Annotated in this window: 55 protein-coding genes (1 of these 55 cut by a window edge); 18 read left to right on the forward strand and 37 right to left on the reverse strand. The window is 66.2% G+C overall.

Translation table 11 applies throughout. The features are described 5' to 3' along the window. Positions 1-105 precede the first annotated feature (105 nt). Positions 106-567: a response regulator gene (locus tag H9Q09_RS20225; protein ID WP_187392535.1), complete on the reverse strand. Its 462-nt coding sequence runs from the start codon at positions 565-567 to the stop codon at positions 106-108. 593 nt (positions 568-1160) lie between these two features. Here H9Q09_RS20225 and H9Q09_RS20230 point away from each other — a divergent pair. Next, the gene (locus H9Q09_RS20230; RefSeq protein ID WP_187392536.1) at positions 1161-1886 is read left to right on the forward strand and encodes a phosphatase PAP2 family protein; all 726 of its coding nucleotides are present in this window, start codon (positions 1161-1163) and stop codon (positions 1884-1886) included. Between the two features lie 355 nt (positions 1887-2241). On the opposite strand, the gene H9Q09_RS20235 is transcribed toward H9Q09_RS20230, so the two are convergent. Beyond that, a complete protein-coding gene (locus H9Q09_RS20235; RefSeq protein WP_187392537.1) occupies positions 2242-2997 on the reverse strand; it encodes an SDR family oxidoreductase in 756 nt (251 codons plus the stop codon). 98 nt (positions 2998-3095) lie between these two features. On the opposite strand from H9Q09_RS20235, the gene H9Q09_RS20240 reads away from it, so the two are divergent. Further along, positions 3096-4001 (forward strand): AraC family transcriptional regulator, encoded by a 906-nt coding sequence (locus H9Q09_RS20240; RefSeq protein ID WP_187392538.1) that lies wholly within the window; start codon positions 3096-3098, stop codon positions 3999-4001. Between the two features lie 98 nt (positions 4002-4099). Here the strand turns inward: H9Q09_RS20240 and H9Q09_RS20245 are convergent, their stop codons facing one another. From H9Q09_RS20245 to H9Q09_RS22820, 4 genes are all read right to left on the reverse strand, one after another. Next, positions 4100-4720: a response regulator transcription factor gene (locus tag H9Q09_RS20245; RefSeq protein ID WP_187392539.1), complete on the reverse strand. Its 621-nt coding sequence runs from the start codon at positions 4718-4720 to the stop codon at positions 4100-4102. 236 nt (positions 4721-4956) lie between these two features. Continuing rightward, positions 4957-5388, reverse strand: coding sequence for a hypothetical protein (locus H9Q09_RS20250; RefSeq protein WP_187392540.1), 432 nt, complete (start codon positions 5386-5388; stop codon positions 4957-4959). A gap of 103 nt (positions 5389-5491) precedes the next feature. Next, on the reverse strand, positions 5492-6253 hold the full coding sequence (locus H9Q09_RS20255; protein WP_187392541.1) for a hypothetical protein: 762 nt from the start codon (positions 6251-6253) through the stop codon (positions 5492-5494). Beyond that, positions 6243-7373: a CsgG/HfaB family protein gene (locus H9Q09_RS22820; protein WP_210315449.1), complete on the reverse strand. Its 1131-nt coding sequence runs from the start codon at positions 7371-7373 to the stop codon at positions 6243-6245. The genes H9Q09_RS20255 and H9Q09_RS22820 overlap by 11 nt, the downstream gene beginning before the upstream one ends. 255 nt (positions 7374-7628) lie before the next feature. Between H9Q09_RS22820 and H9Q09_RS20265 the strand changes: the two genes are divergently transcribed. Further along, positions 7629-8150, forward strand: coding sequence for a molybdopterin-dependent oxidoreductase (locus tag H9Q09_RS20265; protein WP_187392542.1), 522 nt, complete (start codon positions 7629-7631; stop codon positions 8148-8150). Between the two features lie 22 nt (positions 8151-8172). Then, positions 8173-10785 carry a PAS domain-containing hybrid sensor histidine kinase/response regulator gene (locus tag H9Q09_RS20270; RefSeq protein WP_187392543.1) on the forward strand — a complete coding sequence of 871 codons (2613 nt, stop codon included), beginning with the start codon at positions 8173-8175 and terminating at the stop codon, positions 10783-10785. A gap of 140 nt (positions 10786-10925) precedes the next feature. Here H9Q09_RS20270 and H9Q09_RS20275 read toward each other — a convergent pair whose 3' ends face one another. The 16 genes from H9Q09_RS20275 to H9Q09_RS20350 form a co-directional block, all read right to left on the reverse strand. Further along, a complete protein-coding gene (locus H9Q09_RS20275; RefSeq protein ID WP_024351267.1) occupies positions 10926-12215 on the reverse strand; it encodes a sorbosone dehydrogenase family protein in 1290 nt (429 codons plus the stop codon). 361 nt (positions 12216-12576) lie between these two features. Next, positions 12577-13251 (reverse strand): class I SAM-dependent methyltransferase, encoded by a 675-nt coding sequence (locus H9Q09_RS20280; RefSeq protein ID WP_187392544.1) that lies wholly within the window; start codon positions 13249-13251, stop codon positions 12577-12579. Between the two features lie 235 nt (positions 13252-13486). Continuing rightward, a complete protein-coding gene (locus tag H9Q09_RS20285; RefSeq protein WP_187392545.1) occupies positions 13487-14626 on the reverse strand; it encodes an alpha-D-ribose 1-methylphosphonate 5-triphosphate diphosphatase in 1140 nt (379 codons plus the stop codon). 82 nt (positions 14627-14708) lie between these two features. Then, positions 14709-15530, reverse strand: a complete 822-nt coding sequence (gene phnE / locus H9Q09_RS20290; RefSeq protein WP_024351264.1) for a phosphonate ABC transporter, permease protein PhnE — start codon at positions 15528-15530, stop codon at positions 14709-14711. Positions 15531-15633: 103 nt separating this feature from the next. Next, a complete protein-coding gene (phnD, locus tag H9Q09_RS20295; RefSeq protein ID WP_187392546.1) occupies positions 15634-16629 on the reverse strand; it encodes a phosphonate ABC transporter substrate-binding protein in 996 nt (331 codons plus the stop codon). Between the two features lie 40 nt (positions 16630-16669). After that, on the reverse strand, positions 16670-17527 hold the full coding sequence (gene phnC, locus H9Q09_RS20300) for a phosphonate ABC transporter ATP-binding protein (RefSeq protein ID WP_187392547.1): 858 nt from the start codon (positions 17525-17527) through the stop codon (positions 16670-16672). Positions 17528-17642: 115 nt separating this feature from the next. Beyond that, on the reverse strand, positions 17643-18257 hold the full coding sequence (locus tag H9Q09_RS20305) for a DapH/DapD/GlmU-related protein (RefSeq protein ID WP_187392548.1): 615 nt from the start codon (positions 18255-18257) through the stop codon (positions 17643-17645). Further along, on the reverse strand, positions 18258-18980 hold the full coding sequence (gene phnL, locus H9Q09_RS20310) for a phosphonate C-P lyase system protein PhnL (RefSeq protein ID WP_187392549.1): 723 nt from the start codon (positions 18978-18980) through the stop codon (positions 18258-18260). 3 nt (positions 18981-18983) lie between these two features. Next, a complete protein-coding gene (gene phnK, locus H9Q09_RS20315) occupies positions 18984-19763 on the reverse strand; it encodes a phosphonate C-P lyase system protein PhnK (RefSeq protein ID WP_081651946.1) in 780 nt (259 codons plus the stop codon). Between the two features lie 5 nt (positions 19764-19768). Continuing rightward, positions 19769-20665 carry an alpha-D-ribose 1-methylphosphonate 5-phosphate C-P-lyase PhnJ gene (locus H9Q09_RS20320; RefSeq protein ID WP_187392550.1) on the reverse strand — a complete coding sequence of 299 codons (897 nt, stop codon included), beginning with the start codon at positions 20663-20665 and terminating at the stop codon, positions 19769-19771. Then, positions 20662-21792: a carbon-phosphorus lyase complex subunit PhnI gene (locus H9Q09_RS20325; protein ID WP_187392551.1), complete on the reverse strand. Its 1131-nt coding sequence runs from the start codon at positions 21790-21792 to the stop codon at positions 20662-20664. The genes H9Q09_RS20320 and H9Q09_RS20325 overlap by 4 nt, the downstream gene beginning before the upstream one ends. Before the next feature lies 1 nt (position 21793). Next, a complete protein-coding gene (gene phnH / locus H9Q09_RS20330) occupies positions 21794-22390 on the reverse strand; it encodes a phosphonate C-P lyase system protein PhnH (protein ID WP_187392552.1) in 597 nt (198 codons plus the stop codon). An 11-nt stretch (positions 22391-22401) separates the two neighbouring features. Further along, positions 22402-22875, reverse strand: a complete 474-nt coding sequence (phnG, locus tag H9Q09_RS20335; RefSeq protein WP_187392553.1) for a phosphonate C-P lyase system protein PhnG — start codon at positions 22873-22875, stop codon at positions 22402-22404. Between the two features lie 114 nt (positions 22876-22989). After that, complete coding sequence (gene phnE / locus H9Q09_RS20340) at positions 22990-23796, reverse strand: phosphonate ABC transporter, permease protein PhnE (protein ID WP_187392554.1); 807 nt, start codon at positions 23794-23796, stop codon at positions 22990-22992. Beyond that, complete coding sequence (locus H9Q09_RS20345; protein WP_246716256.1) at positions 23789-24565, reverse strand: ATP-binding cassette domain-containing protein; 777 nt, start codon at positions 24563-24565, stop codon at positions 23789-23791. Before H9Q09_RS20345 ends, phnE (H9Q09_RS20340) begins: the two co-directional genes overlap by 8 nt. 86 nt (positions 24566-24651) lie before the next feature. Next, positions 24652-25509, reverse strand: coding sequence for a PhnD/SsuA/transferrin family substrate-binding protein (locus tag H9Q09_RS20350; RefSeq protein ID WP_187392556.1), 858 nt, complete (start codon positions 25507-25509; stop codon positions 24652-24654). A gap of 71 nt (positions 25510-25580) precedes the next feature. Here H9Q09_RS20350 and H9Q09_RS20355 point away from each other — a divergent pair, with 71 nt between their 5' ends. Both H9Q09_RS20355 and phnF read left to right on the forward strand, forming a co-directional pair. After that, positions 25581-26789 carry an alpha-D-ribose 1-methylphosphonate 5-triphosphate diphosphatase gene (locus H9Q09_RS20355; protein ID WP_187392557.1) on the forward strand — a complete coding sequence of 403 codons (1209 nt, stop codon included), beginning with the start codon at positions 25581-25583 and terminating at the stop codon, positions 26787-26789. Between the two features lie 5 nt (positions 26790-26794). After that, positions 26795-27571, forward strand: coding sequence for a phosphonate metabolism transcriptional regulator PhnF (phnF, locus tag H9Q09_RS20360; RefSeq protein ID WP_230785077.1), 777 nt, complete (start codon positions 26795-26797; stop codon positions 27569-27571). A gap of 278 nt (positions 27572-27849) precedes the next feature. Here the strand turns inward: phnF and cysG are convergent, their stop codons facing one another. The 10 genes from cysG to H9Q09_RS20410 form a co-directional block, all read right to left on the reverse strand. Next, a complete protein-coding gene (cysG, locus tag H9Q09_RS20365; protein ID WP_187392584.1) occupies positions 27850-29355 on the reverse strand; it encodes a siroheme synthase CysG in 1506 nt (501 codons plus the stop codon). Between the two features lie 52 nt (positions 29356-29407). Continuing rightward, positions 29408-32128 (reverse strand): nitrate reductase, encoded by a 2721-nt coding sequence (locus H9Q09_RS20370; protein WP_187392558.1) that lies wholly within the window; start codon positions 32126-32128, stop codon positions 29408-29410. Between the two features lie 14 nt (positions 32129-32142). Further along, complete coding sequence (gene nirD, locus H9Q09_RS20375) at positions 32143-32487, reverse strand: nitrite reductase small subunit NirD (protein ID WP_187392559.1); 345 nt, start codon at positions 32485-32487, stop codon at positions 32143-32145. Next, positions 32484-34928, reverse strand: coding sequence for a nitrite reductase large subunit NirB (nirB, locus tag H9Q09_RS20380; protein ID WP_187392560.1), 2445 nt, complete (start codon positions 34926-34928; stop codon positions 32484-32486). The genes nirD and nirB overlap by 4 nt, the downstream gene beginning before the upstream one ends. Positions 34929-34939: 11 nt before the next feature. Further along, positions 34940-35875, reverse strand: coding sequence for a GAF domain-containing protein (locus tag H9Q09_RS20385; RefSeq protein WP_187392561.1), 936 nt, complete (start codon positions 35873-35875; stop codon positions 34940-34942). Next, the gene (locus H9Q09_RS20390) at positions 35872-37632 is read right to left on the reverse strand and encodes an ABC transporter ATP-binding protein (protein ID WP_187392562.1); all 1761 of its coding nucleotides are present in this window, start codon (positions 37630-37632) and stop codon (positions 35872-35874) included. The genes H9Q09_RS20385 and H9Q09_RS20390 overlap by 4 nt, the downstream gene beginning before the upstream one ends. Before the next feature lie 32 nt (positions 37633-37664). Further along, positions 37665-38759 (reverse strand): ABC transporter permease, encoded by a 1095-nt coding sequence (locus H9Q09_RS20395; RefSeq protein WP_187392563.1) that lies wholly within the window; start codon positions 38757-38759, stop codon positions 37665-37667. A gap of 74 nt (positions 38760-38833) precedes the next feature. Beyond that, complete coding sequence (locus H9Q09_RS20400; protein WP_187392564.1) at positions 38834-40216, reverse strand: CmpA/NrtA family ABC transporter substrate-binding protein; 1383 nt, start codon at positions 40214-40216, stop codon at positions 38834-38836. A gap of 340 nt (positions 40217-40556) precedes the next feature. Then, a complete protein-coding gene (locus H9Q09_RS20405) occupies positions 40557-41717 on the reverse strand; it encodes a CmpA/NrtA family ABC transporter substrate-binding protein (protein WP_210315450.1) in 1161 nt (386 codons plus the stop codon). Further along, the gene (locus tag H9Q09_RS20410; protein ID WP_187392585.1) at positions 41698-42300 is read right to left on the reverse strand and encodes an ANTAR domain-containing protein; all 603 of its coding nucleotides are present in this window, start codon (positions 42298-42300) and stop codon (positions 41698-41700) included. Before H9Q09_RS20410 ends, H9Q09_RS20405 begins: the two co-directional genes overlap by 20 nt. A 262-nt stretch (positions 42301-42562) precedes the next feature. Between H9Q09_RS20410 and H9Q09_RS20415 the strand changes: the two genes are divergently transcribed. From H9Q09_RS20415 to H9Q09_RS20470, 12 genes are all read left to right on the forward strand, one after another. Then, positions 42563-43009: a hypothetical protein gene (locus H9Q09_RS20415; protein ID WP_187392565.1), complete on the forward strand. Its 447-nt coding sequence runs from the start codon at positions 42563-42565 to the stop codon at positions 43007-43009. Between the two features lie 53 nt (positions 43010-43062). Continuing rightward, positions 43063-43797, forward strand: coding sequence for a HupE/UreJ family protein (locus tag H9Q09_RS20420; RefSeq protein ID WP_187392566.1), 735 nt, complete (start codon positions 43063-43065; stop codon positions 43795-43797). A gap of 28 nt (positions 43798-43825) precedes the next feature. Next, entirely contained in the window at positions 43826-44563 is a 738-nt protein-coding gene (locus tag H9Q09_RS20425; protein ID WP_187392567.1) for a hypothetical protein, read from the forward strand. 99 nt (positions 44564-44662) lie between these two features. Next, positions 44663-46045: an MFS transporter gene (locus H9Q09_RS20430; RefSeq protein ID WP_187392568.1), complete on the forward strand. Its 1383-nt coding sequence runs from the start codon at positions 44663-44665 to the stop codon at positions 46043-46045. 198 nt (positions 46046-46243) lie between these two features. Continuing rightward, the gene (locus H9Q09_RS20435; RefSeq protein ID WP_187392569.1) at positions 46244-46564 is read left to right on the forward strand and encodes a hypothetical protein; all 321 of its coding nucleotides are present in this window, start codon (positions 46244-46246) and stop codon (positions 46562-46564) included. 403 nt (positions 46565-46967) lie between these two features. After that, complete coding sequence (locus H9Q09_RS20440) at positions 46968-48422, forward strand: TolC family protein (RefSeq protein WP_187392570.1); 1455 nt, start codon at positions 46968-46970, stop codon at positions 48420-48422. 17 nt (positions 48423-48439) lie between these two features. Next, the gene (locus H9Q09_RS20445; RefSeq protein ID WP_187392571.1) at positions 48440-49831 is read left to right on the forward strand and encodes a copper oxidase; all 1392 of its coding nucleotides are present in this window, start codon (positions 48440-48442) and stop codon (positions 49829-49831) included. Between the two features lie 45 nt (positions 49832-49876). After that, positions 49877-50365, forward strand: coding sequence for a plastocyanin/azurin family copper-binding protein (locus H9Q09_RS20450; protein WP_187392572.1), 489 nt, complete (start codon positions 49877-49879; stop codon positions 50363-50365). A 32-nt stretch (positions 50366-50397) separates the two neighbouring features. Beyond that, a complete protein-coding gene (locus tag H9Q09_RS20455) occupies positions 50398-50682 on the forward strand; it encodes a copper-binding protein (RefSeq protein WP_187392573.1) in 285 nt (94 codons plus the stop codon). A gap of 80 nt (positions 50683-50762) precedes the next feature. Beyond that, entirely contained in the window at positions 50763-51209 is a 447-nt protein-coding gene (locus tag H9Q09_RS20460; RefSeq protein WP_187392574.1) for a DUF305 domain-containing protein, read from the forward strand. 7 nt (positions 51210-51216) lie between these two features. Further along, a complete protein-coding gene (locus tag H9Q09_RS20465; RefSeq protein WP_187392575.1) occupies positions 51217-52617 on the forward strand; it encodes a multicopper oxidase family protein in 1401 nt (466 codons plus the stop codon). A gap of 10 nt (positions 52618-52627) precedes the next feature. Then, positions 52628-53041: a cytochrome c gene (locus tag H9Q09_RS20470; protein WP_187392576.1), complete on the forward strand. Its 414-nt coding sequence runs from the start codon at positions 52628-52630 to the stop codon at positions 53039-53041. Between the two features lie 11 nt (positions 53042-53052). On the opposite strand, the gene H9Q09_RS22715 is transcribed toward H9Q09_RS20470, so the two are convergent. The 5 genes from H9Q09_RS22715 to dsbD all read right to left on the reverse strand — a co-directional run. After that, entirely contained in the window at positions 53053-53175 is a 123-nt protein-coding gene (locus H9Q09_RS22715) for a hypothetical protein (RefSeq protein ID WP_266102233.1), read from the reverse strand. A gap of 132 nt (positions 53176-53307) precedes the next feature. Next, positions 53308-54078: a glutaredoxin gene (locus H9Q09_RS20475; RefSeq protein ID WP_187392577.1), complete on the reverse strand. Its 771-nt coding sequence runs from the start codon at positions 54076-54078 to the stop codon at positions 53308-53310. Between the two features lie 248 nt (positions 54079-54326). Further along, on the reverse strand, positions 54327-55007 hold the full coding sequence (locus H9Q09_RS20480; RefSeq protein ID WP_187392578.1) for a L,D-transpeptidase: 681 nt from the start codon (positions 55005-55007) through the stop codon (positions 54327-54329). A 1-nt stretch (position 55008) separates the two neighbouring features. Beyond that, a complete protein-coding gene (locus H9Q09_RS20485) occupies positions 55009-55815 on the reverse strand; it encodes a TlpA disulfide reductase family protein (RefSeq protein WP_187392579.1) in 807 nt (268 codons plus the stop codon). A 1-nt stretch (position 55816) separates the two neighbouring features. Then, positions 55817-56392, reverse strand: partial view of a protein-disulfide reductase DsbD gene (gene dsbD, locus H9Q09_RS20490; RefSeq protein ID WP_187392580.1) — the 3' portion only. It continues 1317 nt past the right edge of the window; 576 of the gene's 1893 nt are visible here — the last part of the coding sequence; its start codon lies beyond the right edge, outside the window — the gene reads right to left on this strand; the stop codon is at positions 55817-55819.

Raw genomic sequence — 56392 nt, forward strand, 5'->3', positions numbered from 1 at the left:
AGGCAAGCCATCATCGACGCTTGCTGCGATGCCTGGAACCGCGCCACCAGAGATCCAAGCCGCATCCGGTCCCTTTGCAACTACCCGTACATTAAAGCGGTCAGTTCATGAGCGGGCCGGTATCACGTCTCGATCAGCCACGGTCAGGCTCGCACTTTGGGGATCGTAGAGAAGATTCCCTATCCGCAACTCGGTCGCCGCGATTTCCGCGGAACGTCTTCGCAAAGCCCTTAGTCGTGCCAGCAGTTCTTCAGTTGCGAACGGCTTGACGAGATAGTCATCAGCCCCCGCATCCAGTCCGGTCACCCGATCCCCGATCTCGTCCCGCGCGGTGAGCATCAATGTCGGCGTCCGCAGACCGGCGGCACGGGCGGACCTGACCAGCGCCCGCCCATCGCCGTCATCGAGCATGACGTCCACGATGCAGAGGTCGTATACCGCTATCTTCCACGCCGCGTCGGCGTCCGCGACCGTCGCGAACACATCGACCGCATGACCGGCCTGGGTCAGCCGTTGAGCCAAGGCCTCGGAAAGTAAGCGATCATTCTCGACGACCAGAATTCGCATCACAACTCTCCAGAACCTTACGTCGGCGAGGCGACGTGAAGCTCTCACTTTGCTGACGGGCTGAGCGTGTCCCAACGATGTCGCCCCGGCACTCCGAGGTGGGGCCGCCCGGGATGACGGGATGATGTCGCCCATCCTTCCAGAGCCGCTAGCCTACGATTTTCCTGTCACTCAAAGCTTGCCCGGTCAATCTCTCCATGCGGGGCGCAAAGCGCGTTCGCGCCTTGCTGTCGGCGTAGGTCACGTGCCGATGGCCCCATGTTGAATCTGACCAGTGCCGACGGACGATCTCCGTCCGGCTCGGTCTTCGAGAACGAAGAGAAGGGGCCCCTAAACAGCCTGCAACGAGATTCTTATCGGGCCACTTTCAATCGAAACGGCGGTCACCACCCGGAACTGCGTGCGACACCGCTCGGAATTCGCAGAGCTGACGGAGGCTGAGTCCGCCGGGGTGTGATGGCGGCGCGTGATCGCCACAAGCAAGCCATTACGACCAACACGTGCGGCGCCCAACTTCGGCGGCTTCGTCCAGCAGTTTGCAGGGCTCAAATCTGCAAGTTTTCTGCAAGTTAGCCAGCGCATCCGCCGGGGTCATGAGCGCACCCCTATCCAGCCCCTTTTCATCCGCCGCGAAATCGGACCGTCTGATTATCGCGTTCCTGATCGCCACCTTGGCAGCCAGCATGTTTTTCTGGATTTTTCCAGAACTCGACTTAGTTGTGAGTCGTTGGTTTTTTAGCCCTAACGAAGGCTTTATCTCGTCGAGCAATACAAAACTTCAAGGGCTCCGAAGGAGTTCCCGTTGGGCCTTGGCCGGAGTTATTGTCGTTATACTGCTCCGCATGATCTGGGATACCATCAACGGCGCCTTGACCTGGTCACGTGTGCGGAAGCCGATCTGGCTGCTGGCTGGACTAGCTCTTGGGCCGGGCTTGCTTGTGAACGGCCTCTTGAAAGCGCACTGGGGCCGACCCCGACCAATCAATGTCGACGTTTTTGGAGGGGACGCAGTCCACCAGACGGTCTGGGTCATCAGCGATTGGTGCGATCGAAACTGTTCGTTTGTGAGCGGAGAAGCGTCCTCGTCAGCCTGGCTTGTCGCTGCGGCCCTCGTGACGCCGAAGCCAGTAAGGCTGGCGGCAACAACAGTGACGCTTGTCTACGCTGGATCATTATCGCTTAACCGGATCGCCTTCGGCGGACATTTCCTTTCAGATGTTGTGCTTGCCTGGTTGATCTGCGGACTGATATTCGCAGTTCTTTATCGGCTTATCCCTGACAAGGCTCATCCTTTCTGCTCGGGCGGGACCCATCCTTAGCGAAGCCGCATGCGGGTGGAGCCAATCTGCCGGCTTCTGCCGATCTCCCGTCGTCGTTGACGATCATGCCGCTCCTAAGCGGTGGAGACTCGCAGGCCCGGACAGGATCGCCGCGGAGGCAAGTTCTGCACACCGCCGAGCGGATCTCCAAGCGTCTGCGCTTATAACAAGGCTCTGGCGGGGGCCTGACGGCGGTGGAGGACTATGTCCTGATAGCTTAGGGGCGGCTGCGCAAGACTTTCCGCACCCGCCGGGGCGATACATCTGAAGTCTCCTGCGGCTCGGTTCGGTAGAGATGTCTGGTCCCTATCGGGGGCCAGACATCATCATGCCGGCAGACGATACCGATGTGGATTCAGGCGTCCCAGTCGGCCGCGGCCACAGCGTCGGCACCGGCCGGAAACTTCATCGGACAGTTCGGATCAGTCGCGGCCCGCCATACGGCTTCTGCCACATCTATCGACCTGGTGACGGGGCCGGAGTGCTGCCGCAACTGCGCAACGACCGCGTTCGTGTAGTCCGCATAGGGCTCTGGGAACCCGCCAGCCTCCTCGATACGTCCAAAAGCATTCTTTCCGAAACTCGTCTCGGGGGCGAGACCCGGCAGCACGATGCGGACCGTGACGCCGAAGGGTTCCAACTCCAGCGCGACGGTTTCGGTGAACGCGTTCACTGCCGCCTTGCTGGCCGTGTAAACGGACAGCAGTGGCAGCGGCTTCACCGTGACGGTCGAAGTCACGTTGACGATCGTGCCAGACCGACGCTCACGGAACTGCGGCAGGACAGCCTGCATGGTCCGCATGGTCCCGATCGTGTTGGTCTCGAAGATGTCCCGGGCGATGTCCATGGGCGTGCCTTCCAGCGCATTAAGCCAGCCGACCCCGGCATTGTTGACGAGGACGTCGATCGGACCTGCCGCCTCGACCGCGCGCCGGACGCTTTCGTCGCTCCGGACGTCGAGGGGGAGGATACGGAGATGTTCCGAGGCGGGGAGGACGCTCTCGTCCGGGGTGCGCATGGTGGCGACGACCTTCCAGCTCTGGCCGAGGAAGTACCTGGCGATGTCGAGCCCGAAGCCGGACGAGCAGCCTGTGATGAGGACGGTGTTCATGATGTCTCCTTTGGTGCATGTGCACGGGAGACATGTGGACGTCGCAGGACGGACCAGCTATCGCAGGAAGTCCTGTTGGCATTCGCGAGCGTCCTGAATTGATCGATCCCTTCGCCGAGGTGGTGGCTTTGCTGCGGCCGAGTCTGCCCTTCTCCAAGCAGGCGAGCGGCGCGGGATCGTGGCGGATCGACGCGTCGGTGACGAAGGATCCGCTGTTCTGCGTGATCCTGGAGGGAGCCGTGCTCATGACGCTGGACGGGCAGCCGAGGCTCGAACTGAAGGAGAATGACTTCGTTCTTGTCCCCGCGGCCCGCGACTTCACGATGTGCAGCGTCGATGGCGGTCCGCCCAAGGGGCATTCGGTCCATACGATGCTCGACGGCGAGATGAGGCACGGCGATCCGTCGAAGCCGACGGACGTACGCATGCTGGCCGGCCGCCTTGCCTTCGGCTCGCCGGATGCCGGGCTGCTCCTGTCCCTGCTTCCGGAACTCATCCATGTGCGGGGGCTGAAGCGGATCGCGACCCTCGTGCAACTCGTCAGGGACGAAGCACAGGACGACCGGCCCGCCCGGGAGATGGTCCTGGCACGCCTGCTCGACGTAATGCTCATCGAGGCGTTGCGAGCGGCGTCGGGCAATGCCGCGCCGCCGGGATTGCTCCGCGGACTGGCCGATGCCCGGCTGGGAAGCGCAATACGCTGCATCCACGCCGATCCGCGTCATGGCTGGACGGTGGAGCGATTGGCGAGGGAGGCGTCGATGTCGCGCTCCGTCTTCTTCGACAGGTTTCGAAGGGAGGTCGGAGTGCCGCCGATGGAGTACCTGCTGTCCTGGAGAATGGCGCTCGCGCGGAATATGCTGAGGCGCGGGGAGGGCGGCGCAAAGGCGGTCGCGGAGGCGGTGGGCTATGGATCCGCCAGCTCCTTCAGCGTCGCGTTCACCCGGTTTGTCGGTGTCCCGCCGATGCAGTTTGCTCGCCAGGCCGGCTCCGAGGCGGGCTAGGCTGCCCGCCTGCGGCCGCTCTTGAGGCGCTACAGGCACGGAAACTAGGCGTCGAAGGACGGCGCCGGGCAAGAACACCGTCGATGGCCGCCTGTCGCCTATTGCTCGAAGAGCTTGGCGTCCCGGGCGATCATGGCGGCGTGGGTGCGGTTGCGGGCGTCGAGCTTGCGGGACAGCGTCTTGACGTGCAGCTTGACGGTGACCTCCTGCAGGTCGAGATCGCGGGCGATCTCCTTGTTGGCCTTGCCGTCGCACAGCCCTTCCAGGACCTGCATTTCCCGTGCCGACAGCTTGTCGGCCAGCGGATGGGAGGCTTCCGCCTCCATCTCGGTCATCCATTTGACCGGCGCGTATTGTTCGCCCGACGCCATGAAACGCAGGGCGTTGACCATGGATTTCGCGCCCAGCGTCTTCGGCACGAAGCCCGCTGCGCCGGCCGCCAGCGCGTCTTCGGCGACGGTGCGCGATGCCACGCCCGACATCAGCGCCACCGGCTTGTCCTGATTGGCCGCGATGGCCCGCTTGAGGCCGGCAAGACCGTCCATTCCGGGCATGCCGTAATCGAGGAGCACAAGATCGAAGGAGCCCGCCTCGTCGATGCGAACCAGCGCCTCGTCGAGGGTCGCTGCAACCGTCACCTCGATCCCGCCCTCATTCTGCAGAAACAGCGCGATGGTATCGCGAACCAGGTCGTGATCGTCTGCAACGAGAATCTTCAAGGACCGTCTCCTTCCGATCGCAGACCTCGGGCTTCTGCCGTCAGGACCGCGGCTCTCATTGTGCCCCGCCCGGCAGGAGAGGGCCAGCGGCGCCTCGCAGTGGTCCGTCTCGCACGGTCAGCGTGAGGGCTGAGGCTTTCCGATGGATTAAACAGGCGCATGGGACCGCTGCATTCGGCAGAGGCCCCGTGCGGTGCACATTGTCTGTGCGTGCGGTTCCATGGCCGACGCCGCATCTATTCGCCGATCCAGCTGTTGCCGTTGGCTAGGTTCTGCTCGCCCTCGTCCATGACGTTGGAGGTTGCCTGGGCGTCGCCATCGTTGTTCTGATGGTTCTCCGTCATGATCAGACCTTCGGCGCCATCCCCCAGCGTCATCTCGATCTGCTGCCAGTTGCCGACGGCGGTGGAGGTGGAATTGATGATGACCGGCGATCCGAAGGCACCGGCGACGCCGGCCGCGCCTGCAGCACTGCCACGATTGTCCCGGGCGTACTGGTAGGCAAAGGCGGTCTCCCGGTTGCGCTCGGGGAAATCCCAGGGATGCGGGCCGACAAGCGGTTCCCGTCCGCCGGCCATGGCGGCGACGGCGAGTTCGCCCAGGATCAGGGCGGCGATGGCCGAGACCCAGAACCAGCGGGCATGCGTATCGTGATGTGTCCGGCGCATGATCGGTTTCCTTGCAGGTGAAAGAGGAACGGCGGGGCGTTGGGAGGGCAAACGCCCCGCCGCCGGATCGGAGCGGTTCGACCGAACCGCTCCGGGGGGCCTGTTACGGCAGCGTCACCGCGACGACCGGCTCGGCCGGACCGACATTGACGCTGAAATTGTTGCCGATCGCCGTGGCCGAGGAGCCGAGCGCAGGGCCGTCCAGGCCGCCGACACCGGTGAAGCCGGCAATCGTCATCATGTCGGCCGAGGAGTTCGCCGACACATCGGCCATCGCCGTCTGCACGTTGTTGCCGATGCCCAGGCCGTTCTGCGGGTCGGTGTATTCCAGATCGACGGTCAGACTGTTGACGACGGCCGTGGCCGAATTGTCGAGGCTTGCGTTGTAGATGGTGTCCGACGTCGCATCGGCACTCACCGAGCCGGCCTCTGCCGGATCGAGCCCGCCGAAATTCTGCACCGAGTCGTAGTTGATCTGCACGTCGGACGAGATCGCGGCGCTGTTGCCCAGGGCCTGCGCGTTGTTCTCAAGCGCCGCCAGGTCGGAGACCGAGCTCGTGTCGATGCCGACGATGTCGAGCACCGGAGCAAGCGGATCGAGAAGCGCTCCGGCCGGCGCATTGGTGAAGGCGCTGATATTGCTGGTCGCGGCGATGTCGCCGAGCAGGTCCTGCTCGTTCTCGGCCTGGTTCAGGCCGGTGGGCGCGAGTTCCGTGATCGCCGTGGTGGTGGTGTCGATCGTGGTGGTGACGTTGGCATCCCAGATCCAGTTCGCCTCGTCGAAGGCATGGGCCGGAACGGCGCCTGCCAGCATTGCGAGAACGGCGGCTCCAGCCATCAGCTGCTTCTGTCGGTTACGCGTCATGTTTCTTCTCCTTGGGGTTTGCCGCAGGTTTCTTGGTGTCCATTCCCGGCTCACAGTGCTTGTTCTTGACTGTTGGGAAGCCGAGTCCTTCGGTGAGGATCTGGTAGGAAGCCAGCTCCACCACCGATCGCACGCCGAGCTGCAGCGGCTCGTTTTTCACAGTTCCGGCGTCGAATTCGAGAAGTTGTGCTCCGAAGAAGCGGTACACGCCGGATTCGACCTCGTAGCCGACGACCTGCTTCTGGAGACTTGTGACGTAGACGGTGCGGAAGGTCCTGACGTCGACCAGCCGAAGGTCCAGGCCGACATTGATGACGGCCTTTCGAATGCCGCCGCCAATGCCGCCGACGAACAACCGCGCGCCCCCGCTCACGATGTTGTAGTTGAGTTCGGTCAGCGCCCCGAGCACGACGAAGTCGGACGGAATCACATCGAGCGTGCGCACCTTCCGGCGGATCGCCTTCTTCTCGATGAGCTGCTGCTCGGCCAGCGGCACCCGGACGTCGAGGCGCTCGGTCAGCGCCACCTGCCGGGTCTTGAAGAAGGCGCTGATGACCATCTCGGAGACGCCCTGGGTCAGCTCGGCGCTGTCGGTATATTTCGCGTAGGTCTTCTGGCCGGTTTTGTCGCTGATCTGCCCGACCGTGAGCGAGGGACGCCGCTTCGTCTTCACGTCGGCCATGGCGGTGAGACAGGCCGTATAGGGTGTCTCGTTGCTCTGGACCGGCGCACCATAGGCCGGGGCGACATGGCTGGCGGCGGTGTAGGCCGCAGTCTGGCATCCGGCGAAGGCCGGAGCGAGGCCGGCGATGACGGCCAGCCTGATCGCCAGTTTGCGCCGGCCGGTGCCCGTATGACCGGAGTTGCCGTTGCAGATTACCGTCGTATTTCTGGCGAGTTTCGATCTCGGCCGCATGACGTTCCCCTCCGAACCCTTTTCGAGAGCCGCGGCTGAAGAAGTGCCGTCCGGTCTGTCTCGATGTCCTGAGTAGAGACCGCCGAAGAACGCAATGACAGCGCGCAACAGGTTAGAAACGGAGACGGAAGAATAGTCCGGTCTCGAACAGATATGCTTGGGCAGCCAGGCGGATAGTCGAACTATACGAAAGGCGAGGGGCACCGAGGATGGCCGGCGACCGGACGCCGGTGCGCAGGGCGCGATCCCGCCAGCACAGAGGCGCCGAACAAGGGCTCCGATCGCGGCAGGGCGCGCCCCAGGGCACGCCGGCGACGCGCGACCTATACGAAAGGATAGGCCGGCTCTCCGATGCTCCGGCGCATTGTCCGTGCGGTCAGGCTACGATCGGCGAGGAACCATGCCACGCGGGGCGCCCGCGCCCGTTCAGACCCATCCCACCGGACCGGAGCCGATCTCATGCCAACCGCTCGCCTCGCTGCCCCTGCCTTCGTCGCTGTCCTTGCCCTTGGTACGATGCTCGCTCCAGGCATGGCAGCGGAACTCGACGCACCGACAGGCGACGTCCTCCTGACGGTCAGCGGCGCCGTCACCGTCACCAATCGGGGCGATATGGCGGTCTTCGATCTTGGCCTCCTGGAATCCTTGCCGCAGGTGGAGTTCACCACCGCGACGATCTGGACGCAGGGCGAGCACCGCTTCACCGGCGTGACGCTGGAAGCGCTGCTCGACGCGGTCGGGGCCGACGGGACCATCCTGAATGCCACGGCGATCAACGATTACAGCGTCGAGATCCCGGTCTCCGACGCGGTCGAAGGGGGCCCGATCGTCGCCTATCGCATGGATGGCGAGACCATGTCGGTCCGGGACAAGGGACCGCTCTGGGTCGTCTATCCCTATGACGACGTGCGCGAATATCGCAGCGAGGTGATCTATTCGCGCAGCATCTGGCAGCTCGACCGGATCGACATCCGCCCGTGACGGTCGCGACGGAAGACCCGGCATGATTGCGACCGCCGATCCACGGCCGGCGCGCCGGCGCGTCTGGCAATGGGCCCGTCGATACGGCCTCGGCCTCGCCGCGGGCCTGGTGGTCATCGCGCTGGGCGTCGTCGGGCTGCGCCTGTTCGACGGTGTCTCGGCCCTGCGCTCCGCTCCGCACGACAATCTGCAATGGTCGCTCGCCCAGATCGAGGTCGATCTCCTGCAACTGACCAATGCCGCCGACGTCTTCGACCATCCCGAACAGGGCCTCGGCGAGTTCCGGCGGCGCTTCGACATCTTCTACAGCCGGATGAACACGGTGTCGTCGGGCGCGGTCTTCGCCGAACTGCGCGATATCGACAGCATCGGGGCGATCCTTGCCCGGATCAACGGCTTCCTCGCCGAGACCGTGCCGCTGGTGGACGGCGACGACCGGATGTTGCGTGCCGTCGGCGACCGGGTTCGTGCCGACATCGAGGCGCTGCGCGACCCGGTCCGTCGCCTGTCGTTGGAAGGCGTGCGCCTGTTCGCCAAGCTGTCCGACAGCCAGCGTATCGCCTTCGAGGCGCTGTTGCTCACCGCGTCGCTTGTTGCCGCTGCGCTGATTGTCATCCTGGCCGTCGCCAGTGCGGTGCTGACTCGCCAGTACCGGATCTCGATCCAGCGTCTGCAGGAGTTGCAGCGCAATCGCGAACGGCTGGCCGCGACGATCAATTCGGCGCTCGACGCGATTATCGTCAGCGACGAGAACGGACGGCTGATCGAGATGAACCGGGCGGCGGAGGAGGTCTTCGGATACAGCCGCGCGGATGCCGTCGGCCGCGACATGGCGGAGATGATCATCCCGCCCCGCTACCGCGAAGCGCATCGGGCAGGGATGGCACGTCTGCGCGCCACCGGCGAAAAGCGGGTGGTCGACCAGGGTCGTGTCAATCTCGACGCCCTGCATGCCGACGGCAGCGAATTCCCGGTCGAACTGTCGATCGGTTCGGCCACCGGACAGTCCGGGCCGATCTTCATCGCCTTCATCCGCGACATCTCAGAACGGCTGCAGGCCGAACGGGCGCTGACCGATGCCCGCGACCAGGCCATGGCGGCGGACCGGGCGAAGTCGGAGTTCATCGCCGTGATGAGCCACGAGATGCGGACGCCGCTGAATGGCCTGCTCGGCGTCCTCGACCTTCTCGGGCGGACGAGGCTTGCCGAGGAGCAGGCCGAATATCTTCAGGTCGCCACAACGTCGGGCGAAATCCTGCTGCGCAACGTCAACGACGTGCTCGACATCGCGCGGATGGAATCGGGCAAGCTGACCTTCGACGTCAGGCCGTTCGACCTTGCCGGCACGATCCGCCGAGTCGCCGACGTCAACCGTCCCCTCGCCGCCGCGAGCGGTGTGCCGATCCATGTCGATATCGGGCCGGTGGATCACCTCCTCGGCGATGTCCACCGGATCCAGCAGATCGCCATGAATCTCATCGGCAATGCGGTGAAGTTCACCCGTTCCGGCGAGATCCGCGTCGCCTTGCAGACGCTTTCGGCCGCCGCCGGCTTCACCCGTTTGCGTCTGACGGTGACCGATACCGGCATCGGCATCGCCGCCGCCGACCAGAAGCGGATTTTCGAGGATTTCGTCACCCTCGACGCCTCCTATGCGCGCGAAGCGGCCGGTTCGGGACTGGGGCTCGCCATCTGCCGCCGCATCGTCGACGCCCTCGACTGCACCATCTCGGTCTGCAGCGAACCTGGGCGCGGCAGTTGCTTCACCATGGAGATCACCTTGCCGAACGCCGGGGCCGGTAAGACCGGGGAGGGCGCCTCGCCGCGTCCGTTGGCGGATGCCGCCGCGCAGTCTCGATCGCTCGACGTGCTCGTGGTGGAGGACAATGCGATCAACCGTTTCGTGGTGCGCGAGATGATCACCGAGGCCGGGCATCGGGTGGACGAAGCCTGCGATGGGCTCGAAGGTGTCACCATGGCGGGGCACCGGGCCTACGATCTCGTCCTCATGGACATCAGCATGCCCGGCATGACCGGCATCGAGGCGACGGTCGCCATCCGCGCCTCGCAGGGGCCGTCCTGCAACGCGCCCATCTTCGGCCTGACCGCCCATGCCCGCCCCGAGGAACAGGCACGCTTTGCGGAGGCGGGCATGCAGGCCTGCCTGACCAAGCCGATCCGGATGGAGCGGCTGACCAGGATGATCGCAGACGTGCAAAAGGCGGTTGCGGGAAACGCGAGCCCCGGCGCGAAGGACGCGGCCGCCGTCGACAGGCGGGAGGGCGCCCCCCCGATCCTCGACGCCGACACGGTTGACGAACTGGCGGCGATGATGGCGCCGGCGCGTTTCACGGAGCTTCTGCACCGTGTTTCGAAGGATCTCGACGAGGGAATCGCGGCGCTTCAGGTGGCCATGCGGAAGGGCGAGCACGAGGCGGCAGCGCATGAGGCGCATCGTCTGGCCGGAAGCGCCGCCCTCGTCGGCGCCCAGGCGCTGCATGCGGTTCTCGCCTCCCTCGAAGCGGCCTGCCGAACCGGAGATCCGGCACGTGCCGAAGACGCCGCGCAAACAGCCTGGACGATTGCAGGGGACACACGAACGGTCCTTCGCGAACTGGCGGAAGGCGCACGCTGACCCGTTGCAGCCCGATGACCTGTGGATGCAGGCCGCCCAAATCAGCGACAGCGCGGCCGTGCGGATCAGTGGTGGCCGACGATGCTTTTCCGTTCAAGGCGCGGGCCTCCGCGATCACCGCTACGGGGCGACCGGCCGCGTCAGGCGGCGGTCACGCGCCAGATGACGTCTCCCACATCGTCCGCCATCAGCAGCGATCTGCCGTCCGGGCCGATCGCCACGCCGACGGGACGTCCATAGGCAAGTTTCTCGTCCTCGGACAGGAAGCCGGACAGGATATCGCGAGCCGGTCCGTTCGGCGCGCCATTGGCGAAGGGGACGAAGATCAGCTTGTAGCCGCTGAGCGTCGAGCGGTTCCATGATCCGTGCTGGCCGATCACCATGCCCTCGCCGAACCCCGGCAAGGTGCCGCTCGGCATCCAGCAGAGGCCGAGCGATGCTGTGTGGCCGCCGAGCGCATAATCCGGCTGGATGGCACGGGCGACGAGGTCCGGAGCCTGCGTGACACGGTCGTCCACGGTCTTGCCCCAGTAGCAATAGGGCCAGCCGTAGAACCCGCCCTCTTCGACGGACGTAAGGTAGTCGGGCGGCGTTTCGTCCCCGAGCCCGTCGCGCTCGTTGACGACCGTCCAGAGCTTTCCCGTGACCGGCTCGAAGGCCATGCCGACCGGGTTTCGCAGCCCGGAGGCAAAAATCCGCGCCTGTCCGGTGGCCACGTCCAGTTCCCAGATCGCCGCGCGACCCTCTTCCGCCGCCATCCCCTTGTCGCCGATGTTGGACAGTGATCCGACGCCGGCGTAGATCTTCGCCCGATCCGGCGAGACGATCAGGCTGCGGGTCCAGTGCCCGTGCGGCTTGAAGTCGACGAGCTTTTCACCACCGCCCGTGAGGCTCGTATCGCCTGGCTGGTAGTCGAAGCACCGAATGCCGTCCGTGTTCCCGAGATAGAACCGGTCGCCGACCAGCGCCATGCCGAAGGGCTGGTTCTGGTTTTCCACGAAGACCTCGCGGCGCTCGGCGACGCCGTCCCCATCCGCGTCACGCCAGAGGGTCACGCGATTGGCGCTGCGGCCGACCGCCTTGACGCGGCGCATCGTGGCCTGCTGAGCGTGGTCCATGAGCGTGCGCGGCCGCTCCGGCTGTTCCTTCGACTCCGCCACGAGGACGTCGCCGTTGGGCAGAACCTCGATCCAGCGGGGATGATCGAGGTTCGACGCAAAAGCATTGACCTGAAGCCCCGGCGCGCAGATGGGCAGGCGCCCCTCCTTCCAGCCCTCTGCGGCGGGAAGTTTCAAGGTCATGATTCCCTGCTTTCGCGCCTCCGGAATCTGCGGTGTCAGCCCGACGGCCTGATGCGACGGAGAACCAAGGCGCCTGACGAGCGCGACAGCCCCGCCCACGACTTCAGTCGCCTTCGCGAGAATTCCCATAGTCGACCGCCTTGTCCGAGGAGCATGTATGGAGGGGACCAACAGCTGTGGCGCGTTGGCCCTGATATGCGGTTTTCACTATCACATGCGCCGACGTCAAGGCGTCTCGGGCTGCCGCATCGGGCCCGGCCATCCGACATCGCGCGACCGGGCCGAAGCCCGTTTGGCAGGGCGGTTCATAGACCGTCTTCGAGTGCGCGAGCCGGGACATGACCGCTTTCAACGATATGGGGTTGGCCGGGAAACGACTGTAACGGGTCGGCGCGGAACGGCCAGAACCAGAGTTGGTCCTCCGGCGGTACCGGCGATGTCGCAGGCAGGGGCATTCACAGCGTCCTTCCCGCCACCTTCGGCACCGGGGTCAGGGGGCGTAGGCGATCCAGCCCCTGAACGTGAACCCGGCGTAAAACAACGCGACGTCCTCGAAGCCGGCCTCCCGAAGCAAGGCCTCGTCGTCTTCCGGCGACAAGGCCGGCAGACGGTCGCCGATCGCCGCGATCGCGCCCGGCATCTGCGCCGCCGGCACGCCCGACATGACCGCAAAGGCGGCGAAGCGTTCCAGCCAAAGTGCTTTGCGCTCCGGGTCCTGCGGAAAGCTGTGATGCGCAACGGCGAAGGGCGCGCCGGGCCTGAGCCGCCTGCGGAGGGCGCTCAGCGTCCGCAAGCGCTCCTCTCGCGGCAGAAAGTGCAGGGTCAGGAGGCAGGTGGCACCGTCGAAGGGCCCGTCCGGCGCGACATCGATGGTGCCTTCATGCAGCCGAACGCGCGAGGTGAGGGGGCCGAGGGTCCTCTTCGCCAGATTCAGCATCTCCGCCGAGGGATCGACGCCGTCGAACCGCCAGCCGGGCTGGAACTCGGCAAATGCCTTCAGTTCAAGCCCGCCACCGGCCCCCAGGACGAGCACATGACCGTCCGCATCCACGCGCTCCGCAAGAAGCAGCGCTGCCATGCGTTGCAAATGGTGAAAGCCCGGCACCATTCGCACCGGACCTTCTGCATATCGGGCAACCGAGGCGGGATCAGAGAACGACGACAAGTGGCACCTTCAGGTCTCCGGGTGCAGAGGCAGCGCCTGCATAACATGAGGTTAGCACATGCCGGCAAGTCACTGTCATTGCTGATGGAAATCTGGCGTGGATCGAGGCATGCCGGCCCCACCATCTTCTAATCAAGCGATTTGCAGTTGCCTGCAATTAGGCGAATTCGGCCTCCGCACAGACCGCGAGGGGCCGTTTGTTCTATCCGGGCCGGAGCGGGATGCCGCGCACGCCTCAGGCGACCCGGTTGCCCTGGCGCCAGACGGAGCGGACCACCGGCGGCTCGCCGGGATGGCTGCGTACCCGCACCAGATCGGCGCGCCGGCCGACGGCGATGCTGCCGCGGTCTGTCAGGCCGACCGCCTCCGCCGGGTTCAGCGTCACCAGTCTGATCGCCTCCGGCAAGTCCGCCGCACCAATGTCGACGAGATGGAAGGCTGCCTGCAGCATGGAAAACGGGACGTAGTCCGAGGACAAGATGTCGAGAAGGCCGAGCCGAAGCAGTTCGATTGCCGAGACGTTGCCCGAATGCGAGCCACCGCGCACGATATTCGGCGCGCCCATCAGGACATGCAGACCAGCAACGCGCGAAGCGGACGCCGCTTCCAGGGTCGTCGGGAACTCGGCGATGCTCATACCCAGCGCCAGGGCCTCGTCGACATGGGCGATCGTCGCATCGTCATGGGACGCCAGCGCGATGCCGCGCTCCCGGCATATCTCGGCGATATCGCGGCGGTGTCGGTCGGCGAATTCCGTCGACTGCGCCAGCCGCTCGCCGCTGAAACTCTCGAACGCGGCGTCCGAGAGGCCGAGCTTCTTCTGGTAATATGTCCGGTACGCCTCGAGATCGGCGAATTGCCGCTGGCCGGGCGCATGGTCCATCAGCGAGACGAGCTTCAGGAGGGGATTGCCGGCCAATCCGGCAAAGCCTGCCAGGACATCGGCCGCGGAAACTTCGCAGCGCAGATGGATGTAGTGGTCGGCACGCACCCGTTCCTCGTTGACGGCCCTGCCGATCATCTCACCCATCTCGGCCATTTCGTCGGCGGTGAGCGTGGCGTTCTCGTCGGTGCCGACCCGCAGCGCGTCGAAGACCGTGGTGATGCCCGAGCCGGCGATCTGGGTATCGTGCGCCTGGATGGCGGCCATCTTGTTCCACAGCACCTTCGGCCGCGGCATAAAATGCCCCTCGATATGGTCGGTATGCAACTCGACGAGGCCGGGGATGAGCGTGTCGCCGTCCATGTCCTGCCCGGTCCTTGCCGGGCCTTCGCCGATCTCCGCGATCAGTTCGCCGTGCAGGACCAGGTGCCCGTGGATCACCGTATCGGCGGTGACGATGCGGGCGTTGGTCAGTACTGTTTCGTGCGGCATGTCGGGTGATTTTCTGGGTTGAGGGCTTGCGGGAGGAGAATGGCGCCGGCCGCTGCCTTTTCGGGGCGCGCGGCATCGACCCTCAGGTGACGAAACGACGGAGCTGTTGCGACAGGAGGTCGGTCAGCACCACCGACAGGACGATGATGATCAGTATGGCGGCGGATTGCGGATAGTAGAAACCGCGGACCGACTCGAACAGGACCTGACCGATGCCTCCGGCGCCGATGACACCCAGAACCGTCGCGGCCCGCACATTGGATTCGAAACGGTAGAGCGCATAGGAAATCCACAGCGGCAGCACCTGCGGGATCACCCCGAAGACGATTTCCTGCAGCTTCGACGCGCCGGTGGCGCGGATGCCTTCCACCGGCCGCGGGTCGATCGCCTCGACGGCCTCGGAGAACAGCTTGGCGAGAATGCCCGTGGTGTGGATGAACAGCGCCATGACGCCGGCAAACGGTCCGAGGCCGACGGCGACGACGAACAGCACCGCCCAGACGATCTCGTGGATGGCGCGGAAGAAGTCCATCAGCCGGCGGCAGGGCTGCAGGATGTACCAAGGCACCATGTTGTGCGCCGACAGGATGCCGAAGGGGATGGCGAGCAACACGGACAGGACGGTGCCCCACAGGGCGATCTGCACCGTGACGACCATTTCCTCGGCGTAGTAGCGCCAGTCGGTGAAGTCGGGATTGGCGAAGCCGGCGGCGTATTGCGCCATGTTGTCGGCATCGGTGAAGAGATAGGTCCAGCGACCCATCTCGGCCGGTGCCCAGCTCCACAGAAGGGCGGCCGCAAGCCCACCCCAGATCACCGCGTTCCAGGCACTGCGAGACCAGTCGCGGCCGGCATTCAGGTCGGGGGCAGCGGGGCGCGAGAGAGAAACCGCGTCGTCGGTCATCGGGCATCCTGTGATCGGCGAAACCGGCCGGCGCCTGGATACGGTGCCGGCCGGAAGGGTGTGGCGAAGCGTGCGACGGGCAGGGCCCGTCGCGCGTGACGCGTCAGCTCTGCGGAGCGCTCTTGATCTTCTTCTCGTAGCCGGCCTTTTCAGCTTCGAGCTTCTCGATCTCGGCCGTCTTCTCCTCGGCGCTCCGGGACTCGTCGGCCTCGATCTGGGCGATCGTCTTCGACAGTTCCATCACGCGGATCGGCAGGAGCTGGTCATTGGTGGATGCGACGAAGGGCGCCCATTCGAGGCCGGCAAGGACTTCCTTCTCGTGGGCCACGTCACCGGTCGACTGGTCGGTGCCGTAGGTCACGAAGAACTCCCTGATCTTGTCCTTGCTCTCCTGCGGCAGGTTGGTGTTCCACACGATCGGATCGGCCGGGATCAGCGGCGACTTCCAGATCACCTTGATCTTGGCGAAGGCGTCCGGATTGTTCTTCTCGATGAGGGCGAGGCTCTCGGTATTGTTCGCCGCCGCATCGACCTGGCCGTTGGCGACGGCCATGGCGTTGGTCTCGTGGTTGGCGTTGGTGACGTTCTTGAAGCACTCCTTCGGGTCGACGCCGTTGGCGGCGAAGACGAAGGTCATCGGGACGAGATAGCCGGAGGTCGAGTTCGGGTCACCGAGGCCGAAATTCAGCGACTGGTCGCATTTCAGGAGATCCTCGACCTTCTCGAGCGGCGAGTCCTTCGGTGCGAGCACCAGCGACCAGTAGCCGGGATTGCCGGAGATATCGACGGTCTGGGCGAAGATCTCGCCATTGGCGCGATCAACGGCTTCCATGGCGGACTTGTTGCCGTACCAGGCGAGCTGCACCTTGTCGAAACGCATGCCCTCGATGACGCCGGCATAGTCGGACGCGAAGAAGGGCTTCACGGCGAGGCCGGTCTTCTCTTCCATGTCGGCGAGGAACGGCTCCCATTTCGGCCGCAGATTCTGCTGGCTCTCGGTGGAGATGATGCCGAAGGCGAGCTCGTCCTGGGCAAGCGCCGTGGTCGAGATGCCGGCGACCATCGTGGCGGCGGCGAGTGTGCGAAGAACCATGTTCATGGCGTTGTTTCCCCTGTTGCGTTTGGCTGTCGTGGTGACTTCAGGCCGGCACCAGCGCCGGTGCGGTCACCGGCGCCTGCTTCGTCGCCCGGACGCGCCTGTCGGCGTCGACCGGCAGCGCGTCCGGAAGAACGAGCTCTTCCGAATCCGCGCCGTAGAGCTCGGTCAGAAAGGCGTTGGTCAGTGCGTGGGAGGGGCCGTCATAGACGACCTCGCCGCCGCGCAGCGCGATGGTGCGGGGACAGTAGCGGCGGGCATATTCGACCTGATGCAGCGACACGACGGCGGTGATCCCGTCGGTGCGGTTGATCTCGGCGATCACGTCCATCACGCGGCGGGCCGAGGCAGGATCGAGCGAGGCGATCGGCTCGTCGGCAAGGATGACGCGGGATTTCTGCACAAGGCAGCGGGCGATGGTCGCGCGCTGCTGCTGGCCGCCGGACAGGGTGGAGGCGCGCTGCCAGGCGACTTCCGGAATGCCGACGCGGCCGAGCGCGGCACGCGCCGCAAGCTTCTCATCGCGCGAGAACCAGCCGAGCGTGCCGCGCCAGCGCGGAATGCGCCCGAGATTGCCGAGCAGGACATTGGTGATGACCGGCAGCCGCGAGACGAGATTGAACTGCTGGAAGATGACGCCGATCTCGCGGCGCATGGCGCGCGCGCCGGCGCCGAGCCTACCGTCGGACTGGATCGGCGCGCCGAACAGCGCAATGCTCGATCCGGTGCCGCGGTCGGCGCGTTCGAGGCCGGCGATATGGCGGATCAGCGTCGACTTGCCGGAACCGGACGCGCCGATCAGCGCGACCATCTCGCCTTCGGCAATGGTCAGGCTGACCTTGTCGAGCGCCTGCTTCAGGGCGAAGCGCTTGGACAGGTCTTTGATCACTATGGCGCTCATGCGGGCTCCCGTCCAGCGTCTCGACGGGTGACTCTTAGGAGCGCTCCATGTGGGTGCGATGACGACTTTCTAAACGTTCGATGACAGCCGCTCGGCAGCATCGAAGCGCGGCGGATTATCCGCCGTGACGGTCGAGAAACGCCCGCGCGTCAAGGTTTTGGAAGTCGGCGAGGGCGGCGCGCAGCGTCTCGTGCGGCCAGTCCCACCACGCCAGCGCATCCATGCGCGCGCCGATCTCGGCGTCAAAACGCGGCCGGATCGGCCGGGCGGGAACGCCGCCGACGATCGTGTAAGCCGGCACGTCCTTCGAGACGACCGCGCCCGCGCCGATCGCGGCGCCGTTGCCGATGGTGACGCCGGGCAGGATCGTCGCGCCATGGCCGATCCAGACATCGTGGCCGATGACGACCCGGTGCGCGCGGCGCCAGTCGAAGAAGCCCGCTTCGTTCTCTTCACCGTCAAAATAATCACCGGCCCGGTAGGTGAAATGGTGCTGGGTGGCGCGCCATGTCGGGTGGTTGGTGGCGTTGATGCGGACGCAAGCGGCGATGTTCACGAACTTGCCGATCGCCGTGCACCAGATGCTGCCGTCTTCCATCACGTAGGAATAGTCGCCGAGGACGGTCTCGGTCAGGCGGCAGCGTTCGGCGATCTCGGTGTAGCGCCCGAGAGCGCAATCCTCGATCTCGGCGCTGGGGTGGACCAGCGGCGATAGGGAGAGCTTCGGCATTCAGGCCGCCTTGCGGGCGGAGAAGGCGGAGACATCGATGATCCGCGTCGCGATCCGCTCGCGCACCGCCGCATCGTGGAAGATGCCGAGCACGGCGGTGCCCGCCGCGGTCTTGGCCTCGATCATCTCGCAGACCACGTCGCGGTTCTGCGCGTCGAGCGAGGCGGTCGGTTCGTCGAGCAGCAGCAGCGGGTGGTCGGTGATGAAGCCGCGGGCGATGTTCACCCGCTGCTTCTCGCCGCCGGAGAAGGTGGCGGGCGGCAGCTCGAACAGCGGCTCGGGCAGATTGAGGCGGGCCAGCAGAACGCGGGCCCGTTCGCGCGCCGCCTCGGGCGCCGTGCCACGGGCGACGAGCGGCTCAGCGACGACGTCGAGCGCCGGCACGCGCGGGATGGCGCGCAGGAACTGGCTGACATAGCCGATCGCGTCGCGGCGAAGGGCGATGATCCGGCGCGGGTCGCCGGTGGCGAGGTCCGTCTGGTTGCCAGTGGCCCCGTCGCGGATCAGGATTTCGCCGGAATCGACGGCGTAATTTCCATAGACCATGCGCAGGATCGACGATTTGCCGACCCCCGAGGGGCCGCCCAGCACGACGCATTCGCCGGGCGCGACGGTGAAGGAGGCCGCCTCGACGACCGGCAGGCGAATGCCGCCGCGCAGATGCATGTTGAAGGACTTGGCGACGTCGCGGACCGTGAGGATCGGCTGGGAAGGCACGGACATGGCTCAGCTTTCCGGGATCGAGGCAACAAGGAGCTGGGTGTAGGCATGGTGCGGGTCGTCGAGGACCCGGTCGGTCAGGCCCTGTTCGATGACGCGGCCGGCCTTCATGACGATCATGCGCTGCGAGAGAAGCCGCGCCACGGCGAGGTCGTGGGTGACGATCACCACCGACAGGCCCATCTCGGCGACCAGCGAGCGGATCAGGTCGAGCAGCCGGGCCTGGACCGAAACGTCGAGCCCGCCGGTCGGCTCGTCCATGAAGACGAGGCGCGGTCGGGTGACGAGATTGCGGGCGATCTGCAGGCGCTGGCGCATGCCGCCGGAGAACGCGTCCGGGCGGTCGTCGATGCGGTCCGCAGCGATCTCCACGCGTCCCAGCCAGTCGGTGGCGCTCTCGCGAATGCCGCCATAATGGCGCTCGCCGACCGCCATCAGCCGTTCGCCGACATTGGCGCCGGCCGACACCCGCATCCGCAGGCCGTCGGCGGCATGCTGGTGGACGAAGCCCCAGTCGGTGCGCATCAGGAGGCGTCGTTCGGCCTCGCCGAGGCTGGCGAGATCGCGCAACGTGCCGTCGCGCATGGCGTAGGAGACGCTGCCCGACGTCGGGGCCATGCGCGCTGCGATGCAGTTCAGCAGTGTCGTCTTGCCGGAGCCGGACTCGCCGACGATGGCGACGACCTCGCCGGGCCAGACGTCGAACGAAACGGCTTCACAGCCGACCCGGGCGCCATAGCGGCGGGTGAGGTCGCGAACGGTGAGAAGCGGCGATGCCTGGTCCATCAATGTCATGCCTCGCCCTGCCTGGTCTCTTGCCGTAGAGCCGGTCCACCGTCGCCGGCATGGCCGGCCTCGCGCCGCGTTTCGCAATGGTCGGTGTCGGAACAGACGAACATCCGCCCGCCGCGGTCGTCGGTCACGACCTCGTCGAGATAGACGTTCTCGGCGCCGCAGAGCGCACAGGGGCGGTCGAAAGCCTGAACGGCGAAGGGGTGATCCTCGAAATCCAGCGACACGACGTCGGTGAAGGGCGGCAGGGCGTAGATCCGCTTCTCACGCCCGGCGCCGAAAAGCTGAAGGGCCGGCGAGCGGTGCATTTTCGGATTGTCGAATTTCGGGATCGGCGAGGGATCCATCACGTAGCGGCCCTCGACCTTCACCGGATAGGCATAGGTCGTGGCGATGTGGCCGTGGCGGGCGATGTCCTCGTAGAGCTTCACATGCATCAGCCCGTATTCTTCCAGCGCGTGCATCACCCGCGTTTCGGTTTCACGCGGTTCGAGAAACCGCAGGGGCTCGGGGATCGGCACCTGGAAGACGATGATCTGGCCGGCGGTGAGCGGTGTCTCGGGAATGCGGTGACGGGTCTGGACGATCGTCGCCTCGCTCGTCCGCGTCGTCGTGGCGACCCGCGCGGTCTTTTCGAAGAAGGCGCGGATCGACACGGCGTTGGTGGTGTCGTCGGCGCCCTGGTCGATGACCTTCAGGACGTCGTTCGGCCCCAGGATCGCCGCGGTCACCTGCACCCCGCCGGTGCCCCAGCCGTAGGGCATCGGCATTTCGCGGGAGGCGAAGGGAACCTGGTAACCGGGGATCGCGATCGCCTTGAGGATCGCGCGGCGGATCATCCGCTTGGTCTGTTCGTCGAGATAGGCGAAGTTGTAGGCGGGCAGGGCGGCGGTCATTCGGCGGCCTCCCGCGCGGCGGCTTCGTCGTCGCCGGTCTCTCCGTTGCCCTCATCGATGTCTCGCGCGGCGTGCTCCCGGCGCATGCGGCGCACCAGATCGAGCTCGGCCTGGAAGTCGACATAGTGCGGCAGCTTCAGGTGCTCGACGAAGCCGGTTGCCTGGACATTGTCGGAATGGGCGATGACGAACTCCTCGTCCTGCGCGGGGGCGGTGCGTTCCTCGCCGAACTCGTCGGCCCTGAGCGCCCGGTCGACCAGGCTCATGGCCATCGCCTTGCGCTCGGACTGGCCAAAGACCAGCCCGTAGCCGCGGGTGAATTGCGGCGGCTGCTTGGCCGAGCCCCGGAACTGGTTGACCATCTGGCACTCGGTCATCCGGACCCGACCGATGGTCACCGGGAAGCCGACTTCGGGCATGTCCATCACGACATCGACGAGGCCGATGCGGATTTCGCCGACGAAGGGATGCGAGCGGGCAAAGCCGCGCTGGGTCGAATAGGCGAGAGACAGGAGGAAGCCCTCGTCGCCGCGCGCCAGTGCCTGCAGTCGCAGGTCGCGGCCGGCAGGAAATTCCATCGGCTCGCGGGTCAGGTCACCCGGCTTGCCGTCCGGCCCGTCGCCGTCCGGCTCGATCAGGCCGTCGGCGCCGAGAATGTCGGTCACCCGCGGACAGGCTTCACCCGGCCAGTCGCGACGCGCCCCGGCCTTGACCCGCGCGTCGCCCGCCATGTCCGGGTCGATCAGCCGATGGGTGTAGTCGAAGGTCGGGCCCAGCAACTGGCCTCCCGGCAGATCCTTGTAGGTTGCCGACACCCGCCGTTCGATCCGCATGGTCCCCGTCTCGAGCGGCTGCGAATTGCCGAAACGGGGAAGGGTGGTGCGATAGGCCCGGATCAGGAAGATCGCTTCGATCAGATCGCCCCGTGCCTGACGCACGGCCATCGCGGCGAGTTGGGGATCGTAGAGCGAGCCCTCGGCCATCGCCCGGTCGACGGCGAGCGCCAGCTGACCGGCGATCTGCTCCAGTGTCAGTGCCGGGACGTCGCGGTTGCCGCGACGACGGTCGGCGAGAAGACGGTGGGCGCTGGCGATTGCGGCTTCGCCTCCCTTGGCGGCGACATACATCTCAGCGATCTCCGATCCGGGTGGTTCGCGGCAGGCCCAGGGCTTCGCTGCCGGAAACGAGCAGCATGTCGATGCCGCGGGGATAAAGGCCGCGATTGTTTGCCCAATCGTCGAGGAAGAAGTCCGGCAGTCCGCACGGGCTGACGGAGGCGGTCGTCTCTATGCCGGGGCCGGTCAGCTGCAGCCGATCGCCGCCCCGAAGAGCCGGGAGGCAAAGGATCAGCGTTGCCGACCGATCGGGATAAGCCGCAGTGCCGGCGGAAAAATGCGACAGGGCCGGCAGCTTGGTCGGGTCGCAGACGAGGGCGAAGGCGGCAGCCTGCGGCTCGGGAACGATCGCCGCACCGGTGTGGAAGGCAAGCCATTCGGCGTCACCGGCGCTGAGAGCCGCAGGGTCGAGCCAGAGGGGCGTGTCGTAGTCGGCCAGCGCGGCAAGGATCGCCCCCGCCGCAGGTGGGACAGGCGAAGGCGGCGCGGCCAACGCGCCAAGGTCGACGATCGTGCCCGGCCGGGCAAAGGCATTCATGATCGCGGAAAAGGCGGCCTGGGCGTCGAAGACGGGGTCGGCGAAGCCACCTTCGAGAGATGCGGTCGTCATTGTCCTGGTCATCATTCGTCGCCCCGAACCATCGTGAAGAAGTCGACGCGCGTCGCCTCGGTCTCCTCGGCGGAGCGCCGGTCGGCCTCCTCCTGCTTGGTCAATGCGGGGCCGACGACCATGGCTTCGATCGCAGCTCGCCAGTCGTCGCGCTGCCAGCCGGCATCGAGTTGCGCGGCAAGGCGCGCGTGGTCGGCGTCCCGACCCATGATCATCGCGTGGCCGACTTCGCCCGAGGCGAGGCGCATGCTGGCGCGCGTGACGCTGCCCTCGCCGATATTGAACGGCGCGCCGCTGCCGCCGATCCGGCCCTGCAGCATGACAAGCCCGACCTCGGGGCTGCGCAGGCTGGTGACCGGCGCTTCGCCGGCGATCGCGTCCCAGGCCGCTGCGAGCGTGTGTGCATCGCTGGCTGCAAAGGCTTCCATGGCGCGGCGACGCGCGGGCCGGCTGGGATCGGAGGAGTGGTTGTCCGAGGAGGGCATGGCATTCTGTCCGTTGTGGTCTGATCTGATGGCGTCGGCCGGCTGAGACAGTTAGCGCGGGTCCCGACAGGGCCCGCTTTGGCGGTGGCGGTCGTCAGGCTTGCTACGGCCGGCTCACTCGAACCGGGCACGTAGCCGGTCGGTGAAATATTCCATCACCAGCACGATCGCGAAGATCGCGAGGATGATCGCCGAGGCGTTGCGGTACTGGAAGAGGTCGAAGGCAACCTTCAGCTCCTGGCCGATGCCGCCGGCGCCGACGAGGCCGAGGACGACCGAGGAGCGGACCCCTTTCTCCAGCGCAAAGAGCGAGCTGTTGATCAGCGTCGGCATGATGCTCGGCAGCGTCGCCCCGAAGAGGATGCTGACCCGCGAGGCGCCGATCGCCCGCAAGGCCTCCTGCGGCTTCTTGTCGGCCTCTTCCATGGCTTCGGCGAAGAACCGGCCGCAGAAGCCGATCGTGTCGACGACGATCGTCATGGTGCCGGCAATTGCGCCGAGCCCGACGGTCGAGACGAAGACCAGTGCCCAGACGAGATCCGGGATGGTCCGAAACAGCGAGATGATGCCCCGGGGCAGCTGCCGGAATGCCCCGAGCGGGGAAATGCCGCGCGCTGCGAGCCAGCCGATCGGCAGGCTGATGACGACGCCGATGACCGTGCCGACGAGTGCGATCTGCAGGGTTTCGAGAATGCGCCAGCCCATGCGCTGGAGAAACGTCGGTTCCAGATTGGGCGGCAGCATGCGGCCGATCAGCTCGACCATCTGCGGCGCCCCGGCGGCGAGCCGCTCGGGCGACGGGGCAACCTGGCCGAGCGAGACCAGGAAGACCGCTGCAAAGGCGACGAGCAGCGTGAAGCTGACCGGCGAGATCGAGGGCAGACGCGAGGGCGCGCGCATCCGGGCCGGCGCGTCACCCATTGAAGACGTCTTCCATCCGCTGCCGGCCGACCATCGGAGTCGGGAGATCGAAATGCACCCGGCCGGCCTTCAAGGCGATGATCCGATCCGAATAGTGCATCGCATGCTCCATATCGTGGGTCGTATAGACCAGCGTGATGCCGTGCTCGGAGGCGAGGTCGGAGAAGATCGTCATGATCTCGCGACCGACCCAGGGGTCGAGGCTCGCGGCGGGCTCGTCGGCGATCAGCAGCTTCGGCTTTCTGATCAGCGCGCGCGCAATGGCGATGCGCTGGGCCTGGCCGCCGGAAAGCTGGTCGGCGCGGGCGCAGGCCTTGTCGGCAAGGCGCACGTCGGCCAGCACCTGCATCGCTTCCTCGCGCCAGTCCTCGCGGGCGAGGGCGTGATGCCAGGCCCGCCATCCGCCGGGCAGCCCGAGCTTGCCCTGGACGACGTTGGTGAGCACCGACTGGCGCCCGACCAGTCCGTGGTTCTGGAAGACGAAACCGATCTGCCGCCGAAGGCGCTGCAATTGCGCGCCGCTCGGTGCCGACCGGAAGGTCTCGCCCAAGGTCATGATCTCGCCGTCGCTGAGCGGCAGCAGGCCGACGAGGCATTTCAGCAGCGTCGACTTGCCGGCGCCGTTCGAGCCGATCAGCGCGACACGCTGATCGCTCCTGATGTCGATCTTCACCCCGGTGAAGACATGGCGGCCGTCGGCGTAGGCTTTGCCGAGATCACGGGTGCTGATGATCGTTGCCCCCGGCGCCGTGGCCGGTGGGACATCCAATCGTTCCGGCTCCCCGCGAGGGGGAGCCGACAGGGCCGCGTGAAACGGACCGGCCTTCGCGGCCGCCGTCTGGTCCAGAAGAACGCTCATTCGACGAAGGCGGTGAAGGTGTCGACGCCGATGGTGCGATACATCGAGCGCACATAGTCGTACTCGCTGTCATCGATGTCGGTCAGGAAGGTGCCGCCCTTGAACTTCTGATTGTCCTCGCCCTTGAGAACGGCGTTCATCAGCTCGTTGCCGTTCTCGAGAAAGGCGTCGCGGATCGTCTCGTAGACGTCTTCGGGAATGTCCTTGCGGGCAACGAGGATGTCATTGGGCAGATCGCGGCCGCGGGCGACGACGGCAAAGGCCTTGTCGGGGAAGGCGGCCCGGATCGAGTTGAGATGGTCGAAATTGAGCCCCATCGCGGCGATGTCGCCGCGGATCAGGGCCTCGGCCGCGACGTTGCGCGAAATGATCACCGGCTCGTAGTCGACGCCGTAGTTCACGCCCTGGTCTGCGAGCGCCTGGGCGGGTCCCAGATGCTGCGAGGTCGAGCCGACCGAACCGAAGGCGATCTTCTTGCCCTTCAGGTCCGCGATAGTGCGGATCGGGCCGTCGGCGAGAACGGCGAGCTGGGCGAAATAGTCCGGGCGCTGCCACGCGACCACGATGCGCGGATCGCTCAACTCCTTCATCACCACGTATTCGGCGGGGCCGGTCAGGACCAGCTCGACCTGTCCGGCGTTCAGCGCCTCGACGGCCGCCGTGCGCGAACTGACGGAGATCAGCTCGATATCGAGGCCGGTCTCGGCTTCGAGCGCTTCCTGGAAGCCTCCGAATTCCTGCTGCAGGGCTTCGAGCCCCTCGATGTCGGTGACAGCGAAGCGGACGGGTTCGGCGATGGCGGTCACCGAGGTGACGACCGTGGCGGCGAGAGCAAAAACCAGCGAACGAAGCATTCTGTTTGTCCTTCTGTATAGACAGGGCAGCGGGTTCGCAGCTACCTGTATAGACAGCAGGTGACGCATGAATGACAAAAGCACGAGGGGCCGAGATGGCGTGGCTGATCGAGAACGCAACGACGCTGGCCGGCGACAGCTGGCATGAGCGCGGACTGCACGTTGCGGGCGAACACATCGTCGACCGGGCCGAGCGTCCGCGGCGACTGAATGCCGAAGGGCTGCTGGCGCTGCCCGGCATCGTCGACATCCATGGCGACGCCTTCGAGCGGCAGATCATGCCGCGGCCCGGCGTGCGCTTCGATATCGGCCTGGCGTTGCGCGACACCGATCGCCAGCTCGTTGGCAACGGGATCACCACGGCGTTTCACGGCGTGACGATTTCCTGGGAGCCGGGGCTCCGCTCACTCGATGCGGCGCGCAGCTTCATCGGATCGCTCCAGGCCCTGCGCCCGCATCTGGACTGCGACACGCGGCTGCATCTGCGCTGGGAAACCTTCGCGCTCGACGCAGTCGCCGAGGTGACCGAGTGGTTGTCGCTGGAGCCTTCGGCGATCCTCGCCTTCAACGACCACACGACCGGCTCAGTGCTGAAGGGGACTATTGCCCGAAAGATCGGCCAGATGGCCGAGCGCTCCGGCCTGTCGCGCGAGGACTACATGGCGCTGCTCGACGCCGTGTGGGCGCGGCGTGACGACGTGCCGGGCGCCATCGCCGAGCTCGCGGCAGCCGCGCAGGCCGGGGGCAATGTCCTGCTGGCGCATGACGAGGCGACGCCCGAGGAGCGCGCCAGGTTCCGGGCGCTCGGCGCGCGCTCCTGCGAGTTTCCGCTGAATGCCGAGACCGCAGCGGCGGCTCGTGCCGGCGGGGAGGACGTCATTCTGGGCGCGCCGAATGTCGTGCGCGGCGGCAGCCACAACAAGGCGATGGATGCGCGCGAAGCGGTCGAAGCAGGCCATTGCACGGTGCTGACCAGCGACTATCACTATCCGTCTCCGCTGCATGCGGCCTTCGCTCTGGCCGATGGCGACGTGGACGCGCTGGCGCGTTACTGGCCGCTTGTCTCCGCCAACGCTGCGCGCGCCGCGGGTCTTGAGGATCGCGGCAGTCTGACCAATGGCAAGCGGGCGGATCTCGTCCTGGTCGACATGGCTGACATGCGGCATCCGGAAATCGTGGCGACGATGGTCCGCGGGCGCATCGTGTACGCACGGCGGGCACTGGAGGAGTTGCCCTCGGCGGCGTCGGTCGCGGCGACCCCCGAGATGGCGGCGGGGTAGGACCCATGAGCAGCACCGCCCCGCAGAAGATGGAAAACGACGCCGCGACGCCGGATTTCGGCGATCTGGTTTTGCGGCCGCGCAGCGACATGCCGATCTGGCAGCAGATCCACGATTATGTCCTGGCGCTTGTCGAGGATGGGCGGCTGCGCCCGGGCAGCCAGTTGCCGGGCGAGGTCCATCTTGCCGAGAAATTCGGCGTCACCCGCATCACGCTCCGCCAGGCGCTGCTGCAATTGCAGCAGGAAGGGCATCTCACCTCACGGAAGGGCGTCGGCGTGTTCGTGCGCAGCCCGCCCTCGGTGCTGTCGGTGCGCGACGGCAGCCGATTCTTCGACAGCCTGCGCTCCGACGGCAAACTGGTCGAGACGCGCACGTTGGTGCTGGTGGAAGAGGAGGCCGACGCGGCAGCCGCCGCGCAATTGCATCTTCCGGTCGGCGCTCCGGTCATCCGGCTGCGCCGCGTGCGCTCGGCCGATGGACAGCCGATCCACGCGAGCACCAAGATCCTGCCCGCGAGGCTCCTGCCGGACTTCGCCGCCGTCTATGCGCGGCGGCAATCGGTCACCGATGTGTTCGTCGCACATGGCATCGGCAAGTATCGACGGATCGAGACGCGGATCAGCGGAGGCTTTGCCACCGCCGAGGAGGCGAGCCAGCTGGAGCTCACGCCCAGCACGCCGGTCTTCCGCACCAGTGCCGTCAATGGCGACGCGGCGGGGAACCGGATCGAATGGGGCACCGGCTGCTGGCTTCTCACATCGGTCGATTTCGTTTTCTGAGCGCCGCAGGAGCCGGTGCAACCGGCAACCGATCCCGTGCTGTCCGGCCGAAGGCGATCGACGCCTTTCGCGTCATGGCCGAAGGCCTGCGCGCCGGCGCCGAGCGAGTGCGCACCCGGCTCGACGCAAACCTTGAGAGGTACTCACCACGGAAAGCCGGCTTCTGGAGGACGCTTCACGGCGTCCGTATGCCGGGCCGTGGACGGAACGGCAGCTCTCCGCCTGCAGCGCCCCAATGCTGCCAGTCCGCTTCCGCCCCTCTCCCGCATGAGGGATCATCAGCCTACGTCGACGAGAGCCTCCAGCCGATCAGTTGCCTGGGAAGGTCCGCGCCAGGCGTGGTGTGCCTCCCCGGTGATCGCGCATCCGCGCGCAGGCGCAATGGTGCTTGTGGACCGTACGCGCTCCGCAAAGACCCGGCCGACACCGATCAGGATCGGGCGATCGACGCCGATCCTGGCGACGATGGCGCCGAGATCGGCGAGCGTGCCGGCGGCGCGGGTCTCGTCGTCGCGCGACAGATTGGCGGCGACCGCGACAGGTGTCGTGGCCGGCAGGCCGTGATGGATCAGGCGCTCGGCGATCTTCGCCGCCATCCGGCCGCCCATGTAGAAGACGGTGGTGGCGTGATCGTCGGCCAGTGCATGCCAGTCGAGATCCTCCGGCAGGCCGCCCTTCTTGGAATGGCCGGTGACGAAACGCAGCTGCTGGGCCCGGTCGCGATGGGTCAGCGACACGCCGAAGCTCGCCGCCAGCGCCGAGGCTGCGGTGATGCCCGGCACGATGGCGACCGGAATGTTCTCGCGCGCCAGCTCGTCCAGCTCCTCGCCGGCCCGGCCGAACACCGACACGTCGCCGGATTTCAGCCGCACGACGTGCTTGCCGGCTTTGGCGAAGCTGACCATCATGGCGTTGATGTCTTCCTGGCGGCAGCTGTCGCGGGCGGCGCGCTTGCCCACCAGCATGCGCCGGGCCTCGCGGCGGGCGAGTTCCAGGATCTCGTCCGAGACGAGGTCGTCGAACAGGATCACGTCGGCCGCCTGCAGGGCGCGCACCGCCTTCAGGGTCAGGAGTTCGGCCTCGCCGGGGCCCGCCCCGACCAGGGTGACGCGGCCGCCGGCCTCGGGCGAGCGCGCCAGATCGTCGATGAAGCCGCCGGCCGCCGCCTCGGCCGCGGCATCCGGCAGCTTCGTGGTGAAGGCGCTGTCGGCGAAGCGTTCCCAGAAGGCGCGGCGCAGGGGCCCCGGCGAAAGCCGCTCCATCACCGCGCCGCGGACCTTTGCGGCCAGGGCCGCCCACTGGCTGAGTGCCGGCGGGAGCAGGGTCTCGATGCGGCGGCGGATCGCCTGGCCGAGGATCGGGGCGGCCCCGTCGGTGGAAATGCCGATGACCACCGGCGAGCGATTGACGATCGTGCCGAAGCGGAAGTCGCAATAGGACGGCTTGTCGACGACATTGACCGGCACGCCGGCCGCCCGCGCGGCGCAGGCGAAAGCCTGGCCCTCGGCGAGGCTCTCGGTATCGCCGACGGCGATCGCCGCTCCGGCGAAGACATCGGTCGCCCAGGGCCGGTCATGATGCACGATCACGCCGGATTCCGGCGGGACGGCGAGAAGCTCGGCCATCTCCCCATCGATCCCGTCGGCCGGGACATAGAGATCGACATGGGCGCCCGCCGAGGCCAGGAGCTCGGCCTTCCATGCCGCGCCCGGTCCGCCACCAGCCATGACGACGCGCTTGCCCGCCAGATCGAAGAACACCGGCAGGCTCGCCAGCGGACCCATGCGCTGGGAGCGCTGCGGAAGCTGTTCGGTGTCGTTGACGGCGAGGGGCCGCTTACGCCGTGTTTGCGAGTCGTGCATCATGGATGATCCCCTTGATCTCGCTGCGGCAAGAGCCGCAATTGGTGCCTGCCTTCAACGCCGCGCCGACGGCTTCGACGGTGATCGCCCGGCCGGTGGTCACCGCCGCCGCGATCTCGTTGACGCCGACGCTGAAGCAGGAGCAGACGATCGCACCGGGGTCCGGGCGGTCGGCTCCCCCGCGCCCGGCGAGCAGCCGGAAGCGGTCGCGGACAGCGTTGTGCGCGTCGCCCAGCTGCCCCGCGGCCCAGACACGCGACACGGCGACGGGGTCGCGCGCAATCCACAGCGCGCCGATCAGTGCTTCGCCGTCGAAAGCGGCAAAGCGATGCGCACCGGTTGTCGTGTCGTGGAACGCCAGCATCTGCGCCCTGTCCGGCGCCTTGAGCAACGCCGTGGCGAAAGCGCTCGGGTCGGCCAGCGGCGCGAGGCCGGCCAGTTCCATGCGCCAGCCAGCCTTGGCCCGCGCCAGCGCGAAATAGTCGAGGCCGTGCGGATCGGGCCGCGACCGCGTGACGGCAAAGCCGAACCAGACGGCTGGGAAGGGCGCGATCGACACCTCGGTAGCCTTGAGACCCGGCTGGCCGGAGACCGGATCGACGGCCGGTGCAACCACGGCGTCGATGCGACCGCTGCCCGAGAACTCGTCGCTCCAGTGCATCGGCACGAAGACCGAGCCGCGCGATTGCCGGTCCGTGGTGCGGCAACGCACGATCGCCGCGCCGAAACCGGATCGCACGGTGACGAGGCTGGCTTCCGCAATCCCCTGCGCTGCGGCGTCTGCCGGATGGATGTCGACGAAGGGCTCTGCGACATGGGCGGAAAGCCGGGCCGAGCGACCGGTGCGGGTCATCGTGTGCCAATGGTCGCGCACACGCCCGGTGTTGAGCAGGAACCGGCCCTTGTCCGCCCGGCGACGGGGGCCGACATCGACCGCCACGAAGCGGGCGCGCCCGTCCGGGTGGTAGAAGTGTCCGTCGCCGAAGAAGCGGCTGCCGTCCTTCGTCGAAGCCGTCCCCGCTTCGGCCGGGGCGTCGCCGGAAGCGAAAGGGATGGCGGTGCGGGGCTGCGGCCATTGGACCGGCTGCAGCGCGTCGTAGCCGCACTGGTCGAGCCCGGCGAGCGCGCCGATGTCGAAGTCGCGCGCTCCCGCGTTGCCATGGGCCGAGAGCCGCGCGTGTTCGTCGAAGACGTCCGCCGCGCTGGCGTGGGAAAAGCCGTCGGCGAAGCCCATGCGGCGGGCGACGTCGGCGATGATCGCCCAGTCGGGCCGGGCCTCGCCGGGCAGCGGCAGGAAGGGGCGTTGACGCGAGATCCGCCGCTCGGAATTGGTCACCGTTCCGTCCTTCTCGCCCCAGGCAGCGGCGGGCAGGGCGACATCGGCGAAGCGCAGGGTGTCGTTGCGTGCGACGACATCGGAGACGACGACGAAGGGGCAGGCGGCGAGGGCCGCCTTCACGGAATCGGCGTCGGGCATCGAGACGACGGGATTGGTGCCGATGATCCAGAGCGCCCTGATCCGGCCGTCGGCGACGGCGCGGAACATGTCGACCGCCTTCAAGCCGGCGCGGTCGGGCATTGCCGGGGCGTCCCAGAAGTCCTGCACCAGGGAGCGATGCGCCGGGTCCTCGATCGCCATATGCGCCGCGAGCATGTTGGCCATGCCGCCGACCTCGCGCCCGCCCATGGCATTGGGCTGGCCGGTCACCGAGAAGGGACCCATGCCGGGCCGTCCGATGCGGCCGGTCGCCAGATGGCAGTTGATGATCGCGTTGACCTTGTCGGTGCCCGTCACCGACTGGTTGACGCCCTGGCTGTAGACCGTGACGACCTTTTCGGTCCTGGCGAAGAGCTCGTAGAAGGCCTGGATCTGGCGGATGTCGAGGCCGGTGGCCTCCGCGACATGCTGCAGACGCATCCCGCGGGCCCGGCGCAGCGCCTCGACGAAGCCGTCGGTATGCCGGGCCACATAGTCGCAATGGATCGCACCGGCCTCGGCGAGGAACGGCAGCAATCCGGCGAAGAGCGCCGTGTCGCCATCGGCAGCGATCGGCAGATGCAGATCGGCGAGATCGGCGCTTGCCGTGCGGCGCGGATCGACGAGGACGATCTTCATCTGCGGGCGCGCGGCTTTGGCCGCGGCGATCCGCTGGTAGAGCACCGGATGGCACCAGGCGAGGTTCGAGCCGACGAGGACGATCAGATCGGCCTGTTCCAGATCCTCATAGGTGCCCGGCACCGTGTCGGAGCCGAAGGCCCGGCGATGGCCGGCGACCGAGGAGGCCATGCACAGGCGGGAATTGGTATCGATGTTCGTCGAGCCGATGAAGCCCTTCATCAGCTTGTTGGCGAGGTAGTAATCCTCGGTCAGCAACTGGCCGGAGACGTAGAAGGCGATGGAGTCACGGCCGTGTTCGGCGATGGTGGCGGTGAAGCGTTCGGCGACGCGCGACAGCGCGTCGTCCCAGGTCGCACGTGCGCCGGCGATGGTGGGGAACAGCAGCCGTTCCTCCAGCCCCAGTGTTTCGCCGAGGGCCGAGCCCTTGGAGCAGAGGCGGCCGAAATTCGCCGGATGCGTGGGATCGCCGGCGATCGCCACGCTGCCACCCGGACGCGGGGTTGCCAGGACTCCGCAGCCAACGCCGCAATAGGGGCATGTGGTCCGGATGGTGGTGTCGGCCGGTCGTTCGTCCATCGCGCGGGTCCCGGCTATTCGGCGGCGAGGACGAGGGCGGGTTCGTCCAGCGACAGTTCGATGGCGCCGGTCGGCGGGTCGACCCGCACGGCGAAGACCCGCACCCGACCTTCGTCGGGCCCGGCGGCAATCCCGCTTTCCAGCGAATACACCATGTTGTGCAGCGGGCAGGTGACCGAGGCGTCGTGGACGATGCCCTGGCTGAGCGGCCCGCCCTTGTGCGGACAGCGGTCCTCGGTGGCGAAGATGCCGTCATTGGCGGTCCGGAACACCGCGACGCGCCCGAACGGGGTGAGCACGCAGCGCGCGCCGCGGCGGGGAATGTCGGTGACCGCACCGATGCGATGCCAGCCGGTCATTCGGCAGCCTCCAGGGTGAGATCGGCCATCGGCCGGAACTCGTGGCTGGCGCGCGCGCCCGAGGCACGCTCCGCCCAGGGGTCGGTCTGGCTGAAGGTCTGGCTGTGGACGAAGGCTTCGTAATAGCCCCGTCGCCGCGCCGCATCCTCGACGATGACGGCGCGGATCGAGTCCATGCCGACCCGCTTCAGCCATTTGTACATGCGCTCCAGATAGTGACCCTGCTCGCGATAGAGCTGGACGAGGGCGACGATCATCTCCAGTGCCTCGTCCTCGATCTTCACCTGGGTGAGGATTTCCGTGCCCTTGATGTCGAGCCCCGCCGCACCGGCGAACTGGATCTCGTAGCCGGCGTCGGTGCAGATCACGCCGACATCCTTGCAGGTCGCCTCGGCGCAGTTCCGGGGGCAGCCGGACACCGCCATCTTTACCTTGGCGGGCGTCCAGGAGCCCCACATGAACTTCTCGATCCTGACGCCGAGGCCGGTGGAATCCTGCGTGCCGAAGCGGCACCAGTCGGTGCCGACGCAGGTCTTCACGGTGCGCAGGCCCTTGGCATAGGCGGCGCCGGAGACCATGCCGGCGGCGTTCAGATCGGCCCAGACCGCGGGCAGATCCTCCTTCCTCACGCCGAGGAGGTCGATGCGCTGGCCGCCGGTGCACTTGACGGTCGGGATCGCGAACTTGTCGGCGACGTCGGCGATCGCCCGCAGTTCGTTGGCCGAGGTGATGCCGCCCCACATGCGCGGCACGACCGAATAGGTGCCGTCCTTCTGGATGTTGGCATGGACCCGCTCGTTGATGAAGCGGGACTGCTTGTCGTCGACATAGTCGCCCGGCCAGTCGGCGATCAGGTAGTAGTTGAGCGCCGGCCGGCACTTGGCACAGCCGCAGGAGGTCTTCCACTCCAGCTCCTGCATGACCTCGGGGATCGACTTCAACGCCTTGGCGCGGATCAGCCGCCGCACGTCGCCATGGCCGAGATCGGTGCAGGGGCACATCGGCTTGACGGCCGCGGGATTGAAGGCGGCGCCCAGGGTCAGCGCCATCAGCTGCTCCACGAGCCCGGTGCAGGAGCCGCAGGAGGCGGAGGCCTTGGTGTGGGCCCGCACCTCGTCGAGGCTGGTCAGCCCGCCCGCGGCAACCGCGCCGGTGATCTTCGATTTGCATACGCCGTTGCAGCCGCAGATTTCCGCATCATCCGGCAAGGCTGCAACGGCCGCCATAGGGTCCAGGGGGGCGCCCCCCTGGAAGGACTGGCCGAAGATCAGGGTTTCGCGCATGTCCGATACCGGCGCGCCGTCCCGGATGAGGTCGAAGAACCAGTTGCTGTCCGCGGTATCCCCGTACATCACGGCGCCGACGAGCCGGTCGTCCTCGATCACCAGGCGCCTGTAGACACCCTGCGCCGGATCGCGAAGGACGATCTCCTCGCGTTTCTCACCCTCGGCAAAATCGCCGGCGCTGAAGAGGTCGCATCCCGTGACCTTGAGCTTGGTCGACAGTTCCCTGACCGCAAAGGCGTCGGGCTGGCCGAGCAGCGACTTCGCCAGCACCCTGGCCTGATCGTAGAGCGGGGCGACGAGGCCGAAGAGCGTGCCGTCGAACTCCACGCATTCGCCGACGGCGTAGATGTCGGGGTCCGACGTCTGCATCTGGGCGTTCACGACGATCGCGCGGCCGACGTCGAGACCCGCATCCCTGGCGATCTGCGCCGCCGGGCGGATGCCGACCGCCATGACCACCAGATCCGCCTTCAGGGTTGTCCCGTCCGCCAGTTCGACGCCCTCGACACGGTTCGTGCCGAGAATCTTCTGGGTCGAGGCGCGGGTCATCACCGTGATGCCGCGCTTTTCCAGATCCTTTCGCAGGAGATAGCCGGCCGCCTCGTCGAGCTGACGCTCCATCAGGTGACCCGACAGATGCAGGACGGTGACCTCCATGCCGCGCAGCCGCAGCCCGGCCGCCGCTTCCAGGCCGAGAAGCCCGCCGCCGATGACGACGGCATGGCTCCCGGGCGTGCCGGACGCCTCGATCATGGCGTGGGTGTCGTCGAAATCGCGGTAGGTGATGACCCCGGGCAGGTCCCGGCCTTCCACCGGGACGATGAACGGGACCGAGCCGGTGGCGATGATCAGCTTGTCGTAGGGCACCTCGCCCCTGGCGCCGGTGACGATCTTGCGCTGCCGGTCGATCGCGACGACCTTCTCGCCGAAGCGGCAGGTCACGTTATGCGCGCCGTACCAGTCCTCGTCATGGGTGATGATCTCGTCATAGCTCTTCTCGCCGGACAGGACCGGCGACAGCATGATGCGGTTGTAGTTGCCGCGCGGTTCCGCGTTGAACAGCGTGACCGCGTAGGCGTCCCGATCGGCCTCGAACAGGGTCTCGAGCACCCGGCCGGACGCCATGCCGGCACCGATGACGACCAGTTTTCGCATGAACGTTCCTTTCAATAGTACCAGGCGACGACGTGGCTGATCGTTCCGTCGCGATAGATCGGAACAGCCACCATCGATGCGTAGCCGGCGGTGAGAGCGGGGTTGTCGTGCTTGACGGCGGGGATGCCGGTGCCCAGCACCTCACCGATCGGTCCCTGCCAGGCCGCCACGCGCCGCTCGGTCTCGTCGTCCCAGAGCGGTCCCTCGCGCTGGCAGATGCCGTCGGCGAGGATCGCCTCCCTGGCGCCGGCCGTTCCGGCGGCGCGCACATTCCCCAGCTCGAACCGTTGGGCGATCGGCGTGCCGCGGGCCGAAAGCAGCGTCAGGACATAGGTCCTGTCTCCCGGCACGGTGATCGGCAGGCCAAGACCGGTGGTCAGGCCGGCCCTGCCGGCGCTTTCGGCGCGGATGAAGCGGTAGCCCGAGCCGAGATCGCGCATCAGCATCGGCGCGTTCGCGGCCCATACGCCGCCGGGCAGGCCCTGTCCGCGGGGAAAGTGCGTATGCTGCGAGACCCATTCGAAGTGCCGCGCCGCGCCGTAATAGCCGTCGTCCAGCATCAGGAGGCCGTCGCTCTCGCGCCAGACCTCGATGGCACCGGTGCGCAATTCGTCATCGGCGCACAGCACGACGATGACGGCCTTCAGGGCGCTTCCGGCGAAGATCGGCACGGCGACCGCGCAGGTCAGTCCCGCGGCCCTCGCGGCTTCGGCGCGCTGGAAATAGGAGCCGTCGAACTGCTTCAGCACCACCGGGCGGGCCTCGTCCCAGGCGCGACCGGGCAGGCCTTCGCCCCTGGCGAAACTCTGTTTCGCCGAAACGGCGGCGAAGGCGTCCAGGGTGCCATAATTGCCGCTCGACCAGACCAGTCGGTCGCCGTCGGGGACCCACACTTCCGTCACCTCGACAAAGGCGCGGGTGGCGATTTCGGGCGCGATCGCGCTCATGCCGCTTCCCTTTCCGCGCCCGCGGCCTTGTCGTCGGCGGTCGTCTCTGCGCTGGCCGCCTGTGTGCCAGGGCCACCCTTTTCGTATTCTTCCAGGAAGCTCAGGAGCTGTTCGCGATAGAGGTAGTAATCGGGATGCTCGAGCAGCTCCTTGCGGGTGCGCGGGCGCGGCAGGTCGACCTTCATGATCTTGCCGATCCGGGCCATCGGGCCGTTGGTCATCATCACGACCCGGTCGGCGAGGAGGATCGCCTCGTCAACGTCGTGGGTGACGCAGACCGTGGTCACCTGGGTCCGCTTCCAGACATCCATCAAGACGTCCTGGAGTTCCCAGCGGGTCAGTGAATCGAGCATGCCGAACGGTTCGTCGAGCAGCAGCAGTTTCGGCGACAGGGCGAAGGCACGGGCGATGCCGACCCGCTGCTTCATGCCGTTGGACAGGTCTTCGGCCCGTCGGTGCATGGAATCGCCGAGGCCGACGCGGTGGAGATAATGTTCGACGACATCGCGGCGTTCGGCCGGCGTCGCGTCGGGATAGACCCGGTCGACCCCGAGAGCGACGTTCTCCCGGGCGGTCAGCCAGGGCATCAGGGATGGCGACTGGAAGACCACCGCGCGTTCGGGGCCGGCTCCGCTGACCTCGCGGCCATCGAGGATGATGCCTCCCGACGAGATGTCGTTGAGGCCGGCGGCCATGGACAGGACCGTCGATTTGCCGCAGCCCGAATGACCGATCAGCGAGACGAACTCGCCCTTTTCCATCTTCATGTCGAAGCCGTCGACGACGGTCAGCGGCCCCTTCGGCGTCGGATAGGTCTTGGTCACCTCGAAGAACTCGACATAGCCGCGCCCGATGGCGGACTGCGCTGCGCGGCGATAGGCGGCCGGAAGCTCCGGCATCGGTCCCTTCGCTGATCTCTGGGTGATCGGAACGACGTTCGGCAGGCAGACCGCTGCATCCGTGTCGGCGGAGGCATGGCGCCCCCGATCCATCAGATAGCCGGTGATCTCGCGCCGCAGGCGCTTGAATTCGTCATTGGCGTTCATCGCCGAGCGGTCGCGCGGGCGCGGCAGTTCGACCGGAAAGGACGGGCCGAGACTGGCCCTTGGGCCAGGGTCGAGCGGGATGATCCGGTCGGCGAGCAGGATCGCCTCGTCGACATCGTTGGTGATCAGGATGATGGTCTTCTTCTCGACCTGGCTGATCGCGGCGAATTCGTCCTGCAGCTTGGCGCGGGTCAGGGCGTCGAGCGCCGACAGCGGTTCGTCGAGCAACAGGATCTCCGGGCTCATTGCGAGAGCCCGCGCCACCGAGACACGCTGGCGCATGCCGCCGGAGAGCTCGGCCGGCTTGCGGTCGACGGCGTGTGCGAGGCCGACCATCTCGATGTATCGGTCGACACGCGCCTTGCGGGAGGCCTTCGTCTCGCGGGCGAAAACGGTGTCGACCGCGAGCGCGACATTGCCGCGAACCGTCAGCCACGGCATCAGCGAATAGGACTGGAAGACCAGCCCGCGCTCCGGGCCGGGTCCCGTCACCTGGGCGCCTTTCATCAGGACCTGGCCGGCATCGGGCCGGATGAGCCCTGCCAGCAGCGAGATCAGCGTGGTCTTGCCGGAACCGGAAAAGCCGACGATCGCGACGAACTCGCCTTCCGCGACCTTGAGGTCGATGCCGTCGAGGATTTCGGCGCGGGCCGGGCCCTCGCCATAGGCCTTCGAGACATTCGCCAGTTCGATCATCGGGGAGGTGGCCATGGTCGTGTCCTTTCGCGCCCGGGAAGGCCGTCTCAGCGGTTCGAGGTGAAGGTGAAGGCGGTCTGCAGGGCAGCCATGATCCGGTCGAGCATGAAGCCGACGATGCCGATGGTGATCACCGCGACGATGATCCGGGCCAGCGAATCCGACGAGCCGTTCTGGAACTCGTCCCACACGAACTTGCCGAGGCCGGGGTTCTGGGCCAGCATCTCGGCGGCGATCAGCACCATCCAGCCGACGCCGAGCGACAGGCGCAGCCCGGTGAAAATCAGCGGCATGGCCGAGGGCAGGACCAGCTTGGTGATGGTCTTGTGCGTCGGCAGCTGCAGCACCTTGCCGACATTGACGAGATCCTTGTCGATCGAGGCGACGCCGAGCGCCGTGTTGATCAGGGTCGGCCAAAGCGAGCAGAGGGTGACCGTGATCGCCGAGACCACCATCGACTTCGGCACGGCGTCGGAGGCGTTCACGTAGAGAGCCGAGACGATCATCGTGACGATCGGCAGCCAGGCCAGCGGCGACACCGGCTTGAAGATCTGGATCAGCGGATTGAGCGCGCCGTTGATCGTCGCGGACAATCCGCAGGCGATGCCGACCGGAATGGCGATGATGGTGGCGAGCACGAAGCCGAGAAACACGGTCTTGAGGCTGGTGAGGATCTGTTCCGGATAGGTCGGGGCACCCGTGTAGCTGCGGGTCTTCACGCGGTCCGCCATGCCCTGTTCGACCAGCTTGGCATTGCGCGCGTCCTGTCGCTCGTAGAATGCCACTCGGTCCTGCCGGCCGCGCTGATAGTCGTCATAGAGCGAGCCGACCTGCTGCCAGACCTGGACCGGCCCGGGCACCGTGCCCAATGATGTCTGGACCTGCGGCGCGAGGGCGGCCCAGGCGGCGAGAAAGGCGACGATGCCGATCAGCGGCACGATCAGGCTCTGCCACAGGGCGCGCAGATTGCTGCGGGCATCGTCTCCCGCAGCGATCTTCATGACCGGCACGGACCAGCCGAGGCCGATCGCGGTCAACGGGCCGGTGGCGCGGGTGATCCGGGACATCCGCTTTTCGCGCTTCAGAATCCGGCGCTCGGCGGGGGACAGCTCGTCGCCCATGAAATCGGAGGCGGTACTCATCGCTGGCGTTCCTTCGTCGAATGCTTCGGCGGCAAGGTCGCCGGGCAGGGGCTGCCCGGCGCGAGCGGCTGCGCTCAGTTGGAGACGACGCTGGCGACGTCCTCGGAGCCCTTCAGCCCGATCTCGAACTTCGCGAGATATTCGTTCGGCTTGCGCCCCTCGTATTCGACGCCGTCGATGAATTCGGCCGTCGCCGGCTTGTAGCCATCGGTGTCGGGCACTGCGGACGGGTCCAGATAGCCGTCCTCGACGAGGGATTCCGCGGCCTTCCGGTAGATGTCGGGCCGGTAGACCGACGCGGCGGTCTCGGCGTACCAGGCATCGGATTTTTCCTCGGAGATCTGGCCCCAGCGGCGCATCTGGGTGAGGTACCAGACCGCATCCGAGTAGAAGGGATAGGTGGCGAACTTGTCGAAGAAGACGTTGAAGTGCGGCGCTTCGCGCGTGTCGCCCTTCTCGTATTCGAAGGTGCCGGTCATCGAGTTGGCGATGACCTCGGGATCGGCCCCGACATATTCGGGCCGCGACAGGATATCGACCGCCTGCCGGCGGTTGGCGCCGCCATCGGCATCGAGCCACTGGCCGGCGCGGATCAGCGCCTTGGTGACGGCGATCCCGGTGTTCGGGTTTTCCTCGACGAATGCCGCCGTCATCCCGAAGACCTTCTCGGGATTGTCCTTCCAGATCTCGTAGTCGGTGATCACCGGCACGCCGATGCCCTTGAACACCGCCTGCTGGTTCCACGGTTCGCCGACGCAATAGCCCTGGATGGTGCCGGCCTCGAGCGTCGCCGGCATCTGCGGCGGCGGGGTGACCGACAGGAGCACCTCGGCGTCGATCTGGCCGGAGGTGTCGCTCGGCGAGTAATAGCCGGGGTTGAGCCCGCCGGCCGCAAGCCAGTAGCGCAGCTCGTAATTGTGGGTCGAGACCGGGAACACCATCCCCATGTTGAAGGTCTTGCCGGCCGAGCGGTACTGCTCGACCACCGGTGCGAGTGCGGCAGCCGAGATCGGATGCTCCGGCTTGCCGTCGGGGCCCGCCGGGATGTGCGTCTTCATCTCCGCCCAGACGTCGTTCGAGACGGTGATGCCGTTGCCGTTCAGATCCATGGAGAGCGGCGTGACGATATGCGCCTTGGTGCCGTAGCCGATCGTCGCCGCCAGGGGCTGGCCGGCCAGCATGTGGGCGCCGTCGAGCTCGCCGGTGATGGTGCGGTCGAGCAGCACCTTCCAGTTGGCCTGGGGCTCGATCGTGACGTACAGGCCCTCATCCTCGAAGAAGTGCATCTCCTTGGCGATGGCAAGCGGTGCCATGTCGGTGAGCTTGATGAAGCCGAAGGTCAGTTCGTCCTTCTCGACCGGCAGCATGCCGGCCGACGCAGGCGAGGCGGCCAGGACGGCAAACGCTCCCGTGCAGCCAAGAAGGGTTCGGCGAGAGACTGCGATGATGCTGGCCATGGCGTAAGCGTCCCCGTTCGCCGGGCATGCCGCGCCGGCGTTGCTGATCGTTGAAATGAAAAAAGGCTGCCCGACCCGTTGTCGCTCCGAAGCCTCGGAGCGCATGAAAACGAAGTCGGCAGCCTTGCCGGTGCGCCCGCCATTGGGCGCCTATGATGCCGGCAAGCGTTGCCGGGAGATAATGGGAGACGGATCAGTAATCCGGTCTCTGGCGACCATTCTTACTGCCGCAGCAGCGATGTTGCAACGCGGCAGAACACGTTTTTGCGGTTTTTTTGAACTTTTACAAAGTCTGTATATTTGTTGTGCAGTTCGCCGTGGATCCGGTCAGGCGGTGTGCTCATGTCTCATGCGGATCGCCGGTTTCTGCATCAAAAAGGCCCGCCGGGCGGTGCGGGGCGGAAGACGGTCCATCTTCATCCTGTGCGGGAGCGGGCTTTCCGGCTCCTCCTGCCTTGTCGAAGAGATCCGGGCGGAATGTCCGGCCGGCGATGGCCAGCCCGGTTTCGCAGAAGCGGACGTCGCCCCATCGCGCCATCTGACGATAAAGCCACCGGCCATGGCTCCGGTCAGGACGGTTGGCGTCCGCACCGGCGAAGATCATGAAGCCCTCGATGGCCCGGAATCGTCCGGGAGCGACTTCCATGCGACCCGTTATCCCCGCCATGAGATCGTCCGACGGCACGCCGAGATGTTGCGGCAAGGCCAGCAAATCCGCGAGAGCGCGATGATGGGCCGGATCAGCGCACCAGAGCGCGGCCTGGCCGAGGGCGTCGATGAGCCGGGACAGGGTTTCCGGGCGGTCCCTTGCAAACGCGGCGGAGACGCCGAGCACCTTTTCCGGGCCGCGTCGCCAGATCTCCGCCTTGCTGGTGACGATCTGCCCGACACCGCGCCTGACGGCCACCGTGCTCCAGGGTTCGCCGACGCAGAAGCCGTCGATCTCCCCGGCGGCGAGGGCGGCGGGCACAAGTGACGGCGGGACGACGGTGATCTCGACGTCCCGGTCCGGTTCGATCCCGGACGCGGCAAGCCAGTACCGCAGGTCGTAATTGTGGCTCGAATACCGATGGACGACAGCAAGACGGGCATGGCTGCGCCCCGCCTGCGCCCGCCGGCCAAGGGCTGATTTCAGTGCGGCCCCCGCCGCTGCAGGTCCATGCGGATCGTCGCCAGCCGTATCGGCCATCGCCTGGGCGAGGGCGGTGGAGACAGTGACGGCATTGCCGCCGAGCGCCAGCACCATCGGCGCGATCATCGGAACGGCAAGCGGGCCAATGCCCAGATTGGCCGCGATCGGCATCGGCGCCAGCATGTGTGCGGCGTCGAACTGGCCGACCCCCATCCGGTCGCGGATCGTCGCCCAGGAGGTTTCCCGGAAGAGGGTGAGATCGAGACCGCGTTCCTCGGCAAAGCCGAGCTTCGCGGCAACCAGCAGCACGGCGCTGTCGAGCAGCGGCAGATAGCCGAGGCGCACGCACTCAAGCTTCGTCACGGGCATCTCCCAACAGCGAATAGGCGCTGACGAGGCCTTGGGCGACGTCGGCGATCTTCCGGTTCTCGTTCATCGCCGTTCGACGCAGGAGCGCGTAAGCTGCAGGCTCGTCCAGCTTCTTCAGTTTCATCAGGATGCCTTTGGCGCGTTCGATCACCTTGCGCTCGGCCAGTTCCGAACGCGCTTCCGCCAGTTCGCTGGACAGCCGGGAGAAGGCATTGAAGCGCGAGATCGCCATGTCGAGGATCGGCTTGACGCGCTCCTTCCTGAGCCCGTCGACGATGTAGGCCGAGACGCCGGCATCGACGGCCGCCTCGATCGCGCCTGCGTCGGAGCGGTCGACGAACATCGCCACCGGCTTCTTCACCGAGCGGGAGACTTGGAAGAAATGTTCCAACTGGTCCCGGTTGGGGTTTTCCAGGTCCACGACGATCACGTCCGGCTGAACCGTCTCGATGCGTTTCACCAGGCCAAGAATTTCCCTGACGACGGCGACCCGCCGATGTCCGGCCTCGCGCAGTCCCGCCTCGATGATCGCGGCACGAACGGCATTTTCGTCGAAGACCAGGATGGAGAGATCGGCGTCCATGCCGCGCAGTGTGCGCACACAGGATTTTTCCGCAATGCAATATTTTCGATGGCCTGTACCGCGGGGCGACTGGAACGTCGCTTTGCGCGGCCTGCCGATCAATCATTTGCTCTCGGCTGCGATGGAAGAAGCTGCCGCCATCATGTCGTGAAGGCCCGCCGCAATCCCGCTGGACAAGTCCACCGTCGCGATGGCCTGGCGCGCAATCGCGAGCCGGTGGCGTCGAGCACGAAGGAGGTTCATTCGCCACCATGACCGTGCCATGTTCTTCGCCGACAAGTTTCGCGCCGGGATCGGGGATCAGGATCGCGGTCTTCGCCCGAGGGAACCAATCGCCGACAGTATGCTGACGTTCAGTCGAACCCTCCTTGGACATCTGACGATCGCCCTGGCGGTCGCCTTCGCCATGTTCGCGGCGCCTCAGGGGCCGTCGGCTTCGCACGACCCGGTCACCACGCTGCACGCCACCCTTGATGACCACGGCCACTCGCATGATGGCGAGCCGCTCGCCGACGCATCCGGGCACGGCGATCACGAGCACAAGCACAACCCGTTCGACCATTCCCACGACAAGCCCGGAACGTTGCCCCGGTTCGACGCGCCCGTGCCGCCCGGTGCCGTGCAGCATGCTCTGCTCCGTCAGGATCGAGGCCTGGAGGGCGAAGCTTCCACCCTCGACCGACCGCCGAGACCGTCCGTCACCGCGTGATGAGACGCCGTCTCCGCGACGGCATGGCACCTTACGGACAATCGGAACCAACCATGCAAGACCCTTCCGTCGAAGGTCGTCTCGAGTCGCGCCACGCGATCCGGTCGACGCTTCGCACCCCCATGCTCGCGCTTCTCCTGGCGACGACATGGGGCACGACAGCTCTCGCACACGGCGTTGCCGCCGGCGATCAGGGCTACATCCAGGAGATCACCGGGGTGAACCTCATCGCCTTCATGTATCTCGGCGCCAAACACATGGCGACGGGCTACGACCACATCCTGTTCCTGCTCGGGGTGATCTTCTTCCTCTACCGGATGAAGGACATCGGCATCTATGTGACCCTTTTCGCGATCGGTCACTCCACGACGATGCTTCTCGGCGTCTATTTCGACGTCGGGATCAACAGCTACATCATCGACGCGATCATCGGCCTGTCGGTCGTCTACAAGGCGCTCGACAACATGGGGGCATTCCAGCGGTGGTTCGGCTTCCAGCCGAACACCAAGGCCGCGGCCCTGATCTTCGGCTTCTTCCACGGGTTCGGTCTGTCGACCAAGATCCTCGAATACGACATCTCGCCGGACGGCCTGGTGCCGAACCTCCTCGCCTTCAATGTCGGCGTCGAGATCGGCCAGCTCCTCGCCCTCGGCGCGATCCTCATCGTCATGGGCTTCTGGCGCAGGACCCCCAGCTTCTTCCGCCACGCCTACACCGCCAACGTCGTCATGATGGCCGCCGGCTTCGTGCTCTTCGGCTACCAGGTCGCCGGCTATCTCGTCACCTGACGACCCCTCAACGCAAGGATATCGACACATGTACAATACCGACATGCCCACCCGCGCCGAGCTTCCTTCCACGCGGAAGCTGGTGCGCTCGACCGTCATCGCGGCTGTCTCCGCCACTGCGATCCTGGTCGCCGTCGTGCTCCCGGCCGAGTACGGGATCGATCCGACCGGGGTCGGATCGGCGCTGAACCTCACGGAGATGGGCGAGATCAAGACCCAGCTCGCGGCAGAAGCCGAAGCCGATGCCGCGAGGGACGCGGCCGCCCGCGCTGCCCCGCCAACCGGTGCCGACGCCACGCCGCTTCCGCCTGCCGCCGTCGGCGTGGTGCCGCCGCCCGTCGCCCCGCTGGCCCCGCCCGCGCCACCGGCACCGCCCGCCCCGGAGCGGCAGTCCAGCCTGTTCGGCGCGATCGGCGGTCTCTTCGTCTCGTCGGCCGTCGCTCAGGAGATGCGCCAGGACGAGATGACCATCACGCTCGCGCCCGGGGAGGGCGCTGAGATCAAGCTGGCCATGCAGGAGGGCGAGATCGCCTCCTTCGCCTGGGTCGTTTCGGAAGGCGGTGCGGTCAACTACGACACCCATGGCGACGGCGGCGGACAGAACATCTCCTACGAGAAGGGGCGCTCGGTCTCTTCCGACGAGGGGACCATCCAGGCGGCCTTCACCGGCAACCATGGTTGGTTCTGGCGCAACCGCGGCGATGCGCCGGTGTCCCTGACGCTGCGCACGAGCGGCACCTACACCGCCTTCGATCGCAAGGTCTGACGAGACCTTCCAGTCACCGCCGACCGATGGTTTCGTGCCGTCGGTCGGCACCTTCTTCCGGCTGGGCAGCCGCAACGCCGGGGTCGAGGTAACGCAACCATGCTGACCGTCCTGCGCCATCGCACCTATCGCCATCTCTTCGCAGCGCAGGTTCTGTCGCTGATCGGGACCGGCCTGACGACGGTGACGCTGGGGCTGCTGGCCTACGACCTTGCCGGCGCGAACGCCGGCGCGGTGCTCGGGACGGCGCTTGCGATCAAGATGATTGCCTATGTGGGTGTCTCGCAGTTCGCCGGGGTCCTGACGGGTTACCTGCCGCGGCGGACGCTGCTCGTCGGCCTCGACCTCGCCAGGGCGGCCTTCGTGCTCGTCCTGCCCTTCGTCACCGAGATCTGGCAGGTCTACGCCCTCGTCTTCGCGTTCCAGTCGATGTCGGCGCTGTTCACGCCGACCTTCCAGGGCACGATCCCCGACATCCTGCCGGACGAGAGGGAATACACGAACGCCCTGTCCCTCTCGCGGCTTGCCTACGACCTCGAGACACTCTTCAGCCCGCTGCTGGCGGGTCTTCTGCTCACAGTAATCTCCTTCCACTGGCTGTTTCTCGGCACGGTCTTCGGCTTCCTCGCATCCGCGGCGCTGGTCGTCTCGGTCGCGCTTCCGGTCGCCAAGGCGGCCAGCGGCGGTCGGTTCGTCGACAAGTTGACCCGGGGTATCCGCGTCTACCTCGCGACACCGCGCCTGCGCGGTCTCCTGGCCGTGTCCTTCGCGGCCTCGTCGGGCGGGGCGATGGTGATCGTCAACACTGTCGTCGTCGTGCGCGCCGATCTCGGCGGCACCAACGACGACGTGGCCTTCCTCTTCGCCGCCTACGGCCTGGGCTCGATGGCGGTCGCCATCCTGCTCTCTCGGCTTCTCGACCGGGCTCCCGCCCGCACAGTCATGCTGACTGGTGCGAGCGCCATGGCGGGCCTCCTCATTATCGCCAGCACGAGCCCTGGATGGACGGGCAGCCTCATCCTGTGGGCGCTGCTCGGTGCGGCCGCGTCGGCGATCGGCACGCCCGGGGGGCTGCTCCTGCGCCGCTCCTCCGATGCCGACAGCCGGCCCGCCGTCTTCGCCGCGCAATTCGCTCTCTCGCACGCCTGTTGGCTCGTCACCTATCCAGCCGCCGGCTGGCTTGGCGCGACGATCGGCCTTGGTCCGACCTTCCTGGTCATGGCTGCTGGAGCGGCTGCGGGCGCCGCAGTCGCGCTGGTCTTCTGGCCGGCGAACGATCCGGTCGAGGTCGAGCACGTCCATCAGGCGTTCACGCACGAAACACTCCATGTCCACGACGATCACCACCGGCACCAACACGAAGGCTGGGAGGGTCCGGAGCCACACCGCCATCCGCATCGCCACCAGCCGATCCGCCATCGGCACGCTCTGGTGATCGACGACCACCACGCGACCTGGCCGACCGGCACCGCCGGCGGGTGACCCGTCGGCTTCCCGGGATCACGAGTTGGTTTCAGGCGTACGGAGATCGTCGCGTCGGGCCAGGCGCGTCCCACGAGGGCAGGGGTCTGAGAATGGACGCCTCTTCGAGTTCATGATATCCACAGCGCGATGATGTTTCTCCGATCCCATGCTCGCACGCCTGCTCGGCTGCTGACTGCTCTCGCGGTCATGCTGAGCATGCTGTTCGCATCCGTCGGGTCGGTCGGGGCGGAAACCCCCATCATGTCGTCGCAGCCCCTCGCCATGGCGATGATCGCTGAGGCGGATATGGCCGGCGAACCCGGGCATGCGCACGATGGCCACCATGCGCCCGCGAAAGCCCATGATCACAAGGCCGCCGGCGCAAGTGACTGTGCGACGCACTGCCTGACGGCAGTCCCGCAGGCCGTCGGGCCGACCGACGCCATGCCGGTCAGCCGCAATCTGTCCTATCCGATCCTCACGACGGATCTGACCGGACAGTCCGGCCCCACCACCGAGCGTCCTCCTCGAATCTGATCGTCCGGGGCTTTTCCCAGCCTTATTGCGTCTTCCGGCCATCCGTTGGTCGCAAGCGTGGACGTCAGGAATTCGCCCACGGCGAAGCCTGATCCTCTTCCTCCATGACCGGTTCCGCGAGGCGCATCTCGCGGCGAACGGCATGGCGTTCAGGTTCAACAATGAGATTCTCCATCATTGCCGGCATCCTGCCCGGCCTGCTTCTGGCGGGCTGTGCGGACGCTGCTCGGGGTCTGCCCGAAACGACCGTATTCCCGTCGCCTGATGAACCGAGCATCCCTGGCGGAACACTTGGCCAAGCTTCCGTCGTCGGTGCCTATACTCATCGCACTGTCCGCGAGCCGGATGGTTGGCGCGGTACCGGCGTGGACATATCCCCCGTTGCCGGCCGGGAGCCGGCACGATGAGGGCGCTGTTCAGGGTGAGCAGCGTCCTTCTCCTGCCGCTGATCATGTCCGGCTGCGTTGCGGCGTCGGAGACATTCGAGCCGGATCTCGGCTTCGATGTCGTGTCGGCAGACGCCGGACGGCGCCTGGGAAAGCAGACGGTCTGGGTCCAGGATCAGGCGCAGGCTGCGGCGGCCAACGAGCGGGTCCGGAACCTGCTCGCAGCGAAATATATCGGCGCCGACGCGGCCGTGCAGGTCGCGCTTCTCAGCAACAAGACGTTGCAGGCGGACTATGCAGAGGTCGGATTGTCGGTTGCCGAGCTCTGGCAGGAGGGGCTCGCCGTCAATCCGAGGCTTTCGCTCTCCTACAGCGGGATTGGTGTCGGACGGACGATCGAGGGGCTGATCGCCGCCAACATCATCCGGATGATGACCCGGGAGCGGCGCCTCGACGTCGCCGAGGTCCGGGTCCTCCAGGCGCAGTTGCGGGCCGTCGACGCAACGCTGGCGCTTGCGGCCAGAACGCGTGAGGCATGGATCGAGGCTGTCGCGGCCTGGGAGACGGTCGCCTATCTGAACCGTGCGAAACTCGCCGCGGACGCTGCCGCGGAACTGGCCAGCGAACTGGGCCGGACCGGAGCGATGCCGAAGGTCGAGCAGGCCCGCGAACAGGCCTTCTATGCCGAGCTCACCGGGCGGACGGCCGAAGCGCGACTGGCCGCGCAACTGGCCAAGGAGAAGCTCTACCGGGTGATGGGCGTATGGGGGAAGAATCTCGATTTCGAGGTTCCGAACGCATTGCCCGCACTGCCCGGCACGCTGAAGGGCTTCAAGGCCATCGAGGCCGAAGCCCTTCGCAACCGGGTCGACCTTCAGGTCGCGCGTCTCGAACTCGAGGCGCTGGCGCGGTCCTACGGCCTGACGAAGGCCACGCGATATGTGTCCGACCTCGAACTGGCCGCTGGCGTGGAAGTCGAACGCGAGGTCGAGGAACGCGAGGACGGATCCGAAGCGGCAAGCAACGTCGTGTCCGCATCCGTAGAGGTGGGGCTCGAAATCCCGATCTTCGACAGTGGGCAGGCCCGGCTTCGAAAGGCGGAATTCCAGTACCTGAAGGCGGCCAACCAGCTGGCGGCCAAGGCCGTCGACATCCGGTCGCAGGCACGCGCTGCCTATAAGGCCTATCGCGGCCGCAGCGAGATCGCCCGCCACTACCGCTCCCGCGTCGTGCCATTGCGGACGACGATAGAGAAGGAAGCTCTTCTCACCTACAACGGGATGATCACGAGCACCTTCGATCTCCTCGCCGATACGCGGGCGAAGCTCGACGCAATCCTGCTCTCCCTCAACGCAAAGCGCGAATTCCACCTCGCTGACGCCGCTCTCACCGCGGCCGTCTACGGCGGTGGCGAAGATGCATCCGAAGCCGCTGGTGGCGCCGAGATGGCGTCCGCCTCCGGCGACGATTGATCGAAAGGATCCGAACGATGGTTTCGAGACGACAATTCATCGGGGCCGGAGCGGCTCTTGCAGGCGTCGCCGCCTGGTCGAAGACGTCGGCCATGGGGCTTCCGGAAGCGCCGATCATGGAAACGGCGGCCACCCAGCCGCCGCTGATGCCGACGGCCGGGCCGGACTACAATCCCGTGGTGACGCTGAACGGCTGGTCGCTGCCCTTTCGCATGAACAACGGGGTCAAGGAGTTCCACCTCGTTGCCGAACCGGTGGAGCGGGAGATGGGCGAGGGCATGACCGCCTATCTGTGGGGCTACAACGGCCAGGCGCCGGGACCGACCATCGAATGCGTCGAAGGCGACCGGGTGCGGATCTTCGTATCGAACCGGTTGAAGGAGCACACGACCGTTCACTGGCACGGCGTCATCCTGCCCTGCGGCATGGACGGCGTGACCGGCCTGACCCAGCCGGGAATCCCGCCGGGCAAGACGTTTGTCTACGAGTTCGACGCCGTGAAGAGCGGAACCTTCATGTACCATCCGCATGGCGACGAGATGGTCCAGATGGCCATGGGGATGATGGGCATGTTCATCATCCATCCGAAGGACCCGACCTTCATGCCGGTCGATCGGGACTTCGTTTTCATGCTGTCGGCCTACGACATCGATCCCGGCGCGTATCTGCCGAAGGTCATGGAGATGACCGACTTCAATCTGTGGGCGATCAACGCCCGGGTTTTCCCGGATGTTGCACCTCTCGTCGCGGCGACCGGCGACCGGGTCCGGGTCCGGGTCGGCAACCTGACCATGACCAATCATCCGATCCACATGCACGGTTACGACTTCGAGGTGACCTGCACGGACGGAGGATGGGTGAAGCCCGAGGCACGCTGGCCGGAGGTCTCGATCGACATTCCCGTGGGGGCGATGCGCGCCTACGAGTTCGACGCGGTCTATCCGGGCGACTGGGCCCTGCACTGCCACAAGTCGCACCACACGATGAACGCGATGGGGCACGACATCCCGACGCCGATGAATGCCAACAAGGCCAGGGTTGCGGCGAAGATCCGTCAGATCCAACCGGACTACATGCCGATGGGCGAAACCGGGATGGCCGAAATGGCCGAGATGGCGATGCCGCTGCCGGATAACACGATCCCGATGATGGCCGGCTGGGGGCAGTTCGGCGCCCTCGAAATGGGCGGCATGTTCACCGTGATGAAGGTTCGGGACGGGCTTGCTGCCGACGATTACGCCGATCCGGGCGATTACGAGTTTCCCGCCGGAACGGTGGCCTACGAATGGACCGGATTGCTCCCTGAAGCGCCTGTCGCGCCAACTGGCAGCGCCGACGGTGCCGCACTGCCCCACACGCCATCCGCCAGACGGGTCATGCCGGCCGGCGGCGGTCATTCCGGCCATTGAGGCCGGGACGTAAAGGACACCAACCACAATCAAAGAGGACCACTCATGCGCAAACTTACGATGCTGCTCTTCGCCGCAACCTTGCCGCTTGCCCCAGCCACCGCCCTGGCGGCCGGGAGCCATTCGGGCGGGCACCACGAGGAGATGATGCTCGGGAAGCCGGCGGAGCCTGCGGACGCGGGGCGAATCATTGCCGTGCGGATGCTGGAGACCGACGACGGCGCGATGCTGTTCGAGCCGTCGTCCATCGCGGTCAAGCGGGGCGAGACCGTGCTTCTGGAGATCCGCAACGATGGCGAGATCGAGCACGAATTCGTCATGGACGGGCACGAGATGATCCAGGAGCACAAAGTGCTCATGGAGAAGTTCCCGGAGATGGAGCACGCCGATCCGAACGCCGTGCGTCTGGAACCCGGCGAGAGCGGCCAGATCGCCTGGACCTTCACGAATGACGGCAGCTTCGAGTTCGCCTGCCTGATCCCCGGCCACTACGAATCGGGCATGCACGGTCCGCTGACCGTTGCCGCCGAATAGCCCCCCGACCGAACGATCCTCAGGAGAGAACCATGTCCAAATACGTGAAAACCCTCGTCTTGGCGCTCGTTGCGCTTCCCCTGGCTCTGCCGGCTCTTGCCGCCGATTACACCAAAGGCATCGTCCAGAAGGTCGATACCAAGGCCGGGAAGCTGACGATCCGGCATGAGGAACTGGCCAATCTCGACATGCCGGCCATGACGATGGTGTTCGTCGTCGCCGATCCGGCGATGCTGGAAACGGCAAAGGAAGGCCAGGCGATCGAGTTCGTGGCGGAACGGATCCGCGGCAAGTTGACCGTCGTCGAGATGAAATAGGCGCCTTTCCCGCCGGGCGGCGCCAACCGCTCGGCGGGAGCAGGTCCCGAACATCACCACCATCACCACAGGCCCGCCCCATGAAGTACTCGACCTTCGGTGCGATGATCGCGACCTCCACCATCGTGATGTTCGGACTGATGTATCTGAACACCTACAGCCTCGATCATATCCTCTTCAGCGAAACCCGGGCATGGATGGCGATCGTCATGGGGGCGGCGATGGCCGTCATCATGCTGGCCTTCATGCTCGGCATGTACCGGAACCGGACGACCAATATCGCGATCTTCGCCGCCGCGATCATCGCCTTCGCCGGCGCGGTCTATCACGTGCGCAGCCAGGACACGGTCGCGGACGTTGCCTGGATGAAGGCGATGATCCCGCATCATTCGATCGCTATTCTGACCAGCGAGCGTGCCAACATTTCCGATCCGCGCGTCCGCAAGCTCGCGGACGCGATCATCGAGGCGCAACGCCGGGAGATCGGAGAGATGAAGGCTCTGATCGCTGATCTCGAAAGGGAGTAAGCCCGCAATGACATGTCCGATCAGTCGCCGGAGCTTCCTGCTCGGATCGAGCGCGCTGCTTGCAACCAGCGGAATATCGAGCGCCTCCGCCGCCACGCGGCACCGTCTCGTCGCTGCCGTAGGCCAGGCGCAGATCGTGCCCGAAACATTCGCAGGCCCAACGCCAGTCTGGGCATTCAACGGGACCGCGCCAGGGCCGGTGTTGCGGGTGCGCGCAGGCGAACGCCTGGCCGTCGATGTCGAGAACGGCCTTGCTGAGCCGACCAGCGTGCACTGGCACGGCATCCGGATCGACAACGCGATGGATGGCGTGCCCGGGCTCACGCAGGCCGCGATCGCGCCGGGCGAGCAATTCTCCTACGATTTCGTCGCGCCGGATCCGGGGACCTACTGGTACCACTCCCACAATCGATCCTGGGAGCAGAATGCCCGCGGGCTTCACGGGGCGCTGATCGTCGAGGAGCCTGAGCCGTGGCGGGGTGCCGACCGCGACCTCGTTCTGGTCCTCGACGACTGGCGTCTCGCCCGGGACGGCGCCATCGCAGACGGCTTCGGCCAGATGATGGAATGGGCACATGGCGGCCGCATCGGCAACACGCCGACGGTCAATGGGCGCCTCGGCTCAAAGGTCGCCGTCCGGCCGAACGAGCGGGTCCGGGTGCGCCTGATCAATGCGGCCAATGCCCGGATCATGGAGATCGCCTTTGCGGATCTGCCGGTGCACCTCCTGGCGCTCGACGGCATGCCGACGACGATCGAAGCGCTAAGCGGAACCATCCAGCTTGCCCCCGCACAAAGGGCCGACCTCCTCGTCGACTTTGCCGGAGCGGATGGAGACACGATCCCGCTGTCGCTGCAGACGCGGGATGGGCCCTTCGAGATGGCCACGTTCGCGCTTCAAGGGGAACCCGTGCGATCGCGATATCCCGACCCCGTCGGGCTGCCGCTGTCCGGCCCGGCCGCTCTGCCCGAATTGTCGGACGCCTTCAGAACCGAACTGGTGATGGAGGGCGGCGCCATGGGCAGCATGCAGGGCGCCACGCATCAGGGCCGCTGGATGGACATGCGCGAACTCGTCTCGAAGAGCCGGGTCTGGTCGTTCAATGGGGTGGCAGGCGACATGGACGAACCGCTCGCGAGTGTGGAGCGCGGCCGTCCGATCGTCTTCACCCTGCGCAACGCCACCCGATGGCCCCATGCGATGCATGTCCACGGCCATCACTTCCGTGTCGTCTCCCGCGACGGCAAGCCCGTTGCGAACCCGGTCCTGCGCGACACCGAGCTGATGATGCCCGACGAGACGATCGAGATCGCCTTCATCGCCGACAATCCGGGGAAATGGCTGCTCCACTGCCACATGCTGGAGCATGCCGCCGGCGGCATGATGACCTGGTTCGACGTGACATGAGGAGACGTCGATGAGGGCATCGAAAGCGACCATCTCGGCCATCGCCGGCGCGCTCGCAATCGGCGTGTTCCTTGTCTGGTGGGCCTTGTCCGAGGGAACGCCATCCGACGCGCATATCGTGGCCGTGACAGTTCCTCAGCTCTCCGTCCGGGCGGAGCGTGGACAGGAACTCTTCGCCGCGAACTGTGCTGCCTGTCACGGGCAGAACGCCGGCGGCACCGAACAGGGGCCGCCGCTGATCCATCGGATCTACGAGCCGAACCACCATGGCGACCAGGCATTCCTGATCGCCGCGACCCAGGGCGTTCGTGCCCACCACTGGGGCTTCGGAAACATGCCGCCTGTCGGGGGCGTGAGCGAGCGCCAGGTCGCCGATATCGTTGCCTATGTTCGCGAGGTCCAGAAGGCCAACGGCATCTTCTGAACTCCCCACGATCACCGTCGCAGGTATTTCACCAGCGCCGCGATCACCAGCACGAAGACCACAAGGACCAGAATGCCCCAGAGTCCCATGCCAAAGGGCATCCATCCCATATCGCCAGAGTGTTCGCCCATCATCGTTGTTCTCCTTGCTAAAGGTGGCTTTTCCGTCGGGTAGTCTTGCGAGCCAACGTCGGAGTTCTTGTCGAAGACGAGGAGCGTCCCCGAACCTTGTCCGCAGTGTTGGCACATGGTTGGAACGAGGAGGCTTCAGCCTCCCCAGATCATGCGCAGGGGCATCCACAGGCCCATGCCGATCATGACGAGGTTCTCGGTCAGCGACACGAAGCCCAGGGGCACGTTCGAGCCGCCGCCGACGCAGGCGCATTTGAGTTCGCGCTTCTGCACATAGACCGCATAGGAGACCGACACGGCGCCGATCGTCCCGATGACCAGCGCGATCGGCGCCGACAGCCAGGTGAGGGTGCCGGCGATCATCAGCACGCCGGCCAGCGTCTCGCCGAACGGGTAGATCTTGCCGTAGCGCACCCATCGCTTGGCCAGAAGGTCGTAGTTCAGGAACATGGTCGAGAAGCTCTCGATGTCCTGCAGCTTCTGGATGCCGAGCAGGCACATGGAGATGGCGAAGAACCACTCGATCGCCCGCACGGTGAAGATCGTCTCATAGGCAGCGAAGGAGACCGCGAGCGCCATCAGGAAGGCGACCGAGAAGATGGCGATCACCGGCTGGTAGGTGGTCTCGTCCTCCGACTGGACCGACTTGCCGAAATGTTCGCGCAGGTCCGTATAGCCGCCGACGCGATCGCCGCCGATGAAGGTCTGGGGTGTCGTCTCGACGCCATGTTTTGCCTTGAAGGCGTCGGTCTCCACGCGGGTGGTCAGCCAGTTGTCGTCGACCGCGAACCCTTCGCGCTCGAGAAGGTCCTTCGACTTCAGCCCGTAGGGGCAGACATGCTCGTCCATGACCATCCGGTAGAGGACGGCCGTCTTCCGTGTTGGTGAAGGCAATATCGTACTCATGCCGCTTCTCCTGCAACGATGGTCAGCGAACACTCGTTCGTTCGCCGATCGTCGTTATTAGATGGAGATTCCAGCTACTGGAAGGTCAAGGCGGGATCGGCAATCCGCACATGAGGCGTGTCGTAATTCAAAGCACTCGCCTCCGGAGACGCGGCGATACACAGCGATCAGGCACTGGATCAGCGTTGAGACGAACTCGGCGTCAGATCGCCAGTCCGCGTCTCCTGGCGTCCGTTTTTCGGAATGCCCTACGCAGCGGTGCCGAGCGCACTTCGTACAACGACGTTCGCTCCAACGGGAACACGATCTTCCAGATCGATGACGTCCTGGTTGAACATACGAATGCAGCCTGACGACACTGATCGGCCGATCGTTGAGGGCTCGTTGGTACCGTGAATCCGGTAGTAAGTGTCCCGGCCACCGCGATAGAGATAGAGAGCGCGGGCTCCCAACGGGTTGCCGAGCCCGCCCTCAAGGCCGCTCGCGTAGGGGCCGAACCGTTCGGGCTCACGCTTCAGCATGTTGGGTGTCGGCGTCCAGCCCGGCCACTCAGCCTTGCGGGCGATTGTCGCGTTGCCAGTAAACGCGAAGCCGGCTTTGCCGACGCCGACACGGTAGCGCATGGCCTTGCCGTTTTCCTCGACGAGATAGAGGAAATGCGCGGCCGGATCGACGACGATGGTGCCCGGAGCTTCGGAGCCGGCGAAATCAACGATCTGGCGCCGGTTTTCATCGGTAAGATGGGCAGCGGGAATGGCCGGGATGGTGCGGCCACTGTCCTCGAAGGTGGCATATCGCGGATCGCCGATCAGGCTCGGCGCAGCGTAACCGAGCACGGTCCGGGGCAGTTCGCCGACAGACGAGCAACCCGCCATCGTAAGCAGAGCCGCGGCCAGCAGGCCTGTGCGGTGAGCGTTCCTCAAAGTCATGTCAGTCCCATTCCGCCTTGGCTCTATCGATACCCGCCGCGATTGTTTCGCGCGAGATCTCTCCGAAATGCAGCGAACGGAGCGTTCCGGTCGCGTCGAGAAACAACGTGGCGGGGTAGCCGGACACGCCGTAATGCTGTGCGAGCGCATACCCTTGATCGAGTACGATATGGTCGATTTCGAGGTCGGCTCCGGCAAGGAACCGAGACACGGTTTGCGCGCTTTCACCCTGATTGGCGAAGACGAACACCGCATCAGCTCGGTTTGCAGCCATTGTCGCCATCATCGGCATTTCGCGGCGGCATGGTGGGCACCAGGAGGCCCAGAGGTTGAGCACGATCGGCCTCGCTCCGAAATCGGCCAGTGAGCGGTCCGGACCGTCCAGCATGGCAAAGCTCTCGCTGGGAGCCGCGATTGCCTTCGTGCTCGCGACCAGCTGCCAGGCAATGTTCCAGGCAACGAAAGCGCCGGCGAGCGCGCCGATCGACCAGACCCGGAGACGAACGTCCCGAAACACGTAGAGGGTGTAGAGAAGGGCAACCGCAAGCCCGGCCAACCCTGCGAAACCACCTTCCCAGATGCTGAAAACGCGGAGCGGCTCCGGTGCAAAGGTCTCCCAGTGAAGGACGACATGCCCCAGCCGGGCAGCGATGATCCCAATCGGCACGACCGTCAGCGACCAGTTGCCCAGCCGCTCGTCGACACGTCCTGTCAGAATGGCAGCGACGCCCAGAAACACGACAATTGCCACGATGGCCGCAAGACGGTCTCCGGCGAAGACGAGGGGACCCAGCGTCAGGGCAGCCAACTCAGTTGCCCTCCGTAAGACGGATGCGCTCGATGAAGGCCTCGGCGGGAATCTCGCCTACGATCCGCGATCCCGGTATCTCCAAGCCTTCATGGTCAACGAACAACATGGTCGGCGGCCCGACAACCGCCAGTTCCGACATCAGTGCGGCTGACCCGGGGCGCTCGTCCGTGACGTCAACCTTCAGGAGCCGATAGCCGACGAGCCGCGCCTGCACCCTCTCATCCTCGAACACCTCGCGCTCGAGAACATCGCAACTGACACACCAATCGGCGGTGAAATACAGGAGTGTAGGCTTGTCTCCAGAGGTAATGGCATCGGCCACCTCCATGGGCGCATCAACCTTCTCGAAAGGGAGCTTCGCGGTGCCGCGCGCACCCCCGTTCGCGGTCAAGGGTGCGAGTGGGCGCAGGGGATCGTCGGCATTCGCGACCGCACCGACGGCAAGCGTGCCTCCATAGATGAGGGACAGCACGCCCACCGTCCGTCCGATTCGCTGAAGCGGACCCCGGGGGGCGCTCCGACCTCCAAGCCCGCCCAACTCGAAACCGACGCCGATCAGCAGCGCGGCCCAGAG

Source organism: Aurantimonas sp. DM33-3, assembly GCF_014334315.1.
GTDB lineage: Bacteria > Pseudomonadota > Alphaproteobacteria > Rhizobiales > Rhizobiaceae > Aurantimonas > Aurantimonas coralicida.

Coding starts and splice junctions, on each gene's coding strand:
- nirB (WP_187392560.1), bottom strand. CDS start 34,928: ATGCGAAAACTGGTCGTCATCGGTGCCGGCATGGCGTCCGGCCGGGTG.
- H9Q09_RS20460 (WP_187392574.1), top strand. CDS start 50,763: ATGAAGTACTCGACCTTCGGTGCGATGATCGCGACCTCCACCATCGTG.
- H9Q09_RS20255 (WP_187392541.1), bottom strand. CDS start 6,253: ATGACGCGTAACCGACAGAAGCAGCTGATGGCTGGAGCCGCCGTTCTC.
- H9Q09_RS20275 (WP_024351267.1), bottom strand. CDS start 12,215: ATGGGAATTCTCGCGAAGGCGACTGAAGTCGTGGGCGGGGCTGTCGCG.
- H9Q09_RS20355 (WP_187392557.1), top strand. CDS start 25,581: ATGACAAAAGCACGAGGGGCCGAGATGGCGTGGCTGATCGAGAACGCA.
- phnG (WP_187392553.1), bottom strand. CDS start 22,875: ATGCCCTCCTCGGACAACCACTCCTCCGATCCCAGCCGGCCCGCGCGT.
- H9Q09_RS20250 (WP_187392540.1), bottom strand. CDS start 5,388: ATGCGCCGGACACATCACGATACGCATGCCCGCTGGTTCTGGGTCTCG.
- H9Q09_RS20425 (WP_187392567.1), top strand. CDS start 43,826: ATGTACAATACCGACATGCCCACCCGCGCCGAGCTTCCTTCCACGCGG.
- phnE (WP_187392554.1), bottom strand. CDS start 23,796: ATGGGTGACGCGCCGGCCCGGATGCGCGCGCCCTCGCGTCTGCCCTCG.
- H9Q09_RS20450 (WP_187392572.1), top strand. CDS start 49,877: ATGCGCAAACTTACGATGCTGCTCTTCGCCGCAACCTTGCCGCTTGCC.
- H9Q09_RS20270 (WP_187392543.1), top strand. CDS start 8,173: ATGATTGCGACCGCCGATCCACGGCCGGCGCGCCGGCGCGTCTGGCAA.
- H9Q09_RS20265 (WP_187392542.1), top strand. CDS start 7,629: ATGCCAACCGCTCGCCTCGCTGCCCCTGCCTTCGTCGCTGTCCTTGCC.
- phnL (WP_187392549.1), bottom strand. CDS start 18,980: ATGTCCGTGCCTTCCCAGCCGATCCTCACGGTCCGCGACGTCGCCAAG.
- phnK (WP_081651946.1), bottom strand. CDS start 19,763: ATGGACCAGGCATCGCCGCTTCTCACCGTTCGCGACCTCACCCGCCGC.
- H9Q09_RS20410 (WP_187392585.1), bottom strand. CDS start 42,300: ATGGACGCCGATCTCTCCATCCTGGTCTTCGACGAAAATGCCGTTCGT.
- H9Q09_RS20475 (WP_187392577.1), bottom strand. CDS start 54,078: ATGAGTACGATATTGCCTTCACCAACACGGAAGACGGCCGTCCTCTAC.
- phnH (WP_187392552.1), bottom strand. CDS start 22,390: ATGACGACCGCATCTCTCGAAGGTGGCTTCGCCGACCCCGTCTTCGAC.
- nirD (WP_187392559.1), bottom strand. CDS start 32,487: ATGACCGGCTGGCATCGCATCGGTGCGGTCACCGACATTCCCCGCCGC.
- H9Q09_RS20285 (WP_187392545.1), bottom strand. CDS start 14,626: ATGCCGCACGAAACAGTACTGACCAACGCCCGCATCGTCACCGCCGAT.
- H9Q09_RS20305 (WP_187392548.1), bottom strand. CDS start 18,257: ATGCCGAAGCTCTCCCTATCGCCGCTGGTCCACCCCAGCGCCGAGATC.
- H9Q09_RS20400 (WP_187392564.1), bottom strand. CDS start 40,216: ATGGCCAGCATCATCGCAGTCTCTCGCCGAACCCTTCTTGGCTGCACG.
- H9Q09_RS22715 (WP_266102233.1), bottom strand. CDS start 53,175: ATGATGGGCGAACACTCTGGCGATATGGGATGGATGCCCTTTGGCATG.
- phnC (WP_187392547.1), bottom strand. CDS start 17,527: ATGAGCGCCATAGTGATCAAAGACCTGTCCAAGCGCTTCGCCCTGAAG.
- H9Q09_RS20430 (WP_187392568.1), top strand. CDS start 44,663: ATGCTGACCGTCCTGCGCCATCGCACCTATCGCCATCTCTTCGCAGCG.
- H9Q09_RS20320 (WP_187392550.1), bottom strand. CDS start 20,665: ATGACCGCCGCCCTGCCCGCCTACAACTTCGCCTATCTCGACGAACAG.
- H9Q09_RS20225 (WP_187392535.1), bottom strand. CDS start 567: ATGCGAATTCTGGTCGTCGAGAATGATCGCTTACTTTCCGAGGCCTTG.
- phnE (WP_024351264.1), bottom strand. CDS start 15,530: ATGACCGACGACGCGGTTTCTCTCTCGCGCCCCGCTGCCCCCGACCTG.
- H9Q09_RS20480 (WP_187392578.1), bottom strand. CDS start 55,007: ATGACTTTGAGGAACGCTCACCGCACAGGCCTGCTGGCCGCGGCTCTG.
- H9Q09_RS20420 (WP_187392566.1), top strand. CDS start 43,063: ATGCAAGACCCTTCCGTCGAAGGTCGTCTCGAGTCGCGCCACGCGATC.
- H9Q09_RS20350 (WP_187392556.1), bottom strand. CDS start 25,509: ATGCTTCGTTCGCTGGTTTTTGCTCTCGCCGCCACGGTCGTCACCTCG.
- H9Q09_RS20235 (WP_187392537.1), bottom strand. CDS start 2,997: ATGAACACCGTCCTCATCACAGGCTGCTCGTCCGGCTTCGGGCTCGAC.
- H9Q09_RS20325 (WP_187392551.1), bottom strand. CDS start 21,792: ATGTATGTCGCCGCCAAGGGAGGCGAAGCCGCAATCGCCAGCGCCCAC.
- H9Q09_RS20435 (WP_187392569.1), top strand. CDS start 46,244: ATGCTGTTCGCATCCGTCGGGTCGGTCGGGGCGGAAACCCCCATCATG.
- H9Q09_RS20465 (WP_187392575.1), top strand. CDS start 51,217: ATGACATGTCCGATCAGTCGCCGGAGCTTCCTGCTCGGATCGAGCGCG.
- H9Q09_RS20440 (WP_187392570.1), top strand. CDS start 46,968: ATGAGGGCGCTGTTCAGGGTGAGCAGCGTCCTTCTCCTGCCGCTGATC.
- H9Q09_RS20455 (WP_187392573.1), top strand. CDS start 50,398: ATGTCCAAATACGTGAAAACCCTCGTCTTGGCGCTCGTTGCGCTTCCC.
- H9Q09_RS20405 (WP_210315450.1), bottom strand. CDS start 41,717: ATGCCCGTGACGAAGCTTGAGTGCGTGCGCCTCGGCTATCTGCCGCTG.
- H9Q09_RS20370 (WP_187392558.1), bottom strand. CDS start 32,128: ATGGACGAACGACCGGCCGACACCACCATCCGGACCACATGCCCCTAT.
- H9Q09_RS20415 (WP_187392565.1), top strand. CDS start 42,563: ATGTTCTTCGCCGACAAGTTTCGCGCCGGGATCGGGGATCAGGATCGC.
- phnF (WP_230785077.1), top strand. CDS start 26,795: ATGAGCAGCACCGCCCCGCAGAAGATGGAAAACGACGCCGCGACGCCG.
- H9Q09_RS20395 (WP_187392563.1), bottom strand. CDS start 38,759: ATGAGTACCGCCTCCGATTTCATGGGCGACGAGCTGTCCCCCGCCGAG.
- phnD (WP_187392546.1), bottom strand. CDS start 16,629: ATGAACATGGTTCTTCGCACACTCGCCGCCGCCACGATGGTCGCCGGC.
- H9Q09_RS20230 (WP_187392536.1), top strand. CDS start 1,161: ATGAGCGCACCCCTATCCAGCCCCTTTTCATCCGCCGCGAAATCGGAC.
- H9Q09_RS20390 (WP_187392562.1), bottom strand. CDS start 37,632: ATGGCCACCTCCCCGATGATCGAACTGGCGAATGTCTCGAAGGCCTAT.
- H9Q09_RS20385 (WP_187392561.1), bottom strand. CDS start 35,875: ATGAGCGCGATCGCGCCCGAAATCGCCACCCGCGCCTTTGTCGAGGTG.
- H9Q09_RS20445 (WP_187392571.1), top strand. CDS start 48,440: ATGGTTTCGAGACGACAATTCATCGGGGCCGGAGCGGCTCTTGCAGGC.
- cysG (WP_187392584.1), bottom strand. CDS start 29,355: ATGGGTCCGCTGGCGAGCCTGCCGGTGTTCTTCGATCTGGCGGGCAAG.
- H9Q09_RS20470 (WP_187392576.1), top strand. CDS start 52,628: ATGAGGGCATCGAAAGCGACCATCTCGGCCATCGCCGGCGCGCTCGCA.